Origin of the sequence: Bradyrhizobium sp. CCGUVB1N3, from assembly GCF_024199925.1 — a bacterium.
Taxonomy (GTDB): domain Bacteria; phylum Pseudomonadota; class Alphaproteobacteria; order Rhizobiales; family Xanthobacteraceae; genus Bradyrhizobium.
Window position 1 is genome coordinate 8880787 of the sequence record NZ_JANADR010000001.1, and the last position, 57406, is coordinate 8938192.

A 57406-nucleotide genomic window follows, 5' to 3' on the forward strand; every position below is an offset into this window, starting at 1 on the left:
CCAAAGATATCACGGACAATCTTTTTCATCCTCCCGTACAACTCCGGTGTGGAGATTAGCAATGGTCCCCGGTATCATCTCCTCATGGCTAGATGCACAGCACCAAGATTCGGCCACGCACGGCGAGCGGTCGAGCGGCCTCCTCGCCGGTGCGCGTCTCGTTCCCGTTGTGCATTAGACGACGTATGAAGCTCTCCGGGCAGTCAGCCCTATGAATGGCTGACGTCGCGGCCAAGCTCGCCGATCTGGTCGCCCTCTGCTAGCGCGCCTTCTGCCGCGCCAGCCTGTCGACGCAGGCCCTCATGTCGGAGCCCCGCGCACGCCGGGCGGACCCGGACAGGGTGCCGAACGGTCCATGCTTGGCGTAGGACTCCTTGCAGCAGGCCACGGGAAAGGTTGACGTGCACACCGAGAGATCCTGTGCGAAAACCCCGGCGGCAAACATCGGCTGGCAGAATACCGTCCCAGCCGCCTCGGCTTTGCCAGGGAGCTGGATGGAATCCTGCAGGACCTGCGTGAAAGCGACGGCAGCGTCTATTCGGCGACGCTCGACCGCAAGTTCCGCAGTGACAGCTGGGGCGACGCGCCGGCCATGGAGATGACGGTGGGCTACCTGATTATCGTTCCCGCCGATCGGCAGATCACCCAGCTCTACATCCCTCGCCGGACAAGGCTCGCCTAACGGGATGATCGTGCGACGAATGCCCATTTGCGGCCGGATAAGCCCAGTGGTGCGACCACTAAGTCATTGATTGTTCTCAACCCGGGGCTGTCTCTTAATCAGCGGGTCCCAGGTTCGAGCCCTGGTGCGCCCACCAAGCTTTTCAGTAGCTTAGGGGTTCCTCGCGGAAGTCATTCCGACAGACGGCCGACGGCTATTCCGACAAACCGGCTGCTTTTGTTCTTTCCTCTCGCCGCCTCTTCGTGCCCGAAATTAGCTGTTTCCGCGTGCGTTTCGCATAGGTTGGTAGCTGCCGCGATGATCGGTGGCGGCCTGCGGCTCTGAGCTCAGCGTCCGTTAGATCGCTGTCGGCCCCCTCGGTGAAGCCGCCGTGCCGGAACGAGGTAAATGAGAGTTCTTCCCGCAGGCCGGCTGCGCGAACGATCTTTTTCACGACTTCCCGGAGGTAGCGAAGATCCTGCCTGGCCGTGATCCATGGCAGCGGGGTAGGCGACCTCCGGTGCTTATGGTCGCGCCGAAAGACGAGCCCGGTGACGATGGTCTGCCTGATGTCGTCGAGTTCTGCCATCAGCTCGGGAAACAAGGTCTCGCCAGTCTCGTCGAAAAGCGGCCACCAAGCTTCCTCGCCATTCTTGGGATGGACGATGCGGACACTGTTCGGGCGTTCTTTCGGTCGATAGTGGCTGATCTCGAAAGCTCCGAACACGTGTTCTTCTCGCTGGAGCCATCCTGACCTGCAGCCGGGGGGCTTTCAATATTCCTCTCTATGAGGGAAAATCTGCACTCGCCCCGCGGGCTCACGAACTGCCCTATGCGAAGGATTGGATGAGGTACGTAGATTTGGTTGGTGTGGGGAAAGGCGGTAGCGCTCCACTGACTTGAACCCCCGACAGATCATCGGACGATGGGACGTACGTCCCCAGAGCAACTGCCCTCGCAAGCCTAGCCGCCTTCGACTCAGCCCGGGTCACCGCCACGCATCCGCATCCACAAATCTCAATGCCTGGTGAGCCCCGTTCTCATCCTGGAATTTCGCAACGAAATTGCAACGAATTGGGTGAAACGAGCGTGAGCAAAAAAAGTTGTTCATTGCGTTCGAGAGGCAGGGAGCAACTTCGGATAGTGGTCCGAGCCGAGAACCAAAATCACTTATGCGTATCTGGGATGAGGGAAGGGGGTGCGTACTGAGCCAGTACCTATGAAGCCCTTCGCGCACATCTGGTGCAACAAATGCCCGTGCGATCGCATGAGCGGCGGCAGGTAACCGCCGCCTTTTGTAGAGGCCAACATGTGAGTTGGGCCACTTGCGCGCAGCTTCCGATCGTCACGGCCGCCGCATTTTGATTCATCTAAGCTCCAACTCTCCGCAGTCGTGTAAATGGCTCGATCAGTTTTATCGCCTATCCTGGGCCCAATAGGTCGGCCCTGCTCGACCTGTGGCGAGGTGCGGTCGTGTCCTACGAGATGGCGATTGCGTCCGGCCGTTCGATGCTGCCCGCTCGGGCGGCACAATATGTCCGCATGTCCCGGGAAAGTCAGCGCTAACCTCGTAGTCGAGTATGGTTCCTCCCAGGCTCGGGCCCGCCGAAAAGTCGACGGCGGGTCCTTCATTTCCGCATGTCAAAAGCAGAATTTGTGGGGAAGCGCTAAATGCGCTGATCGCGCCAGCAATGCAAAAGTTCATTGCTGTCGGCGACGAGACCGAGATGAAGGGAAACCATTTTGAGCGCGGCCGCTTCCATAGCCGGATCGGTACCGCGAACGAGATCGGCGAGGACCGTCACTCGATAGCCGAGATTGCTGGCGTCGAAGGCGCTGTTCAGCACGCAGCAGTCGGCCATGCAGCCGGTGAACACGATGCGACGCGTACCGAGATTCCGCAGGAGAAAGTCCAGGTCGGATGGATAGAAGGCGGAGAGGCGCTTCTTTGTGTTCACGATTAGATCGTCTTCCTTGACCTCTGTAGCAAACTGAGTCCACCGGCTCCCCTCGATAGCGTGAGCGTCAGAGTTGGCGATCGGACCGACATGTAGCGGGAACACCATACGCCATGCAGCTTTCACCCCATGGATGTCGTCAGAGCCGTTCTTCCGGAGTTCGCTGCGCACATGGATCACTGGCACACCGAGCGCGCGCGCGGCACGATGAAAGACATCTACCTTGGAAACGATCTCTCGGGCGCGGGGCGCCGGACAAGGGCAGTCGGGGTCGTCGGCCAAATGTCCCTGATGTAGGTCGATGCAGACTGCGACAGTCTGCTTGAGCGATGTGAATTCCTCAAAGCCGGGCGGCAATTCGCGTTGGTCGCCATACACATAGGTCTTCATGGCTCACCTCCGATTGCTCTATGCACGCCGGTTAGCCATGGCCTGCGCGCAAAATATGCTTGCGCAATTGAATAACATAGAACAGACTTGAGCGACATTAAAAATGTCACGCATCGATTTCGATCGCGGAGGGGAAACATATGCGCGCAATGACGAAGCCATTCCTTTTCTTGTCTGCAATTGCTGCGGCCACCTTCGGTCAGGCCGTAGCTGTCGAGTTTAAGCTCAAGGGCGAGATCAAGCCAGCCTGGATCTACCTCAACGCCAAGAATGACGGCGGCTGGCAGCAAGCGATCGACGAAGCGCGACAGAAGATCGAGAAGGATCTCAACTTGAAGATCCCATTCGTCGAAAACGTGCCGGACGAGGCGGCCAAGATCGAACCCGCGGCAGAACTCTATATCAAGCGGGGCTACAACGTCATTCTCGGAAGTTCGTTCGGCTATTCCGACGCGTTTAAGGCGCTCGCGCAGAAACATCCCGACGTCGCGTTCATCGACATTTCCGGTACGCAGCACGCTGCCAATCTCGGTGGCGTCTATGGCAAGACCTACGAAAGCCAGTATCTCTGCGGTATGGCGGCAGGCGCCATGTCGAAGTCCGGCAAGATTGGCTTCGTAGCCGCGCATCCACTTGGCCTTGTCAACTGGACGATCAATGCGTACGCGCTCGGCGCTCAGGCCGTGAATCCCAAAGCCGTCGTCTATGCCGTCTTTACTGGTAGCTGGAACGATCCCGTGAAGGAGCGAACCGCCGCGAAGGCGCTGATCGATCAGGGGGCCGATGTGCTCGGCCAGAACATCGATACCGCAACAACACAGATCGTGGCACAAGAACGCGGCGTCTATGGTACGGGACACAATCGCGACCTTCGCGAGTTTGCGCCCAAAGCGACGCTTTGCTCATCCGTTTGGGTATGGGATCGTTTCTTTATCCCCGAGCTGAAGAAGATCCAATCCGGCACGTGGACGCCGGATCCATACGGTGATTTTCCGGGTATCGCCGGCGGCGGCACCGAGATCGCCTGCTGCAATTCGGCAGTTCCTAAGGAAGTGGTCGCCAAGATCGAGGCCGCTCGCAAAGAGATCGTCGATGGCAAACAAGTCTTCCAGGGACCCCTGCTTGATCGTGATGGTAAAGAGCGCGTGCCGGCGGGTAAGGTTCTTGGCGGCGCCGATCTCTGGAAGATGGACTGGTACGTGAAGGGCGTCGTGACCCAGAATTGATATAGTCCCAGCAGGCGGATTCGGTGGTGGACAACGCTCTCGCGCTCGAGATGACGGGAATCCGGAAGAACTTCGGTAGCTTCCGGGCCCTGGACGGTGCAAGCCTCGAAGTGCGCTGGGGCGAGGTCCACGCAATTCTCGGTGAGAACGGCGCCGGTAAATCGTCACTTATGAATGTCGCCGCCGGGCTCTACTCGCCCGACGGCGGCTCGCTTCGAATAAACGGCCAGGCCTGTGATCTTTCCGGTCCGCGCGACGCCATGGCGCGCGGTGTCGGCATGATTCATCAGCATTTCAAGCTAGTTAAGCGGTTTAGTGCCGTGCAGAACGTCCTGCTCGCCAATCCGCGCGGAAGCTATCGGCAAGGCTTGGCCGCGATCGGTGAGGAAATTAGGAAGCACGCCGAGACTCTCGGTTTCGTCCTTGATCTGCACCGCCCGGTCGGCCTGCTGTCAGTTGCAGAGCAGCAACGGGTCGAAATCATCAAAACTCTAGTCGCTGGCGCGCGGATTCTCATCCTCGACGAACCAACTGCGGTGCTCACGGATGAAGAGGGAGCGACGCTACTTCGAACCATCAGTGATCTGGCGCAACGCGGAACCGCCATCGTGCTCGTCACGCATAAACTTCGCGATGTGCAAACCTTCGCCGACCGCGTGACAGTGATGCGCGGGGGGCGGACGATCGCGACCCTCAACCGCGGAACCCCAAGCGACGAACTCACAACACTTGCGGTCGGAACTAAGATTGTTGCGCCTCGACGTGGGGAAGGAAAGCCGGGTGTTGAGCGTCTGATCGTGCGCAGCTTGAATGATGAGTCTTCTGATCAATCCCGCCTGCGTCATGTGACTTTCACCGTACGATCGGGGGAGATCTACGGTATCGCCGGGGTGGGTGGCAATGGTCAAACTGAACTCTCGGACATCCTAAGCGGATCACGTGCGCCGTCCGCCGGCCATGTCGAAGTCGCGTTGCCTGGCGGCGACCGCGTCGACCTCTCTTCGGGGGGGCCGCGTAGCCGTGTCGATTTTGGCTTTGCGACCGTGCCTGCCGATCGGCAGGGGCAAGCGATCGCGTCTTCGGTATCCATCGTGGACAACTACGCGATCGCGCACGTGCATACCGGACGGTTCGGACCTTGGTGGCGCATCAAACGCGCGGCCGCACGCGAGGCGACTAGCGTGGCGTTGCGAGATGCGGACGTGCAGGGGGTGCGAAGTACCTCACAGCGCGTCGGTTTACTCTCCGGCGGCAACGCTCAGAAGTTGGTCATGGCGAGGGAATTCAGCCGGACGCCAGGGATTATCATCGTCCACAGCCCGAGCCGCGGGCTGGATGTACGAGCTTGTGCAGCAATCCACCGTCGGCTGCTCGCCGCTCGGGAGGAGGGTGTCGCAGTCGTGCTGATCAGCGAAGATCTGGACGAGATCCTCAGCCTTTCGGATCGGATCGGGGTCATGACGGCAGGACGCATAGTTGCCGAATTCGATGCCCCAGCCGATCGTCAAGCGATCGGTCGTGCAATGGTGGGCCATGTCTAATCAGAGCACCGGAGTGATCATGACGACGTTGAACGATGCGCCGCCCTCGCGACCGCGACGGCTTCGCGTTGTCCTTGAAGTGCGGCTGGATATGCCAGTCTGGGCTCGGGCGTTGGTTAGCCTGGCAGCAGTGGTGTTCGGACTCGTCGTATCCGCGATTATCCTGGCGTTGGCAGGAGTAGCGCCATCGAGCCTCGTCACAGAATTCGGCTCGACGCTGGCGGACCCTGGGAGCCTTAGGGCTGTCCTCAGTCAATCCGTCCCTCTCATTCTCGTCGGTATCGCGGCTTCAGTCGCCTTCCGGGCTCGGTTTTGGAACCTCGGTCTCGAGGGTCAAATGATCATGGGAGGCATCGCCGCCACGGCAATCTCGCTTCATCAGATCGGAGCAGAGAGCATCCGCATTGAATTGATGGCTCTTGCCGCCATGCTCGGCGGCATTATCTGGGTCGCTTTGCCGATGGCAATGAAGTATCTGCTGGGCATCAACGAAATTATCGCCACACTTCTCCTCAACTATATAGCGCAATATGCGCTTTACGATTTGCTGTTCGGTGCCTGGAAGGATCCGGCCGACTCATTTCCTCATTCGGGGCCGTTTTCGGCGGCGGAGCGACTTCCCGTCATAGGAGAATGGCTGCAAGCCGGCATGCTCGTTGCCGTCGTGGTTGTCGCGGCTACGTTCTGGCTTCTTCAAGTCAGTCGCGCCGGCTTCTACCTCCGCTTCATCTATGCGAACACCTCGATGGCTCATCGAATGGGTGTGCCAACCGGCCGCATCGTCGCGATCGTGGTCTTAGCATCTGGCGCGATTGCCGGCCTTGCCGGATTCGTCATTCCGTCCGGAATTGAAGGTCGCTTAACGCAAGGATACTTTGAAGGTTACGGTTTTTCCGGTGTTCTCATCGCGTTCCTTGCGCAGAACAATCCGTTGTCTGCGAGCGTTGTAGCGATTTTGGTAGCGGTTCTGTTCGTGGTAGGGCAGAGCCTTCAGATCTTCTATCAGATACCGTTCTCGATGGTGCAGCTTATCCAGGCGATCATCGTGATGAGTGTTGCGGGCGCCGACTTCTTCGTCCGCCATCGCCTGATCCTGCAACGCTGACGCCGTGGGAACTGCATGAAAGACTTTTTGGTCACATGGTTAGCCAGCATTCCGGCCCTTGCCTTGCCGTACGCGCTGGCATCGGTCGGACTTATCGTCTCCGAGCGAGCGGGGGTGTTATCGCTGGGCGCCGAAGGACTGATGCTGGTCGGCGCACTCGCAGGAGTCGGTGCATATCTTACGACCGATGGCTCCGCTTTCTTGGCCATCGTGGCGTCCATGGCCGCTGCAGGGATCGTATCGCTTCTTTTTGCCGTGCTGGTGGTCTGGCTGCGCGTCAACCAAGTGATCGCGGGGCTGGCGCTGGTATTCTTCTGCCAAGGTCTGACGAACCTGGTGGGCACACTAGCAGATTGGTCCAATCGCGCGATCCCGGGTATCGCTGAACTGCATTTTGGGTTTCTAAGCGACTTGCCCGTCGTCGGTCCGATCTTTTTTAGACACGATATGCTCATCTACCTCTTGGTGCCCATCTGTTTTGCTGTGCATTACTTTTTGAATTCGACGACCTATGGTCTCAAGCTGAAGTCGGTCGGAGAGAATCCGGATGCGGCCGATGCGGCGGGCATTAACGTATCCAGGGTGCGCTTTTTGGCCGTAGTCGCGGGCGCACTCTTGGTTGGTCTAGCGGGGGGCTATCTCTCCGTGGTCAGCGCCAAAATATGGGTCGCTGGCATGACCAGCGGTCGAGGTTGGATCGCCGTCGCGCTCGTCATTTTCGCTCGCTGGAAGCCAATCCAAGCTCTGGCCGGCGCCATACTGTTCGGTGCCGTGGAGGCACTCATTCCGCAGCTCAACGCTGCAGGCGTCAAGCTACCTCAGTATTACCTGTTGATGACCCCGTATCTCGCAACGTTCGCAGTGATGATTTGGCAAGCCTTTCGTGAGCGATCCGACGCCGACGGACCTGCCTCACTTGGGCAGCCGTACATCAGAGAAGAGCGTACTTAAAGATACGCGCCAACTGCGCCTGCTGAGATCGGCCGCAGCCATGGGCTCGGACCACGCGTCTGCCTGATGTCGAGCCGGCCGACAGCGGCTCTCATGAGCCCACACCACCGGCATCACCTGGCGAACCAGCGCTGCGACGCTCAAGTAGCGCCGATGCTGACCTTGGGCGTCACCGTGAAGTTCCAGCCGCCAGAGAAGAGAAGCCAATGGCGCCGCGAATACCGCGGCGCCATTTTGTTTTCGAACCGTCGCAGCAGACTGAATGACTACCGCAGTCTCTTAAGCAACTCGAGGAGGAGAACTTGTTCATCGGAGGCTAGTGGCGAGAGAGTCCTCTCCGAGACAGCGAGCGCCATGGGCTGGACCCCTGCGACAAGCTGCTTTCCCTCGCGAGTCAGGCTCAGAATCATGCGGCGTGTATCGGCCTGATCTTGCCTTCGATTTACAAGTCGGCGCGATTCCAGTCGGTCGACGACCCCCTTGATGGTGGCGGCATCCATTGACGTCAGTCGCCCGAGCAGATTTTGCGTACAAGCGCCCAATTCGCTCAGTTTCGACAAGGCCGCCCATTGCGGCGGGGTCAACTCTGGACCAATTTCGGCAGAAAAAATTGCTTCGTGGCGCCTCAGGAGTCTTCTCAGCATGAATCCTATCTGCTTATCAAGGACGTAGGCTATCCTGGTTTTCCGGTCTTTCGGAGCTTTCCGTTTGACTAAATGTTTCACCAGCCGACCCGACTTGTCACCGAATGGAGGCGGGGATCGCCTCTCGAAGCCCTGGATCATTTGAGTGACATAAAGCTTATTGAGTAGAATTCAAAAAAGTGCAATGGTCCAAGCGCTGGTTTAGGTAACAAATGAGGGTGCTTAGAATGGCGCAGCAACGGTGGACGATCGTCAGCTCGAACCGCGCTGGTAGCAGTTGCGATCTCATTCCTTTCGGTTGACGGAACCCGTCGGCTGGTCTCGCCTCTTTGGCGAGGCGAGCACGCCGGCAGCTCGACGGAGAGCGCCGGCAAGGCCCAACAAGAGAATTTGCTGATCGATGAAACCCGCATCATTCATTTATCACCGACCGACGAGCCTCGACGAAATACTCGGTTTGCTCGATGAGCATGGCGACGAGGCGAAAGTTCTCGCCGGCGGCCAAAGTCTCGTCGCGGCCATGAACTTCCGCTTGGCGCGTCCGTCGATGTTGATCGATGCAAACAATATTCCGGAACTGTCGGGCATCAGCGTCGACGGAAACCACTTGGTCATCGGCGCGCTGACCCGACATGCGACGTTCCACAAGCCGGTCGTGAACAATCCCGTTGGCGACCTTCTCTCTCGCGTCGTTCAATCCATCGCTCATTACCCCATCCGACAGCGAGGGACCTTTGGTGGTAGCCTCTGCCACGCCGATCCGGCTTCGGAATGGTGTCTCACGTCTATCGTGCTTGACGCGGAAATGCTGATAGAGAGCAAAGCGGGCAAGCGTCGTGTGTCAGCGAAGGAATTTTTCAAGGGGACCTTTACAACTGCCGTAAAGTCTAACGAGCTACTGACGCAAATTCGTTTGCCGCTCGGTAGCCCGGCGTTTCGGGGCGGCTTTTATGAGTTTTCGCGACGAAAAGGTGATTTTGCCCTCGCCATGTCGCTCGTCGCCTTGGAGCTCGACGGTTCTCGTATCAGGTCGGCTCGGATAGGCCTCGGCGGAGTCGCCGACAAGCCAATAAGACTCTCAAGCATCGAAGCGGGTCTGATCGGTCAGCGTGCCGACGCATCGACGTTCGAGGCTGTTGCTGCCGAAGCATCGAATCTCATCACACCCACCAGCGATATTCACGGTACGTCCGAGTACCGCAAGGATCTCATCAAACCCGTTTTGGTACGGGCTTTGACCGAGGCTGCCGCATGAGTTGGATTGGCCGATCCCTTCCGAGACTGGAGGATCCGGCCCTCGTCAAGGGGGCCGGCAACTACGTCGCCGATGTCGCCCGCGGCTCAGCATCCGTTCGCTTCGTCAGAAGTCCGGTAGCAAGCGGAACGATCTTAGGTGTCGAAAAGCCCGACGAAGGACTGGTGTTCACGGCGGCGGATCTTGATGGCGTCAAAGGCATCAAGCCGATCCTACACAGGCCGGATTATGTCGCGATCGAGCAACCGGTCCTTCCTAGGGATCGCGTGGTATTCGCTGGCCAGGCGATCGCCGTTGTCGTTGCAGAAGATCACGCAACGGCGGAGGACCTGGCCGAACAAGTGTTCGTGGATATCGAACCCGGCGATGCAGCGTTGGATGTCGATCTTGCCTTGCAGGAGGGCTCTCCCATTGTGCACGAGCAGGCATCAACCAACGTTCTAGTCGAAGGGAAAATCAGGACGTCCGGTCTCGATGCCGTGTTGGAGCAAGCGGCGGCTACGATCAGGATGGAGATTCGCTCGCGCCGGCAGGCAGCGATGCCCCTCGAAACACGGGGAGGTGTCGCCCAGTACGATCGCGTTACGGGGCGGGTGACGCTGTTCGCCTCGGTTCAAATGCCTCACATGCTGCGAACCGGAATTGCAGATGTTCTAGGAATTCCGGAAGCCGATCTTCGCGTTGTCGCGCCTGACGTTGGTGGCGGCTTTGGACAGAAGATGTCGCTGTTTCCAGAATACATCATCCTAGTATGGTTAGCTCGGCACCTGCAGCGCAACCTCGCATGGATCGAGGATCGCCGTGAAAACCTCATGGCTTCGACCCACAGCAGGGATCAGGCATTCACTGTAACCGGGGCGTTCTCCGCTGACGGCAAATTGCTTGGTGTCGATGCCGACATGCGCAGCAACGTCGGGGCCTTTTCCTGCTATCCGGTAACTTGTGGCGTCGAACCGTTGATGGCGCTTGCCGAGCTGCCCGGGCCCTATGCCGTCAAGGAATACGGAGCACGCTCACGCGGAGTGACTACGAACACTTGCATGATGGCGCCATATCGCGGCGTCTCGCGGCCGACGCTGACCTTCACTATGGAACGAATGATGGATGTGGCCGCAAGGCGCCTCGGTATCGACCCGATCGAAATCCGTCGTCGTAATCTGGTGGATACGTTTCCTCATCGAACCCCAACCGGCCTGATTTACGACGAGGGCTCGTACAAGGCGACGATGGAGAGCGCGGTCAATGCGATCGATTTGCCGGCCTTCCGCGAACGTCAGAAGCGGGAATGGGAGAGAGGCCGCTATTTCGGCTTTGGCATATCTGTGTTCAATGAGCGTACAGGGTATGGCACGCCCGCCTATGCGGCACGTGGCATGGATATTGTGCCCGGCTATGAGATCGTCGACTGCACCATGGACCCATCCGGCAATGTTTCGGTCCGGATCGGCGCCTCACCGCACGGTCAAGGCCTGAAGACTAGCCTGGCGCAACTGGTCGCCGATGAGCTCGGCGTGACGCCGCAGATGGTCAAGGTCATTTCCGGAGACACAGATGCGACGCCATATGGTTGGGGGACATTTGCCAGCCGCTCGATGGTTATCGCGGGCGGCGCGAGCAAGTTGGCCGCGGGCAAGATTGCGTCGAAGCTGAAGGTAATTGCCGCAGCCATCCTGGAATCCGACCCGGACAATATCGATCTTAACGACGGTCTGGCCAAGATCCGCAATAGCAACAGAAGCGTGCCGATCGCCGAGCTTGCGCGCGCGGCCTATCATCAGAGCCACAAGTTTCCGAGTGTCGGCGCCGGTCTTCACGAGAACGCAATATACGACCCCGCCGGAACGTTCTCGAATGCGTCGCATGCCTCGATCGTCGAGGTCGACGTCGAAACAGGTCAGGTGAAGATCGAACGCTTTGTCGTAGCCGAGGACGCCGGGGTCCTGATCAACCCGATGATTGTCGACGGGCAGATCCATGGAGGCGTCGCCCAAGGTATCGCCAATGCGCTCTACGAAGAGATCGTATACGACGACCTCGGAAACTGCCTAACCACGTCGCTCGCAGACTTTCTTCCGCCGACGATGCTCGAAATTCCGACGATTGAAATTCTGCACAGCTATACGATGTCGAATGCGTCGATCACGAAAGCGAAGGGAGTCGGCGAGGGAGGGCTCATCGGAGCGCCAGCGAGCGTCATCAACGCGGTAGTCGACGCGCTGTCGCCCTTCGGCATCGAGATCTTCGAAATGCCGGCCTCGCCACAACGCATCTTGGACCATATCAGAGGGAAACGTACGGCATGACTGATAAGGTCAACATCGCACTCCGCGTCAACGGAAAATCGTACGCCATCGCAGTTGAGCCCCGGCGTAGCTTGGCCGACGCCTTGCGCGAAGACTGCGGCCTGACGGGTACGCATCTCGGCTGCGAACATGGCGTGTGCGGTGCCTGCACTGTGTTGGTCGACGGAAAGCCCGTCCGCGCGTGTCTCATGTTTGCGGTTCAAGTGGGCGAGACCGAGGTTCGTACTGTTGAAGGACTGGCCAAGGGCGAGGTTCTTCATCCTCTGCAGAAGCAGTTTTGGGAGAACCACGGCTTGCAGTGCGGCTTCTGCACGCCTGGCTTCCTAATGCTTGCCGCGGGTGCGCTGGAAGCTGATCCGGACATTTCGGATGATGAGCTGCGGGAGGTGCTATCTTCGAATCTGTGCAGGTGCACAGGTTACCAGAATATCATCAAAGCGGTGAAGTTGGCTGCCGCCGAGATGCGCAAATGAGCGCGATCGGAAAATCGCTGAAGCGGCTCGAAGACAAGCCGCTCCTGCTGGGGCAGGGGCGATTTGCGGCCGACTATCAGTTCGACAGACAATTGATTATGAGGGTCGTCCGCTCGCCCGTTGCGTTCGGCCGAATACTTTCGATCGACGCAGAGGATGCGCGAGCGATGCCGGGTGTCGTGGCGATCTGGACCGCCGCGGATGTCGCGGACATTCCGCTAATTGACTTTCGCATGACGCGCATCAAGGGGCTGGAGCCATACCGGCAGCCGGTTTTGGCGCGCGACTATGTGCGCTATGTAGGAGAGCCCGTCGCGCTCGTCTTCGCCGAAGATGTGTATCAAGCGGAGGACGCTGCGGATCTCGTCTTTTGCGACATAGACGAAGGAGTGGTGCACCTCGACGCAACCGCACCTCCTGTCGAATTCATGCCGGAAACGTTGCCGGGGGTTCTGAGTGAGCCGGCGGTCATTACCAAGGCTTACGGAGAGCTGGATCAGGCCTTTGCGAAGGCAAGTCACGTTGTCGAGCTTGAGGTCGCCGTCGGCCGACATACAGGCGTGCCTATGGAGACACGCGGAGCGTTGGCTGTACATGACCCCAATACTGGGGTGCTGACCATGTACGGCGCTGCCAAGGTCCCTCATTATAACCGCGACGCGATCGGCCGTATGTTGGGCCTTGAAAAGGGGGCGATCGAACTGAGCGAAGGCCATGTTGGGGGTGGTTTCGGCATCCGGGGGGAGCTGTATCCTGAGGACGTGTTGGTCTGCGCTGCCGCGTTGCGGCTCGGCCGGCCGGTGAAATGGATCGAGGATCGACGCGAACATCTGCTCGCCGCCAACCATTCGAGAGATCAAGTCCATCGGCTACGTGCAGCAGTTGACGATAGGGGCTTCGTCCTGGGCCTAGAGGATGAGTTCTTCACGGATCAAGGCGCGTACGTGCGCACTCACGGAGGCACGGTCTCTGACCTCGCTGCGGCGCTTTTGCCCGGCCCTTATCTGATCCCGGCCTATCGCGTGAATGGGCACATTCGCCTGACCAACAAGACGCCGTCTGGCACATATCGCGCGCCTGGCCGGTACGAAAGTACGTTCGCGCGCGAGAGATTGATGGATGTGATCGCGCATCGTTTGGGCCTCGATGCGGTGGAGGTGAGGCGCGTCAACCTCATTCCAGAAGATCGCATGCCGTACGACAGGAAGATCGATGCACTCGGCACTGAAGTCGTATACGACGCCGGAAAGTACCATGATCTTCTGGACAAGACCCTGGCTCATGTCGGTTACGACCAGTTGCGGGCCGAGGCCGCTGATCGCCGCTCCAAGGGTGAGCATGTTGGCATCGGGGTGGCGCTCTTCATTGAGAAGAGCGGCTTGGGACCTCGCGATCTCGTTAGAGCCAGGCTGCTGAAGGACGGGTCGATCGAAATCATAACCGGCGTCGCCTCTATCGGGCAGGGCGTCGAGACGATCGTGGCGCAGATCTGTGCGGAGGTGCTGTCCGTCGAAATCGAGCAAATATGCGTCGTCCACGGGCAGACCTCACGGATCGAGGTCGGATTGGGCGCCTTTGCGTCTCGGGTGACCGTTATGACGGGCTCCGCCGCCCAAATCGCATCGCGAGCGCTGCGCGACAAGATCCTGGCCGCCGCAGCGACACTTTTGCGGAAGGACTCCGCAGAGGATCTCACGCTCGTAGACGGGATGGTCCGGCTTCGGGATTCGAATACGACCCTTCAGCTTAGAGAGATCGCGGACCAAACGCCCGATATCATTGAGGCCGAAGGATGGTTCCATGCTGATCACATGAATTACCCGTACGGCGTCCACGTCGCCAAGGTCCACGTCGATGATCAAACGTGGGGCGTCAAGATCGAGCGATACGTCGTCGGCTATGAGGTCGGCCGCGCGATCAACCCGGTACTGGTGCATGGCCAGATCGCTGGCGCCGCTGTCCAAGGGATTGGCGGGGCGTTGCTGGAAGAGTTCGTCTACGACGAATCGGGCCAACCGCTTGCAACTAGTTTTGCCGACTACCTCATGCCGACGAGCAACGAAACCTGCCAGATCGAGATGTTCCTACGAGAAGATTGCCCGAGCCCTCAGAACCCGCTCGGCGTCCGTGGCGCAGGGGAAGGAGGCCTTACCGCGGTGGGCGCAGCCATCGGCGCTGCTGTTGACGATGCGTTGCAGTCGCCTGGGCTAGTCGATTGTCTTCCGATCGGGCCCAGCAAGTTGCACGCGATGGTGCACCAATATTCGCGAAATCGTGACTAGTCGCCTTTCAGGTTGATCCAAAGCGTCCTGACGCGCTTTGACCCGTTGTTCCAAAACCTGTGAGGTCGCTTCGACTCAAAGGAGATCAAGTCGCCAGCCTTGAGTTGGTAGGTCACGTTTTCGAGCTCGACCGTAAGCTGCCCCTCGAGAACAAAGCCATATTCAAACCCGGCGTGGGCACCGCGCTTGAGTGAGCTCCCCGTGTCGGGCTCATATTCATTCATGGCGAGCGAGATTCCGCGCGCGCGATCTTCGCGCAAGACGCGTCTAACTACGTTTTGGGCGGTCTTTACGAACGGCTGATCAGCCGCGCGAACAACTATACGCTCGTCATCCGCTTGATCGGTGACGATCAACTCGGACATGGTGACATTGAGCGCGTTCGCAATAACGATCAGGGATTGGATGGACGGCGCAGCCCTTCCGCGCTCAACCAAACTTAGCATCGAGGGGCTGAGATCGCTTGCTTCGGCCAAATCCTGGAGCGTCATCTCGCGCTCCTGCCTCAGAGTGCGCAAGCGATTGCCGATCGCGGCGACGACCGCATTCGATGCATCTTCCGCCGTCTCAACCGCGACATCCTTCGTTCGAGCCACTTCAGTCACCTTTTCCGAGTTGCCTGCCCAAAAAATCGTAGCCGCTCTTGCCCAACGAGGATTGTGCTTTTCAATTCTATTGTATAAGTTTGAATACAGTTGAAAAAGGAGCGAAATCCAGCATGGGTGAGGCGATCCAAGTCATCGACGCTAGTCACTCCCAAGAGATACCTATCGTAGAGGGTGTCGGCAACGCCAAAGTCGTGATTTGGCCAGGGATGGGCGCATTCCATCGTACTTTTCAGCTCATTACGCTGGGTGAGCATTCGAAGACAGTGCAGCTCTGCCACCCGAAAAGCGACGCCGCCTACTACGTCGTCACGGGGCAGGGCGTGGTGATCGACATTGGGACTGGTGCGACCCAAGAATTGGGCGAGGGCGGTATGGTGCACATCGATGCCAATGACCGCTATCAATTCGTCGCGAGTTCTTCCGGTATGAAGATCCTCGGCGGTCCATGTCCCGCCGATGAGAGCCTTTACGCTGGCTTGTCGAACTGAGGGGCGGGACCATGGCAATCAGAGTCTTTCACCGGGATCATCCCACACTTCGTCTGTCGTTTATCTCCAAGGATGCGCGGTTCGTGATCTGGCCGGGCACGGGTGCTTGGACGGCAAATCTGAACTATGTCGTGCTCGAGCCGGGTGAGGCGAATGTGCCTCATATTCATACGATCTCCGAAGACACGATATTTATTCTTGAGGGTTCGGGAACCGCGCACGATTATACGAACGACATTCATCTGCCCTTCCACGCGGGATGCGCAGTGCATGTGCCGATCGGCGTCAAACACGCGATAGCGGCCGACCGTGGCGTCGAAGTTGTGAGTGTTGGTGGGCCAGCGCCGGCAGACGTCCCGCTACTTAAGAAGGTTGGCGCGCTGCCCCCGGATTCGGAGCCCCCCAGCCGGTGAAGATCGCGGTCGCTCAGTTCAGGGCTGAAGCCTTCAAACCTCAGGCTAATCGCGAGCGCGCCGTTGGCTACGTTGAGGGTGCTGCCAGGCGCGGAGCGCGACTTGTGGTTCTGCCCGAGCTAGTCGTCTCGGGATATGCCCTAGATGCCGAGCGTCTCGCCGAAGTTGCGGAGGCATTCGAAGGGCCAACGCTCAAGCGATGGACATCGGCGGCATCTGAGCACGGCGTTTTGATCGCGGGTGGATTCTGCGAGAAAAGCAACGGTAAGCTCTATAATTCCGCAATGCTTGTTGGCCCCAGCGGCCCGCTCCTGCATTATCGTAAGCTTCATCTGTTCGACCGAGAGAGGCGTGTCTTCTCACCTGGGGATCTTGGACTTCCTGTCGCGAAAACCGAGATCGGAACTGTCGGGCTCTGTGTCTGCTACGATCTAAGATTTGTTGAGGTCGCGCGGCTCTTATCTCTTCAAGGCGCAGATCTGCTTGCAGTGCCGACGGCATGGGTTGGCGGCTTTGATCGAACAACGCATGACAAAGAGGGCTTTATAACCCAGGCCCGCGGTGCAGTCGTTCAGGCCAATCTGAATCAAGTCTATGTCGCTTGCGCCTCGCAGTCCGGCGTACTCGGCGATCAGCGGTTCTTGGGTAATTCTCTCGTCGTCGATCCTTTCGGGAGAGTGTTGGCAGGTCCGCTGGATGAAGCGTCCGAGCAGCTCATGGTTGTCGAGTACGACCCCGATGCGGCGGCGGCAGCTCGACATCGATCCGAACTGGTGAACCCGCGCGATGACCGCCGGACCGACGTCTATGCCGTGAAGATCGGGGACCGAGTACTCTAAGAATGTTGGATGTAGGCCATGGAAATCAAACAGAATTTCGTCGTTTCGCAACCGCTCGCGGCGGTTTGGAGTTTCTTCCACGACGTCCCCAGCGTGGCAGAGTGTCTTCCAGGTGCGAAGTATCTAGGCACGAAGGATGACGGCACGCTCAGCGGCAAGGTCTCCGCGAAGGTAGGGCCTTTCCAGGCGAGCTTCGAGGGCGAGGCCAAAGTCAAGTACGACGAAGGAGCCAAGAAGGTCGAGTTCGAAGGCAAAGGCGTTGACCGCAAGGGCGCCAGTCGCGGGAAGATGGCGATGAAGTGCGAGCTTCTTCCGGAAGGTGATGCGACGCGGGTCGTTGTGGTCGCCGACGTCCAGCTTTCCGGTGGCATCGCGCAGTTCGGCAGGACTGGCCTGCTGACCGAAATCGCAAATCAACTTGTCGCGGAATTCGTGAACAATGCCGAGGTTGAGCTTGCGAGGCGGAACGCTCCGGCTAATGCCGACGGCGTTCCTCAGGCATCGGCGCCTTCAGACGTCGCCCAGACGATGCCGCGTGGGGCTGGAGCGGTAAAGCCACTCAATACAACCTCCCTGTTTTTCGCTGCCTTGAAGGGATGGTTGGGATCCTTCTTCAAGAAAGCGGCCTAATCGATCAACGAAACTAAAGGAATTTGTACGATGAAGATCGTCGACATGTCTCATCTAATGAACGTACATACCCCCGGTTGGGTCGGGTACGCGGGCAACAAGATGTACTATGCGCAGAATCTGCAGACGATCCACATCGTCGCCCAGCGTATCGACACCGCTTTGCATGTGGGAACGCACATCGACGGTGCAATGCACGGTACCGATGGCATGGGCGATATGGCGTCCTATCCTCTGGATTTTCTGGTCGGTCCGGGAGCAGTGGTCGATGTCTCGAAACATATGGAAGATTGGGCGGTCATCACGCCCGAGATGATCGAAAGTGCACCTGTTGAGGTAAAGGACGGGGACATCCTGATCATCCACACCGGCTGGCACCGTTACTGGGAAGGAAAGCCTCAGCAGGACCTCGTGAAATACTTCTGCATGCATCCCGGTGGAAAGCAGGAACTCCTCGATTGGATGCTCAAGAAGAAGATCAAGTGGTTCGGTATCGATTGCGGCTCCGGCGATCACGCAATGAACACGACAATCCGCCGCATGCGGCCGGACCTGGCCAAGCAGTTCGAAGCTAAGGTCGGCATGACTTGCGACGAATTCTTCGGAAAGAACTCCTATACGCACAAGCGCAGTGGTCGGAAAGTGGTGGAAGATTACTTCCCCTTCCATTCGCAGGCCTTCCAGGAGGGTCTCATCCACGCTGAAAACGTGGGAGGCGACATCGAGCTCATGCTGAATCAACGTGCCGTCATCGGTGCCTTCCCCTGGCGTTACGAGGGGCTGGAAGCCTGCCCCTGCCGCATCGTCTGCTTCCAGGGCATCGAGGAAAACGTCGAAGCCGTTGGCGATGTCGCTAAGGCGATCTTCGGTCCGCGGCAGATCCCTTCAGGAATGATGTCTGGCGGACCGGACGGTCGCTGACGGACTAGACAGTTAGGCGGGGGAGGCGAGGGGCTCTTTTTCGAAGGGGCCCCTCTTTCGTTTTCACTAATGCCTGGCGTGGCCGAGATGTGGCTGATCCAGTCGGAGGTCGCAAAACGATCAGTTTGACCTCAAAATAACCTTGTCAATACTATTAAAGTGATTTTAATATCATCAAAGTTTCACGCAGGGGCTGCGGTTCGACTGTTTCATTGCTTCGCTATCACTCCGAAAAACGGTTCGTTGGCGGCGCGGTGTTCGAAGCGACTGTGCAATACATCGAGGGGGAGGAGTTAATGGAACAAGTACGACACATGAAAGTGGGAAAAGCCCTGGCGAGCGAAGGTGACGCCCACGCTTCCGACCTCATCGAGCTTCGTTACGGCGTAGAAGACAAGCCGCCGTTCATCCCCCTGGTGCTATTCGGCCTCCAGCACGTCTTGATCATGTTCTCCAACGTGATGGTCACACCGCTAGTACTCGGCCAGATGTTGGACCTTTCCCCCGAGATGCGCTCGACACTCTTTTCTGGCGTCATGCTCGGATGCGGCGTAGGGACGGTAATTTCTTCGATTGGGATCTTCTGGGTCGGCGCTCGGCTTCCGCTATTGCTTGGTACCTATACTGTCTACCTCGCGCCAGCCATAGCCATCGGGAAAGTTCAGGGGCTTGGCGCCGTCACCGTAGCGATGATCCTGGGTGGTCTTATGTTGTTGATCATCAGTCCGTTCATCGGAAGGCTTCGGGCGTTGTTTCCCCCAGTCGTTATCGGCATTCTTCTTGTCGTGACCGGCCTCTCGCTCATGAGAATCGCCACCAACGTCGCACTCGGGGCGAATACTCCGTATTTCGGCAAAACCATCACGATCTTCTTTCTGATCGGCAGCGTTGTCCTGATCGGGTTCATCGCAAACTTGCGCCAAAAGGTTGTGAAATCGCTTTCCGTACTTTTTGCCGTAATCGCAATCTATCTTGTTGGCATGGCCATCGGCTTTGGTGATTTCTCGACGATAACCAAAGCCCCTTGGGTCCGGCTCCCGACGCTACTCCCATATGGCTTCGCATGGCCCGACTCCGCCGGATTGACTACGATTCTCGTCGATCACCTCGTCGCCGCCGTCTACACCATGAGCATTACGCTCGCTCTCTGCGCAATGGTCGGTATCGACCAGTCGGGGCTGCGTATCCGGGGCGCCGTCGCTGGTGATGGCCTCGGTTCGGTCTTGGCAGCACTCTTCGGGGGTGTCTCGCTCATCTCTTACGACCAAAACGTCGGCGCAATCTCCCTTACGGGCGTGGCCAGTCGTTTCGTCGTCGCAATGGCTGGCGTCATTCTTATCATGATCGCCTTCTTTCCAAAGCTCGGAGCGGTCGTCGGCATCATTCCAGCATTCATGTTGGGCGGGCCGCTCCTGTTCATGTTCGGAATGATCGTCGTGGTAGGAGTCAAGATCCTCTCTACCATGGCACTCAGCCAGCGAGACGTTCTTCTGATTGCTATCTCGGTCGGCCTGAGTATGATCACCAACTTCGCACCTCCGGCGGTATTCGAAACCATCTCCCCAACTGTTCGAATCCTGGCGACTGACGGCATGGTGATAGGCACCTTAGCGGCTGTCCTGCTGAACCTTATCTTGCCGGCAGGCGCCGCCGATGTTCCGGCGAAAAGTCTCGCTCGATAGAGCTGGCTTTACGACCCGGCAAAGGGCCACTGCGATTGTGCTCCTCGGCACGCGCAGTGGCTGCCAGCGGGAGCCACTGAAAGGATTGGTTTCGGTCACGTGTGGTGCGCTATCCGGCTCTCCAGCGCCTGCCGCGCACGTCAGCCATTGCCTCGAGGTCGGCGCCATAGAGATCGGAGGCCGCTATGCAGTTAGGGGAGCGACACGCGCGCAGTCATTTAACGATCGCGGAGCCGGTCCATAAGGGCTTTTTCCTGTCCCCCGTCAATCTCGATCATCGTGCCGTTGACGTAATGCGTTAAGGGGGAGGCCATCATGGCGACGAGATTGGCAACTTCGATTGGTTCTGCGATCCGACGGAGTGGAATAGAGGACGGTGCGAGCTTGTCGGCTTCTTCATAGGAAATGTTCATATCTCTCGACATGGCTCTTACGAGGCCGTCCCAGCGCTCAGTGCGAACGGGCCCGGGATTGACAGCGACGAATGAAATACCCTGCTTTCCATACTGTCCGGCAAGCGACTTCGTAAGGTTCTGCCCCGCGGCATTAGCCGCGCCCGGTGCAATTTCCCAGTAGGAAGGCTTTACGCCGTCGTTTCCGATTAGATTTACCACCCTGCCGCCGCCTTGCTTCACCATGATTGGCAATGCGTAACGAAGACATCGAACGTAGCCCATGAATTTGAGTTGAAGCGCTTTGCTCCAATCATCTTCGGACAGTGTTTCGATAACACCACCGGGCGCGGAGCCCGCATTGTTGATCATTATATCAATGCGCCCGAGCTCGTTCGCGCTTCTCCGGACGAAGTTCGCGGCATCCGCATCGTTGGTCAAGTCGGCTGGAATCGCGAGGACTTTGCGCCCGGAGTTTTTGCTTAACTCCGCTTGCGCGGCTTCCAGCGGCTCCTTGCGCCTCGCGCAGATGGCCACATCGACGCCTTCCATCGTCAAAACGGCCGCGATCGCGCGACCAATGCCTTCGCTGCCGCCCGTGATGAGGGCCGTTTTACCCTTTAGCTGCAAATCCATCGTTGATGCCCTTCAGTTTACATAGTGATGTGCTTCGTCCCAAAGCAGGCGCTCTTGGTCTTACGAAACTTGTGCTGTGGACCTATGCGAGAGCCACGTACCCATGGAAACGGCGGAAAACAGCTCGAACAAGGCTCTGCTTACGATGTCCGGCTCCTCCAGGGGTATCGTGTGCCCGGAACGCGGAATGACCAGGAGACCCGCCGTCGGGACAACCCTCTTCAGGAAAAGACTGCCGTCAAGGCACGGATGATCCTCGTCGCCCACGATAACCAAGAGCGGAACTTCGAGTCTCTCGAGGGCTTCTTTCATGTCCCAAAGCGTCGGTCGCTTCGCCTGGATATTCCGCATCGTCATTGCAGATCCAATGTCAGAATGCTGCTGGAGCATGCGTTCGAATTCGGCGAAGCCGCGAGGATCCTTGGCCTGGAACGTCAACCGCATCGCGGCACGCGCGTACGCGCCGGCAGCTTTTGTCATCGGTCCGGTCTCGAACAACTGCGCGATTTCCTCGCAAGCAAGCGCGGCATGCTCGCGATCTTCAGGCCTAGATCCCCATCCACATCCTAGCGCCGCGAGCGATAAACATCGTCCCGGATGGCGCAATCCCACATGCAGCGCGGTATATGCTCCCATCGAATGGCCTACGATGTGGGCCCGTTCGATACCCAAGTGGTCCAAGATCGTGACAGCGTCGGAGGTGGCCTTACTTTGGCTATACGCGCCTGGCTCAGGGGGTACGTCCGATGGGGGATATCCACGCGCGGCGAATGCGATGCAGCGATTTGACCGGGAAAGAAACCTCATCTGAGGTTCCCATGCTCGATGATCGCCCGCGAATTCATGCAGGAAGAGTACGGGCGTTCCGCTTCCCACCTCTTCGTAGTGCAGGCGCACCCCGTCGCTAGTCGGAGCGAATGGCATCATTACCTCGCTGAATCGTTGTTCGTCCAGAACCACGTCGTAGTGTCGCGATCCGAGTTCGGCATCTGCGGAACGATACGCGGCCAATCGACCAGATGAAGGTGCGAGCCGGTTGGGACACGATCATCCCAGACTTCCTTCCATTCCGAAACCGGCTTCAGACCGAGGTCGTTGCGGTAGGCTGTCCCATAGCCGACGCAGCTTGCCAACTCTGGTGCGGTCACAGGAATCGAAGAACATCGAAGCAATGTTCTTCAAATTCGGGATGTCCTCGATGCTCAGAGGTATCGCCAGATGCATGCGGTCGGCGAAATCTAGACATGATGAAGTCTCTCCGAGACCGGCTCCATTGCCGACATTCATCAAACTTCAGATTTGAGTATGTTTCAATATCTGTTGAATGCAGCTAATGTGTTCAACCTCCCTCGTTTCGGGCCCGTTTGGCTAATACCACCCGACGCCTGTCCGCGGCAGGGAGAACGTCCCTAACCTGTGCCGCCATCCCTCGTTTTTAATAATATTCAAATTCATGCAATTTTGAAATTGGCATACCAGTAGGTAAGGGCTATTAACTCTTTCGTTCAGACGGATAGCATTGAAGAGGTTTAGTGACGTGGCTCGGGCTAAAGACGTCGAAACAGAGGCCGCTGAGGATAGTTCGAGCGCAGTTGTTGCCGCGATAGGCAATCGCTTGCGTATCCTCAGACAGGAACGTGAAATGACCCTTCAGGCTTTGGCTGAGGCCACCGCCCTGAGCCCATCCATGTTGAGCCTGGTTGAACGCGGCCGTGCCGCCCCGTCTATACAATCATTAATTGTAATAGCAAATGCACTCAATGTTACGATGTCTGATTTGATCGTAACGGAAGAGCCCGGCGAAGAACGGGTCGTCATCCGCACGAGCGACCAGCCGTTCGTGAAAACAGCTCAAGATGCCATTCGGCGCGTTCTCCGCGAGGATCGGTCACGCGGTATTTCGCTCGCGGTCAACGAGTACGAGCCAGAAACAGGAAGCTCTCTGAAGCGCGGAGCTCACAGCGGCTTCGAATACGGTTTCGTGCTGGAGGGCACGCTCACAGTTGAGCTCGAAAACGTAACTTACCAACTGAAGGCAGGCGACCTTATTTCGTTCGAATCGAGGCGCCCCCACAGATTTTGGAACAACGGATCGAAGCGCGTTCGCACGCTTTGGATCAACCTCAAGGGCGACTAGCTTCGTTTAGTAATTTTGGCGAACCGTGCCACACAAGCCGACGCGAACCTGCGGCGCAGAAGGTCGAGACCGCTGATGTCGACGAGGAGATCGGCAAGATCTGCGGCCCGGAGCTCGTGGTGCCCCTCACCAATGGGCGCTATGCTTTGAACGCCGCAAACGCACGCTAGGGCTGGCTCTACGAAGGGTCTTCGCTGAAAAAGAATCTGATCAATCTCAACAGCCTAACAGGCGTGAGAAGGAGATCAACCGCAGATTGCGTGCCTACGTGCCTACTGGTTTGCGTGCACCGCGAAAATAACTGCCAGGAGGTCGCCGAGTCCCCAACTGATCCCCTCCAACGGCTGCTCTTCATTTGGAAACCGTCGACAAGCTACTGAAATCGTTAGGGCGCATTCTCAGCCATTTTTCCAAACGTGCCTTGAAATCGTTAAATCATCAAACTGATTTTGATTCCGCCATTCGGAGGTTCGATCCCTCCCGCCCCAGCCAGAAGCCAGAGCGCTGAGTTCGTTGGATAAACAGCTCTGTCGCGGCCAACTTTTTTGAGCGCGTTTGGAAATAGAGCTTCTCAAGCGCAGTTGACAATTAAGCGGCTTCGCGCGTCATGCTGGGCATATCGGCTTATCTCCAGTAGCTTTCATCCCAACATATTCCGCGAAGATAAGTCGGGGCAGGTCCGCTACGTCCTCGTCTTAGAATAGGGTTATTACGGCGAGCAAATCGGACAGCCAAGAGATCGAAACGATGCGTTTGTGCGCATTCGGTACCGATCTGGTTGCGACGGCGAAGACGATCGAGTAGTCCTGTCAATGGTTCACATTCCATACAGGATCTTGAGGTCACCGCTGGCGCGGAGCGCGATCTCGATGCCGTCGGCCGGCAGATACATCTTCTTGAGCTTCGCGGAGGAGAGATGTCCTTCCATGCGAAAGCCATCTTTCAGCGGCCGGTTGAGCCTGGCGTTAGCGGCGTTGAGAAGGTTCTCATAGGCCATGCCATAGTCGATGCTCATCCTATCGCGCAACTGGCTCACGATTGGAACAACCGCGGCCGCCAATCCCTCACCATCGGACGCGGCGCTTAGATCCGAAAGCCGAACGGCGTGGTCAGCGGCGTCCACCTCGAGGGCCCCCGCGAGGTAAGTCCATTGCCAGGCGTTCGGATCCGTGTCGGATGCTTTCCCAACGCGCAGGCCGACCACAAGCTTGCCTGACGACGGATATACCTCGACGTCAGGGACGGACAGACCTGCAGCCGGCGCCATCGCGGCAATCGCCTGCGTGATTTTGTCCTTGAGAACGTCATAGCCGATGCGGATCGGAAGAATGACATCGAACTCGCCGGGTTGGTTGACATCATGGCCGAGTGACGGCAAGGGGGCTGGCGTCACGGCCGCAGGATGCTGCCCGACCACGGTTTCAGCCGAGCCGGAGAACTCAAGCGAACCGCGCAGTATCTTGGAGTCGGCGCGCACGCCCGCAAAGGCTGCATCTCGAGGCGTCAGTTGCAGCCAGATTTCCGGATTTTCAGAGAGCTGGACCGGGTCGAACGCATGCCGCCAGGCCGTCCCGGCCTTCTCGTGCAGATTCAGGCGCCGGACAGCAGTGAGCGCGCGCTCTCTGACATCGACAAGCTGCGCGCGGATCCGCGGCTCGGCATATTTCGAAAGCGGTATCTCGCGGCCCATCACGTGCAGCAGAGGCGGCTCGCTCCAGCGGAAGCCGTCGCTGAAATTCAACGCAAGCGTCCAGTCGTAGCTCAGCTCTGGGCGCGCCTCGGCTTCGACCGTAGCGCTGGCTTCGGTCTCGCCATGGATACGCGCAGTAAAGCGGTTGGCGCCCTGGCCTTCGAGCGCGCCATAGATCGGCACCGAGCCGTAGACGCGGTCGCCGCGACCATAGAGCGAGACGGGTCCGGAGCGATCGACGAAGCCGTAAACATCGCAATTGGCATTGACCCTGAAGAAGAGGATCCGCCGATGCACGCAGCTAACGCGCTCATCGATGGTGGCGAGCCGCCGCGGGATATTCTTCTCAACGTCGGCCGCCAGCGCCGGCAGGCCAAATTCGATGGCCGCCGAAATCCGCGACTCTGTGCTGAAAGGCGCTACGGTGTCGGGCGCCAAAGGCGGTTTGTCCGCAGCTGACGCGGTCGAGCAAAGCGCAATAAGGCCAAGTGCGGCAAGACCTACGCGAACCATGACGCGGCGCTCAGTGTGCAATGTTGAATTGGTGTTCATGATCCTTACCTCGGTCCTTCGTGTTCAATTGCTGTCCAAAGCTTGCGCATTGCCATGCGGCCGCTGAAACCGCTGAACGCATGTGCGGCTGGCTGGGAGGAGTCGAGCCGGCGCCAGCGCAGCAAGTCCGCTAGAGCACTCCGGTCGCCTTCAGGCCGTCGACTATCGCTTGGCTCGCCGCCGCGCCCTTTCTCAGAAACACCGCCGGCTTACCGAGCCGCGCGGGAACCGTCGTCCATTTCCCAGGCCCGCCCGCATCCTCACCGGTCCACAGATCAATCCAAGTGGTGCCCCCCGGGAAATATGCGTCAACTGTTTCCGCGCCCTTCTCGACGACCGGCGCGACCATGAGATCCGGTCCCAGCAGGAACTGATAGCGAACCATGTGAGTGTTGGGATCGTTGGGATAGTGAAGGAAGAGAGGGCGCACGACGGGATGGCCTTTGGCGGCAGCATCGGCGACGAGTCCCTTACGGTACGCGGCAAGGCCCTTATAGATTCTACTGAAGCGCCGCGTGTGGGCGATGGTGTCGGCGTTGGTGTCAAACTGCGCGGCGATTGCCGGGTTGAGGCCTTCGTGGGTGCGGAATACGGCCGTGAATGCGTTGAGCTCGATCCAGCGCATGAAAAGTTCCGGCGTCCGGGCAACAATTGGCATCGTTTCTTCGCCAAGTTTCAGGCCGAAGGCATTGTAGCCGCCAGTGTCGCTGTGCAGGAGGCTGAAGCCGGACATTCCGCCGGAGAGGAGGCCAACAATGGCGCTCTTGATGCCGTCAAACTCGCTCCAATTCTGGATCTGGTCGCCTAGCCAGAACAGCGTCGCTACGCCGGGACTTTTGGTAAAGCCCGAGCGATCGAAGAACACAATGTCGTCGCCTCGGTTTGCTTCCTCAATGGCCTCACGGGCAACGCGGGCCCACTCTTCCGGATAGCGGTTGTGCCAGACGGCTGGATCGGCGCCGCCATGGAGCTTTCCGATGAACGGCATGGCCTCGCCGAAATCGTGCATCCAGCCGGACGATCCGGCTTTGTCGATCATCTCGGTCTTTATGATCGACTTGATCCAGGTGCGCGCGTCGGGGTTGCTGAGATCGACGAGCGCAGCGGAGAAGTTCGTATTCTTGTTGAGAAACGGGGTGCCGTCGGTGTTCTCGACAAGATAACCGTTAGCCTTGGCGTGCTCGAACAGGCTGTCGTGACCGGCCTCGACGGAGAGGAACGGGTTGATGTAGGTCAGCATACGAGCCCCTTGCGTTGCGAGGTCATCGACGAGTCTTGACCAGCCCGGATAGTAATTTTCATCGAGCTTCCAGTCCCACCAAAGCTGCTTGCCGACATTGGTGACGCGGACGCCGGTCCAGTCCTGGATCCATAGTCCGGCGAGCGGAATGTCGGCTTTGTTGAGGGCCTGAAGCTTGCTGCGGACGATCTCGGTCCCACCCTGAACCGAAACAACAATGCCATTGTGAATCCAGTCCGGGAGGGCGCGCATGCGCCCTGCGTACTGCGTATAAGCCTCTATCAAATCGAGCGGGGTGCTGCCGTACAGGATGCGTCCGGTCATCACCGGCGACCACACCTTGATGTCGATGCGATCGACGGGGCGAAGGTCGAAGACGCTGTATTCGAGGTTCTCGAGGAACATCGAGCGCAGCCGGCTGGAGATGAAGTGCGGGGCCGGGCATTCGGTAGTGTAGGGCGTTCCACCGCCACGATCGCCGATGAGATCGACAAGTTGTGTAATGATCGGCTGGCCGCGGCCGACGCCGTGTTCCTGCACAAGCATCGGCAGGACGTGGCCCTTCTGGTTGAAATAGGTGAGTTGCTGGCCGAAACCGAAGAGAGCTTCGTCCGCGGTAGAGCCAACCAGCAAGCGCATGCGGTTGATCGCGGAAGCGTTCGGGCCGACGGCGGTGAGGACAAAGCGGAGGTGCGCCGACGACACTGCCTCGAAGGTGAGTTGATAGCCGAGTTTGCCCGTGGTGCCGGTCAAACGTCCGGTGACGCGCACCGCCGCACCCGTGAGCACGACCGCGTCGATGGTTGGCTTCTCGTAGGAGGCCGACACGGTGTCATAGATCTCGAACGAGCCCTCTGGCGTTCCGAATGACCGGATATCGGCAGTGGCTCTCTCCGCGACAATGAATTCGCCGTCGGATGGGGTCTCCCAGATAACGTGATCGGGCCGCGACTTGTGGGTCACCTGAAGTCCGCTTCGCGTGCGTCCCAGAATGAAGTCGCCTACGGGGTAGGTCTGCGAAGGCGCGAAGGCCGATTGCGCAACGGCGACGTGGGGGACGGTTGCGGTGGTAACGGCCAACAGGCTCGCTGAGAGAAATTCACGCCGTTTCATTGGATCGCCTCGCTTGTCTGCTGAGTTTGTTCGATCGCGCGCATTCCAGCGCGATGGCCGCAACTACGGTGTCTGGCAATCGTTGGGGGACGGCACTCCGGCAAAGCGGTCGGCCATCCAAGCCACTGCGGCATCAGCGCTGTCGCGCCCCGCGAGGCCGTGACCGACGCCGGGAAGCCAAACGAACCTCACACGACTGCCGGCGGCACAGAGCTTATTCTTGTACTCGGCTGTAACGGCCGGCGTGATGGTGTTATCGGCCGTTCCCTGAGCGAGAAAAACCGGGATCTCCGGGGGCATCGTGCCGATGGTGTTTTCCGCAAGCAGTGTGCCCCAAGGCTCGAGGTTCATGAGGTTGTCGACCGACAAAAATCGCCTCTGGAGCTCTCTGCCCACTGCCTGTCGGGGAAAAATATCAATGGGCGATTCGATGCATTCGTTCGCCAGGCGGTTCATAACCGGTATTGCGGAAGGGTCGACGATCGTGTCGATCGGCACGTTGAACACACGGGACCATGACCATAGCGTCATCGCGAGAAGATCTTTGCCGCCAGACGTGGCGAGATCATTCTCTATGAGCCTGCCGAGTTCGGTCGCCGGAGCCGCTGCGGCGAGGCCCGCAATCTCGAGTTCGGGTGCATATTTGCCGGCAAGCAGACCGGCATACAGGACCGCCTGTCCGCCCTGCGAATGGCCCCACAATGCAACGCGGCGCCCGGCGCCCGGGCCGACGATCGCGCGGGCCGCCCTGATGGAATCGAGGACGGCGCGGCCCTCGCTCAGGCCGACCAAATACGGATGTGGGCCCGGTGTGCCGAGCCCCGGATAGTCGGTCGCCGCGATGACATAGCCTCGCTCCAGCATCTCGCGAGAGCCCTGAATCTGCTGGAACAGGAATATCGCGAGTGATGGGGCGCAACGGGGGATGAGGCCGGACGTCGGGTGGGCCCAGGCGACGATCGGTGGTCCGTCGGGCGGCGCCTCTCCTGCCGGAATGATGACGACGCCGGACACCGCGATCGGTTCGCCCTGCAGCCCGGTGGAGCGGTAGAGAACCCGGTAGGCGGAAGCATCAACCGGAGCGCCTGGAAGCGGTTCGTAGCGAATCACGCTCCCTGGTGCCCCAGGGAGTTCATCGAGACTTGCCGTGTAGAACGTGCTTTGCGCCTGCGCTCCGGTGTTGGCAAGTACGGCTAAGAAAGCCATTGCGATGAAGGTCGTTGGAGCCAGCGCCGGATCACATCGCGTGATCCAACGGTTCAGGCTGCGTCCGATACGGGCGACGGTGCGAAGCACCACCAGCAGCCTTGTCGGGCTGCTATGCGCTACACTTCGCTTGGACATGGCGAGGGCCTTCTTCGGTTTTGCGACATGATCGGGAACGATCGGCCGTTGCTCAATGCGAGGGCCATCCGCTCGTCGTCGTGGCATTGCGTGGTATCAGCGCTCGCCTGCCGTGTCAGATACGGCCGTCGGCGACGACAGCGAGGCGGTGCAAGGCAAAATCCTGGATGAATTCGCTGGCGCCGCTTGCCTGGAAACGTTGCATGGCCGGCCCGCTCATGTGGGCACGCCAGAGCGCCTCACCCTCCCATGTCTCTACAAACACCAGAACGTGAGGGTCTTCGAGCGATTGGTGCAACGCGTAGCGAATGCAGCCCGGCTCCTTCACGGTTTCGGCGACCAGTTTCTCCTGCGCAGCACGAAGCGCGCCGTGCTTGTCGGGGGCGGCGGTGGTGATGGCGAGAATGCCCAAGGGCGATGGTGACGTCATGGTGCTTTCCTAAGCGTGGCTGAACTAGCTGATGATGGTGACCAAGCCGCCCTCGACACGCAGGGCCGCGCCGTTGGTTGCCGCGGAACGCGGACTCGCTTCAAATCCATGGAAGGTTCCTCTCGTCAGCGGACGGGCGCGCCCTTGCCGACATCTTTTGCCGTTGGGCCGCCGTCGAGCCAATCAACCTTCCAGCCATCCTCGAGGATGATCACGGCCTTGGAGCCTGCCGGTACCCACGCCTCGTGCTCGAACTTGCCAGGCATGTAGATGTACCCATGCTCTTTCACGTCGTATTGCTGGCCGCCATGCTCGAAGAGGTGCGCCCCGCCCAGGATGATGTGCGTCTCACTCTTCTCATGCGTGTGCTTTGGAATATGCATGGCCTTCGGGAACTCGATCATGAGCGTCGTGGCCTTGCTGCCCGGATCGACCCGCAAGATCGTGTAGACGGGCGAATCCGCACCGAGTTCGGGCAACATCTTTTCCCACTTCATATCCTCGCGATTCTTGAGGACGATGTCGTTCGCCGCGACCGCCGGCTGAAACAGCGCGCCGGCCAGCAATCCCCCTCCAGCCAGCAACGCGTTGGCCCTGTATTTCAGTCCCATAGTCGATCCTCCCTCTTCCTGCGCGCCCAACATGAGCCTTGTTCGCCGATCCAACTATTCCTAAAATGTTCATAATACTTATGACAGGGAGGACTGTATGCAGCGCATCGTGATGGACCGTTCGGGGGAAATGGAAGCCTTCCTGCGGGTTGTGCAGGAGGGGGGATTTTCCGCTGCGGGTCGCACGCTCAGCTTAACGCAGTCAGCGGTGAGCAAACTCGTCACACGCCTAGAGGAGCGTGTTGGCGCGCGACTTCTGACGCGAACCACACGCGCGCTAAGCCTTACAGCGGAAGGAGAGGCCTATTACAGGGCCGGACAACACATCATCCAGCAACTGAACGAAGCGGAAGAGGCTGCGGCGGCGGGCGCCGTGAAAGGGCGCCTGCGCGTCAATGCCTCGATCCCCTTTGGCGCAATATTCGGGAAATCGGCCATTGCGACGTTCCTGACAGCGCATCCCGACATTTTCATCGACTTCAGTGTCACGGATGACGTCGTCGACCTGCTGGCGCAGAAGGCGGACGTTGCGATCCGTATGGGCAGTTTACCGGACACTGCCTTGTTGGCCCGCAGACTTGGCCACAGCCGGCGCGTCGTGTGCGCTTCCCCCGCCTACCTCAAAAGAAAGGGAACGCCGGAAAAACCTGAGGAGCTTCGCGGGCACGACTGCCTGACCTTCAACTTCCGGCGCTCTCGCGTGGGCTGGCCTTTTCGCGTGCGCGGCCAGGACATCGAGCAATCGATCGCTGGACCGCTGCAAGTCAACAACGGGGAGACGATGAAGCAAATGATGCTCGCGGGCGTTGGCATCGGCCGGGTCGGCTACTGGCACGTGGCCGCGGAAATCAAGTCGGGTGCGTTGAAGCCACTGCTTGAGAAGTACAATCCCGGCGACTTGGAGATGATGCATGCGGTTTATGTTGGCGGAGGCCGTGTATCCAATCGCGTGCGCGCCTTCATTGATCATTTGGTACGAACGTTTGCTTCGTCACCATTCGCCGAGTGAGCCTGAGGCTCTCCATCAGTGCTTCTGCATCGAAGGAGACCCTAATTGCTGCCTTGCCCATAGGTCTTGCCGTACGGATAGAAAAGCCCCTGGCGGCCTTGCTGCCAGGCGGCTCTCAGTTCGGGGGCTGTAATGTCCCAGTCCGGTCGACATTTTCTGCTCACAGCGCGCAGATCCTGGCGAAGTTCCTCCATCGTGGGGCGTCCAAAGAACCAGTAGCCATTGTAGATCTTGTAAATGATGAGGCCCGGCTCCAGCACGATGACGTGTGGAATCATCGGATTGTGGACTGAGTCGGTATACTCCGCGATATCGAGGTCCTTCTGAACGATACGTCGTGGATCGGAGAGAAAGGGCCAGTGCGCCCCCACACCGCTCCGATATTCATTCGTCTGGCTGATGTTGTCGGTCGTGATCGTGACCAGTCGGCAATAGCCTACCTCCATCTCGCGATGGAGCTGCAGCAGCTCCTCGGCCTGACGACGATCCTTTGGACAGTAGCCGCCCCGGCCGAGTGCGACCACCATCGGATCCTCCCCCTGCAGCTCGGAGAGTTTGCGGTGTTTCCCGGTGTGGTGGAAGGATGATCCCCAACAGACATTGAGGCCGGAACGTGCGAACGAAACTGTGGGTCCCGAGCCGGGAGGTTCCGCCGGTACATGCGGCGGCCGGCGTGGCGGAGCAGTGATGCCCGGGGTGCTGGCGGGGCCGGCGCCGAATATCTCGGTGTGGATGCGATCTTTGGCGACGCCCAAGGCCGCAAGGCCTGCCGACAGATCGCTCATGAAGCTGGTCGGTCCGCAAATATAGAAATCACCATCGCGCGGCAGATTGAGCTGCTCAAGCACTCGCATGTCGAGGCGGCCACAGGTGTCGAAATCAAAATTGGGCCGATCCGCGGGATCGGGCGAGCTGTAGCAGATCTGGCTGTGACCGTGGGGGAGCGCTGCGAGCAGACTGCGCACCTCGCCGGCAAAGGGATGTTCCTGGCCGCTACGGGTTCCGTATAGCCACCAGACGTCTCGCGTCGATACCTCGGTCGCCAATGCGTGAAGCATCGCGAGCACGGGCGTCGCTCCAATGCCGGCGCTCAACAGGACGACAGGCGTGTCGCCTTGCCGCAACGTGAAGCTACCGCGCGCCGCGCTGACCTCCACGATGTCGCCAATCTTCAGCTGATCGTCAATATATGTACTGGCTGCACCATGGGCTTCCCGTTTGACGCTCACCCGATAAGACGCGGCGCCGGGCTCGCCGGACAGCGAATAGCTGCGCATCAGCGCAGAGGCAGATGTCGGCCCCAGCCGCAACACGACGAATTGTCCGGGCAGAGTGGCGGCGATAGGTTGTCCGTCGGTGGGCTCGAGCACCAGCGAAATCACGTTGCCGGTCTCGCGCTCCTTGCGCGACACGCGAAGCGGGCGAAACCCACGCCATGTAGGCGGGCTGGGTGCGGGACCAAGGCCGGCGTTTCCCGTCAGCGCACCATCCTTGCGTTCCTGTTTCAGCAGCGCCTCGAACGAGCGGTGCCAGCCAGCGCTCAGTGCAGGGATGCGCAGCGCGCGCTCCAGTCGCGCGGCCGGGTGGCCGGGCAGGTAGAGCAGGGCGTCGATCTCGCTCACGCTCATCTGTTCGGGCCCGGAAGCGACAAGCGTGATCTCGTCGCCGGCTTTCACTTCGCCAGATCCGAGCTGGAAAGTCTCAGTGTCTTGCAGGCATCAGATCCTATCCCCGCCCAGCAGCTTAAGGTTCATGTCGGCGCGCCACTGCTGGACTTGCGGCGTGTGTCGACTGATCAAAACGGTGAGCCCTTCGAATACATGAAGGCCTTGGCTCCGCCGGATCGCTTTCGCTTCGACATGACGATGCAACAGGACGACTCGGGGGATTTCACGATGGTCACCGGGGCCTGATCATCGTTCGACGAGCGGGCCGGAGCGTCGATCACCGAACCACCCCCGACGAAATCGCTTCGCTGTCGTGTTCGCAATTGACAAGCAGCGTCCGTCCTGTGCTCGACGCGAGATGCACGTGTCTTCATGGCCGCGCGCGATTCATGGGCGACGGAGCTCGCCTCGGTGATTTGTTCGTGCGTAAGGCCGTCGAGCCTACCGGCAGCGGTCGCGCCTCATCGGCTGATCCAGCCTTGCGCCACGCCGACGCGCTTATGCCAAATTGCTGTTGAAACCAGCGTGAGAATGTCGGCAGGCCGGAGAAGCCCAGCAACTGTGCGGTCTCGGTGAGAGATCTGCGCTCGACCTTGATGTGACGTCGCGCTAGTTCGACGCGCACCTTATTGACGATGCTGGAAAAAGTTTCATCGCGTGACGCCAGCCGTCGGTTTAGCGTACGTCGATCGATTCCGAGGTGGTGGGCGAGCAAGTCGCTCGTACAGCGCCCGGAAGGCAGCAAGGCGTACACAAGTTGCCGGACCGTCGCATCGATCGTGACGATCGGCTGAGCGATCATGCCGTCGAGATAGCGGCGTACGTAATGCGCCATCACGGGGTCTGCAGTCGAAATCGGAGCATTGAGGTCGCTGGATCGCAGAGTAATCCCGTCAAAGTCGTTGTTGAAGTAAGGACGGCTCTTGAAGAACTGGCTGTGAATGGTCCGGCCTTGTGGCGGTGGATGTGAGAAGCTGATCGCGTCCGGCGTCCAGGCATCCCCGGCAAGCGCTCTTATCGTCCGGAATGCCGTGCCCACGATCAGCTCGATCGCCTGTCGTACGCTTCCCTTGCAGGTCAACATGAGTTGCAGGCGAAGGCTGGCGATGTCACCGTGGTCTTCGAAGGCGAGTATCAGTGTTTCCGAATAGAGCCGGAAGTGTCGCTCGAACAGTTTGACGGCGTGGCGAAGAGTCGGCTCTTCGCGGGCGACCACGCCAATGGGCCCGAGATGTGCCAGCGTGCGTTTCGCCGCCATCCGCAGGCCGAAATCCTCCACACCCGTGGCGATTGCCGAATGTTCCAGTAGCTCCACTGCAGAAGTGGCAGGAATCAACAGATTCGCGTCAGACAGGTCCAACCCGCCCAATCCAAACCGCCTTATCAATCGGGGCGCATCAAGCCCAAGCGATTGGGCGATGTCGGCGTAGCCGGTCAACATTGCGGCGCGAAAGAGATTGGCCGGATAGGGCACTGCCTGAAGCTCTGTTTGGTCCGCTCCTGACCATCCTATTCTCAAATGTCCCAAAATGCAAAGTGCGCGTCCCAAATAGCAAACCACGCCGGGGCCGCTCAATCTAGGTTGCGCGACAAAGCGCGAAGCAGACGTCTGGCCATAGCCAAGTCACTTCGAAACGAACGCACAATAAAAGGGAGGGACATCATGCCGATGATCAATTTCATCGAGTTCAGTGGACGTGAGCACCAGATCGAGGTCCCGGCCGGCACCAGCGTGATGCGGGCCGCCGTCGACAATGGCGTGCCGGGAATCGATGGCGACTGTGACGGGGCATGCGCATGCGCGACCTGTCACGTCTATGTCGATCCCGCGTGGCTTTCGAAGACCGGCGAACGGACGTCGACGGAGGAGGAGCTCTTGAGCTTCGCTTCGGCGGCAGAACCAAATTCGAGACTTGCTTGCCAGGTTCGGATGACGGAAGCGCTGGACGGCCTGCTGGTGCGGATGCCCGAAGGCCAGCACTGACAATCGCAAGCGACCCAGGGAGAAGACCATGAATACCATGACGGCAGAGCGAGTACGCGACGACGCCTATGCTATCCCGCTGGATCGACTCGACGTGAGCGAGGCCAGTCGCTTCCAGGATGATACGATCTGGCCTTACTTCGAGCGCTTGCGGAAGGAAGATCCTGTTCACTACTGCAATGACAGCATGTTCGGTCCGTACTGGTCGATAACAAAATACCGCGACATCATGGCGGTGGACACGAACCACAAGGTGTTCTCGTCGGAGGCGGGCGGCATCACCATCGTCAACCGGAGGGTGGAGGATCGCAATCCGATGTTCATTGCGATGGATCCTCCAAAGCACGACGAGCAACGCAAGACTGTCAGTCCGATTGTGGCGCCGGCTAACCTCGCCAATCTCGAAGGCCTGATCCGCACCCGCGTCAACGCGATTCTCGACAGTCTGCCGCGCAACGAGACGTTCAACTGGGTCGACAAGGTCTCAATCGAGTTGACGACGCAGATGCTGGCCACCCTGTTCGATTTTCCGTTTGAGGATCGGCGGTTGCTGACCTACTGGTCCGACGTGGCCACCACGATTCCGCAACCAGGTCACGAGATCGACAGCTGGGAGAAACGAGCGGGTTGCGTCGAACTTCGTGCACGGTTACTCCGCCCTGCCGGTGCGGATTGCGGCTTAGGGCTCCTCTGCGCGGCTCAGTCGAAGGACAAAGCCTGCGAGGGGCCGGTTGAGCCGCAACTGTCGAGCTGTCGCTGGCAGCGATGCTTGAAGATTGAGGGAATATAGATGATTAGGCTCATCTACCGTTTCCAGTACGGCATGTTCGCCGAGAGGCTGTTTCGGCGTCGGAGGTGCGAGGCGCGGGAGCTCCGGTCGATGCAGTTCGAGCTCATTCGCCTCGGATGCCGGCTGTGATGCGCGCGCTTCAGTCGTGCGCCTTTGCCGCGTCGATAGGCTGTGTCAGACTCCTGAGGAAAATGATTGTCGCAAATGGGAAGGCTCCGATAGTCCCACGCCTGTGATCCATACTTGAGCAGCCACTCGCGCTCACGTCATGGCGGAGTTTGCGTCAACTCCTCCGGTAAACTCGCTGGCACGTCACGCCTTACAGCGAAGGCGGCTCGGCGCACGAGTGCCGAAGCAAGAATCTGGTCGGCAGATGGATTGGCCTCACGTCGGGAGCCTTATCGCCGTCACGTATTTTGGCCAGCAGGATTTTCGCCGCTGTCCGGCCCATTTCGTTCAAATCCCATGTCAACGAACTGATCGCGGGCGTCGCGTGCCGCGCGAGGTCCGTGTCACCGACACAGACGAGCGAGATATCGTGGGGATACCGAATGGCATTCGACGCCAAGGCCTCCATGACGCCGGCAAGCATGTGGGTCCCCAGCGTTATGATCGCGGTGGGGCGGTTTGGGCTTTGCAGCAACTGGCAGACATCGCTGAATGCGATGCTGGATCCGTGTGTTTGCGGCCGGACCAAATCGGGATCGACCTCGAGCCCTGCTTCGGCGTGGGCCTGCCGATAGCCGGCGAGGCGCTCCGTGCTCGGCAGCAATGTCGCAGGCGCCGTCAGCAGCGCGATACGACGATGACCGAGGCCGATCAGGTAGCGCGTCACCTCGAGGCCGCCGCCCCGATGATCGGCGCGCACGCCAGGGGCGCCCGGCACGTCGCGATCAATCCCGACGCATGGCATATCGAGCGTTGCAAGCGCGGCGTTGAAATCCTTGTGTGAATTGTCGCCAGCGAACAGCAGCAATCCATCCATTCGTCGCCTGCGAACGGCCGACACGAATGCCGTTTCGCGCGCCTCTTCGTGCCGCGTGGCGCCGAGCATCAGCACGTAGCCGGCGCGCTGGAGTTCCTCCTCGGCAGCGTTGACCATGTCGCTGTAGAGCGGATTGGAGAGGTCGGACACCATGCAGCCGACCGTGTTGGTGGCTCGCGAACGTAGCGCCTGCGCCGCCGAGTGGGGTTCGAACCCCAAACGGCTGACGACGCGCATGATGCGGGTGTGCAATTCGGGGCTGATATGAGGACCGCCATTGAGCACCCGGCTAACGCTACTGACCGACACGCCGGCCTCCGCCGCTACATCACGGATGGTCGGTCGCGCCGGCGAGGTTCTCTGAGCCCTGGACATCTGTACGTCTTGCACCTCATCCCGCTCGATTCTGCAAAAACTTTCCGACGACGCCAAGTCGACGCAGCTTCGTCGTCCGACATGGAAATCGCAACTATTGAATATCGTTATTTTACATATAATCTAGTAACATAAATATGTTAATGAAAATAATGTTGCGATATTGAAAACGTTTCCAGAGTGGTGTAGGGCTGTGAAAACGAGGAAACGACAACTGGAGGCTGGCGATGGCAGGTCGCGTTGTCCGTCTTGCATCAAGCTGCTCGCTGCTGCTGACTGCGCTATGGCCTGCAACGCCATCGGCAGCAGAGAAGAAGTACGATCCCGGCGTATCCGACACTGAGATCAGGATCGGCAACATTATGCCGTATAGCGGGCCGGTTTCGGCCTATGGCGTGATTGGCAAGGTTGAGGCGGCCTACTTCAGCAAGATCAACGCCGAGGGTGGCATCAACGGCCGCAAGATCAACTTCATCAGCTATGACGATAGCGGAAGCCCGCCGAAAACGGTGGAGCAGGCGCGCAAGCTGGTCGAGAGCGACGAGGTGTTCCTGCTGTTCGGCCCGCTCGGCACAGCCCAGAGTTCGGCGATCCACAAGTACATGAACGGCAAGAAGGTGCCGCTACTGTTTGTCGCCAGCGGCGCGGTCAAATGGGGTGATCCGAAGAGGTTTCCGTGGACGATGGGCTGGCGGCCAACCTATCAGACCGAAGGACGCGTTTACGCCAGGCACATCCTGGACAACAGGCCGAACGGCAAGATCGCCGTCCTCTACCAGAATGACGACTTCGGCAAGGATCTGCTGAAGGGACTGAAGGACGGCCTTGGCGACAAGGCTTCGATGATCGTTGCGTCTGAAACGTTCGAGCTCACTGACCCAACGATCGACGGTCGTGTTGCGAGCCTGAAAGCCAGCGGCGCCGACGTCTATGTCTGCATGGCGTCGCCGAAATTCACCGCGCAGAGCTTGAAGAAGGTGAAGGAACTGAACTGGACGCCAATGCACTTCATCAGCAGTACCAGTTCGTCGATCGGCAGCACGATCAAGCCGGCTGGATTCGAGAACGCACAAGGCGTGATGTCCGTCAGTTTCCTTAAGGACGTAACCGATCTGCAATGGAAGGACGATCCCGGGGTGAAGGAATACGATACGTTCCTGCAGCAATGGTATCCCGCCGCGGACCGGATCGACAGCAACGTCGCCTACGGCATGATGGCGGCGCAAAGCCTCGTGCAGGTATTGAAGATGAGCGGCGACCGCCTGACGCGCGAGAATGTCATGAAGCAGGCCGCCAGCCTCAAGGATTTTGAGCTCGGCCTGTTGCTGCCAGGTATCAAGGTCAACACCAGTCCCGACGATTTCTTTCCGGTCGAGCAGGAACAGCTGATGAGGTTCGAAGGCGAGAACTGGCATCTGATCGGCGATGTCATCACCGGCGAAGCCCGCCTCGAGAATTCGCAATAAGCGGCAACAGTCCAACAAGGCGATGGCACAACGCTCGCACGGTGCGGGTGGATGTTGCCGAAGGAACAGGGATAGGAGGTCATATTGAGCCGTATCTTCGGTGCCATCCGCCAGAACGGATACGTGGTGCGGGATATCCGCGCCGCAATGGACCACTGGATCAGTGCGGGCGTCGGGCCCTGGTTCTACATCGAACGCGTGAAGACGGACTACTTCCGGCACCGTGGCGAGGATTCCGACATGACGATGAGCGCCGCGATTGCAAATTCCGGCGATGTGCAAATCGAGCTGATTCAACAGACCAACGACGCGCCGTCGATGTACAAGGAGTTTCTGGACTCCGGCCGCGAGGGGCTGCAGCACGTGGCGTATTGGCCCGCGGACTATCAGGCGCTCTACGATCGCGCACTGTCTCTCGGTTACAGAGTGGGGCACGAAGGCCGGATTGGCGGGGAACAAGGCCGCTTCTGCTACTTCGACCCGCCATCTCCCGCCGCCACTATCATCGAGATTTCCGACACCAACGGTCCCAAAGGACGGTTCTTCGAGCGCATTAGGAAAGCCGCCATGGACTGGGACGGCTCCGATCCGATCCGCGAGATCAAGCCGCGCTGAACGTTCGGCGACCGATATCCGGCCGGCCCGCCCCCGGTCGGAAAGCTACGACCATCAACCAGCAGGAGCATCTCAGTTCATGCGCGCCATTGTTTCGAGCGCCGACGGCCCGGTCCTGAGAGACATTCCGCGGCCAATCCCGGGACCTGAGGAGGTTCTGGTACAGGTGAAGGCGAGTTCGCTGAACCGCGCCGATCTTGCGATGCTCAAGGGCGCTGCCCATGGCCGTGTCGGAGGCATGGGCTCTGCTCTCGGCTTGGAATTGGCAGGCGAGGTGGTTGAAGTCGGGAAAGCAGTGAAGGCCTGGCGCGTCGGTGACCGTGTCATGGCCGGCGGGGGCGGGGCCTTCGCCGAATACGCCGCCCCGCATGCAAGTCGAATCTATGCCGTACCAAAGGACCTGTCCTTCGAGCAGGCGTCTGCGTTGCCGGTGGCGTTGCAGACGATGCACGATGCGATCGTCACCAACGGCATGTTCGAAGCCGGCCAGGCCGTCCTGATCCAGGGTGCCAGCTCCGGAGTCGGCCTGATGGGCTTGCAAGTCGCCAAATATCTGAGAGCGGGATTGGTCATCGGCACCTCCACGTCGGCGCTGCGGCGCGCGCGGCTTGAGGAGTTTGGGGCTGATCTCGCCGTCGACTCGCGCGCGCCGGACTGGGTGGCCCAAGTGCTGGAGGCCACGGGCGGAAAGGGAGTCGATCTCCTGATCGACTTCGTCGCTGGACCTCTGATGAACGGAAATTTGCAGGCAACCAGGATTGGCGGCCGTATCGTCAATGTCGGCCGGTTGGCTGGAAACAGCGGTGAAGTCGACTTCGATCTGCACTCCATGCGCCGCATCACCTATGTCGGCGTCACCTTCCGCACCCGCACCGCCGGCCAGGTTGGGCAGATCGTCGAGCGAGCGACGCGCGCTCTTGGGCCTGCGCTGACCTCGGGCGCCTTGCAGTTGCCGATCGATCAGGTCTTTCGGCTTGAGGAAGCATCGCACGCGTTCGAGCGCATGGCGCGCAATGAGCATTTCGGGAAGATCGTCCTGACGAATGCCTGACGAGGCAGCACCGGCGAAACGCAGAGGAGACCTGAATGGCAAGACTGCCCTTGATTGATCCTGACGCAACAAGCGGAGACGTGCGCGCGTCCTTCGACAGGATGCCTGTCAAGCTGAACATCTTTCGAATGCTGGCGCACGCCGAGACCAACTTCATTCCGGCCATGCGGTTTGCCAACTCCATCTTGCATCGCCAGAAGCTCAGCCACGTCAATCGTGAACTGTTGATTCTCCTGGTCGCGCAGTGGGAAGGTGGCGCCTATGAATGGCGTCAGCACGTGCCGATTGCACTCGGCGTCGGCGTTACGCAGCGGCAGATTGATTGCATCGAAAGCGGAAAATACGACGGATCCGCGTTCGATGAAGCGGAACGGGCGCTATTGGCCTTCGGGCGGGAAGCCATCGAGATCGTGCGCGTCTCCGACGAAACGTTTGCGATCATGCGCAAGCATTTCGGTGAGCAGGAAATCGTCGAATCGATCCTCACGATCGGCTTCTACATGATGATGGCGCGGCTCACCGAGGCGACCGAGACCGACCTTGATGCTGCCGCAGGGATGGTCGTCTACGAGAGCGGCAGACGGCGAAGCCGCTGATGTGTGCTCGGCGACACGATTTGTGACGAGAGAACAGTCCTTACGAGCAAGCCACCAAGGATAACAAGAGGGAGGATAGGCATGAAGGAGGCTACAGTCTGGCCAGGGATTTTGGCTGGCATCGTCGCCGCGATGCTCACGGCAGCACCGGTCGCCGCGCAGAAGAAGTACGACCTCGGCGCGTCGGATACTGAAATCAAGATCGGTCAGACGATGCCCTACAGCGGTCCGGCCTCCTCCTACGGCACGATCGGTCAGTCGATGGCTGCCTATTTCGAGAAGATCAATGCCGAGGGCGGAGTGAATGGCCGCAAGATCAAGTTCATAAGCTACGACGATGCATTCAGCCCGCCCAAGACGGTCGAGCAGACCCGAAAGCTCGTCGAAAGCGACGAGGTGCTGTTCGTTGCGGCATCGCTCGGCACGGCGCCGAACGTTGCCGTCCAGAAATATCTGAACAGCCGAAAGGTACCCCAGCTCCTTGTCGCAAGCGGGGCCACCCGGTGGAGCGATCCGAAGAACTTCCCGTGGACCATGGGATGGCAGCCGAGCTATCAGGCGGAAGGCGCAGCGCTCGCCCGCTATTCGTTGAGCGCGCGCCCGGGCGCCAAGATCGGCATCCTTTATCAGAACGACGATTCCGGAAAAGATTACGTCAAGGGCTTCAAGGCCGGGTTAGGCGAGGCGATCCGCCAGATCGTGGCGGAGACCTCCTATGAGGTCACCGACCCGACCGTCGATTCGCAGGTCGTCGCTTTGAAGACGGCCGGGGCCGACGTCTTCTTTCTGCATGCCAACCCACGTTTCACGGCGCAAGCGATCCGCCGCGCCTACGAACTGAACTGGCGGCCGGCGACGATCATCGCGAGCGTTGGCGCGTCCGTAGGGACGGCCCTGGCACCGGCCGGGCTGGAGAAATCGATTGGCTCGGTGACTGCCGCCTATCTCAAGGATCCCACCGACAAGATGTGGGAAAACGACAAGGCCTATCTCGATTGGCTCGCGTTCATGAAGCAATGGTATCCGCGCGGTAGCCTAACCGATGGCAGCAACGTGTACGGTTATTCCCTGGCGCAGACCATCGTCCTCGTCCTGAAAAAATGCGGCGACGATCTGACGCGCGAGAACGTCATGAAGCAAGCGGCCTCACTGAAGGACGTCGAATTGCCGATGTTGTTGCCGGGAATCCGCATCAACACCAGCTCGGAGGATTTCTTCCCGATCGAGGATATGCGGCTCGCCCGTTTTGACGGAACGTCCTGGGTGTTGATGAACGATCCCGACGGAAAACCCTGATGCCGCCGTTTCTTCGGTGAACCAACGACGCTGCACCCAGCGAGGACGAGGGAAATGAATAATAAACTCTTCGAGCGGGAGCTCGGCAGGACTGGGATCCGTTTGGACGCCATGGCGCTGGGTTGCTACTCCATGAGCAATTCCTACGGTACGAGGTCGGATGCCGAGTCGGTACAGGTGATCCGGCGCGCGGTGGATCAGGGCATCATTCTGATCGACACCGCGGACTATTACGGCTGGGGGCATAACGAGCAGCTCGTCGCCTCCGCGCTGCAGGGGCAGCGGCAGGATGTGCTGATTTCGTCAAAATTCGGCTATGTGCGTGCAGATGACCGCAACCTGGGCATCTGCGGCGATCCTGCCTATGTCAAGAAGGCCTGCGAGGCGTCGTTACGCCGCCTCGGCATGGATCATATCGACCTCTATTTCCAGCACCGCCTGGATTCGAACGTTCCAATCGAGGATACGGTCGGCGCCATGGCGGACCTCGTGAGGGAGGGCAAGGTCCGCTACCTTGGTCTCTGCGAGATATCCGAGAAGACGTTACGGCGCGCATGTTCCGTTCATCCGATCATCGCGGTACAGGCCGAGTACTCGCTCTGGACGCGCGACGTCGAGGAACGCATGCTCGATGTGTACGGCGAGCTCGGGGTCACTCTGATGGCGTTTGCGCCGCTTGGGCGCGGGATGCTGACCGGTCGGCTGCGCGGCCTCGATCAACTTGAGTCAAAGGACGTCAGGCGGCACTTTCCGCGTTTTTCGGCCGAGAACTTTCCAAAGAACGTGGCGCTGGTAGATCGCCTGGGCGCGATCGCGAGCGAACTGGGCTGCAGTACGTCGCAGCTCGCCCTTGCCTGGCTGTACAACAGGGATGCCCGGACGATCGCGATCTGCGGATGCGATACGCTCCACTTCCTCGCCGAAAACCTGGGCGCGCTGAAGATCCGTCTGGCCGGTGAGATGATCGCCCAGATCGGGGAGATGTTCGCGCCGGGTAACGTCAGCGGCGACCGCTATAACGCCGCGTTGATGAAGATGCTCGACAAATAGCATCGACGGACGGCCGCAGGCCCTGATATTCGGCGAAGCGCGCTCAGGCTGTGCGGCCCGCGCTCAAATGGCGCGCGCCGCCTTCAGCCTTTCGATCGCATCGACGTCGTAGCCCAGCGATTGCAGTATCTCGCCAGTGTGCTCGCCGAGTTCCGGCGTCGCCGTCCTTATGGCACGGTCGAAGCCGGTGATCTCGCAGGGCTGTGCCACCAGGTCGATTTTGCCCAGGCGTGGATGCTCCACAGGCCGCGTGATCCTCAATTCTTCGACCTGCGGATCGGCGAAGACGTCGTCGATATTGTAGACCGGGCCGCTGGGAATGCCCTCGGCGACCATGATCTCGAACCATTCGCGGCTGGTTTTCGCACCCAGCGCGTCTGCGATCAGTTCGTTCAGGGCCTGCTTGTTCTGCGCTCGCAGCGAGGTGGACGCGAAGCGCGGATCAGCGGCCATTTTCTCCCGGTCGATCAGCGCACAAAATTTCTGGAAGTGACGGTTGCTGGTTGCCGCGAGGTTGAGAAACCCGTCCGCGGTGGGGTAGAGGCCCATCGGCGTGACCGTGGGATGGAAGTTGCCCTCCTGCGGCGGTACCTTCTTGTCCATGGTCCAGCGTGCGGCCTGGAAGTCGAGCAGCGCGATGCCGGACTCGATCAGCGAGGTCTGAACCCAGCGACCTTCACCGCTCATTTCGCGATCGAGCAATGCAATCAGGATGCCCTGCGCGAGGAATGCGCCCGCCATGATGTCCGTCACAGCGACACCGACGCGGACGGGACCCTGGCCGGGAATGCCCGTCACCGACATGATCCCGGTCATGCCTTGTGCGACCTGGTCGAGCGAAGGGCGCTCCGCATAGGGGCCATATTGGCCAAAGCCCGAAATGCTGCCGTAAACGATGCGCGAATTTCGCTTCCTCACGGCTTCAAAATCGACGCCGAGCCGCTTGGTGACGCCCGGCCGCATATTCTCGACGATCACGTCGGCCTGCTCGGCAAGCCGCATCAGGACCTCGCGGCCCTCATCGGTCTTCAGGTTCAACGTGATCGCGCGCTTGTTGCGATGCAGGTTCTGGAAGTCAGAGCCATCGCGCCTGCCCAGGATGTCGTTGGATTCACCGCTCTCCGGCGGCGGCTCGACACGGATGACGTCGGCACCCCAGTCCGCCAGCGTACGGACGCAGGAGGGACCGGCGCGTGCCAGCGTCAGATCGATCACCTTGAACCGCGAGAGCGGCAACCGTGGCGTTTGCGTGTGCTCGGTGCCACGAACGGGCGCATCGACGGGCTTATGCATGGTGATCGTCCTGAATCGGGATGATGTATGATGGATTGATTTCCAGCCAGACTTTCTGGCCAACGGTGAATACACTCACGGGCGGCGACAGTACGCGCAGCCTGAGATCCCCAGTCTCGGAGCGGAATGCATAGTCCCAGGATTCGCCAAGGAATGCGCGCTCGGCGATGCTGCCGGGCAGGATCACGGCGTCGCCGCCAGGGGAGGCTGCATGCAGCGCGACGTTCTGCGAACGCAGCGAGAACTCGCTGGTGCGGATCGGACCGCGCGCGCCGAGCCGCTCTGACGCAACCTCGAACCCGCCAAAAGCGATGGTCGGGCCGTTCGGCTTGCCCTCGAGGACGTTCGAACGCCCGATGAATTCGGCGACATAGCGGGTCTTGGGCCGTGCATAGAGCGTCAAGGGATCATCGATCTGTTCGATGCGGCCTTTGTTCATGACGGCGATGCGGTCCGAGGCCGTCATTGCTTCGGACTGATCATGTGTGACGTAGATTGACGTGATGCCGAACTCATTGTGCAGGCGGCGGATCTCGCTGCGCATTTCCTCGCGCAAGTTGGCGTCGAGGTTTGACAGCGGCTCGTCCAGCAGCAGGATCTCCGGCTTGACCACCAGCGCCCGTGCCAACGATACCCGCTGCTGCTGGCCGCCGGAGAGTTCGTTGGGATAGCGCGCGGCGAGGTGACGAAGCTTCACCACGTCGAGTATCTCCCCGACGCGGCGTGATTGCTCCTCCCTGGCGACCTTCTGCATCTTCAGACCGAACGCGACGTTCTGCTCCACCGTCATGTTCGGCCACAGTGCGTAGCTCTGGAAGATCATCGACATCCGCCGCCGCTCCGGCGGCAGCGAAGAGGTGGCCGACGACATCTGCTTACCGTCCATCTCGATTGTTCCGGCGGTCGGGATCACGAAACCTGCGATCATCCGCAACGTCGTCGTCTTGCCGCAGCCTGACGGCCCCAATAGCGAGACAAATTCGCCCGCGCGGAGCGTGAGACTGAGATCGTCGACGACCGTGAGGTCGCCGAACTTTCTGGTGAGGTTCTTGAGTTGCAGCTTGTCCATCAGTTTCGCCTCAGCATGAAATCCCGACCAAGAACGGTCGCGCCGAGCAGGGTCAGCACGCCGGTCACGACCAGGAGCAGGACGGCGATCGCGGACAGCATTTCGTATTGACCTTGTTCGCTCAGCTCCAGCGTCAGCACAGAGACGACTCGGGTCTGCGGGCCGGAGAGGAAGATCGCGGTCGACAGCTCCCGCGTGGCGACGATGAAGATCAAGAGCCAGCTTCCGAACAGTGATTTCTTGAGGATCGGCAGCACCACCAGCCGCAGGGCGTTCGCCTGGTTGCCGCCCGCGATCCGCACGGCCTCTTCAAGTTCTGGATGCAGGCCCTGGATCGCCGAGTTGGAATTGGTGAACGCGATCGGCAGGAAGCGCGTGACAAAGGCAACGACGACCAGGGCGCCCAGGCCATAGAGCGCAAAAGGTGGCGGCGCATAGGCAGCGTAAAAGCAGATTGCGAGCACGATGCCGGGCACCGCGAACGGCGCCAAGGTGATGTTGGCGAGCAACTGGGAATAGGGCAGGAGCTTGCGCTGCGAGATATAGGCGACCGCAAAGCCCAGGAGGGTGCAGATGGTGGCGGTGACGATGGCATATTCAAACGTGTTGAAGAGCGCTTGGCGGACCGTCGCCTGTTCGAACATCACTTGCTGAAAATTGCGCAAAGTGAAATTCGTCACCGACATCGGCAGCGCCCAGGCTTTGCTGAAAGACGTCTGCAGGATGATGCAGAGCGGCATGAACACGGTGAAGCCGGCGATCAGCATCGCATAGGCGAACAATATCCAGCGGTACGGGCCAAGCGCCATTGGTGCGCGGTGACCGCCTTTGCCGCCGACCGTGACATAGCTCTTGCGCGCCAGGAGGCGGCGCTGCACCCAAAGCAGTACGATGGTGATGCCGACCATCGGCATGGAGAACGCGGCGGCAACTTCGACCCTGATCGGATTTTCGAAGAAGGCTGCAAGTTGTGTGGTGACGACGTTGAAGCCCGCGGGGATCGCGATCAAGGCCGGTGTGCCGTAAAGGCCAAGCACTTCGAGGAACACCAGGAATACCGAACCGAGGATGGCCGGCAGCGCAAGCGGCAGGGTGACGCGAAGCGTGGCCCGCATCGGTCCCGCTCCGAGGATTGCGGCGGCTTCCTCCATCTCGGTGGAGATCAGCTCGAGCGCGGACTTTGCGAAGACATAAATCAGCGGAAATGAGTAGAGCGCGGTGACCAGCGCCAGTCCCCAGAACGTGAAGATGTTGAACGGCCCATGCGATGCGCCGGTGACAGCCATCCATGCCTTGTTGATCCAGCCGGCGTTCGGTCCGCCGAGCAGGATCCACCCGATGGCACCGACGAAGGGCGGAATCAGAAACGACGCCAGCACCACTGCGTGGACGAAGGCACGTCCGGGCATGTCGGTGCGCGCAACACCCCAGGCCAGCGGCACCGCAATGAGGCTGGCGAAGAGCGCGGCAGCAGCGCCGAGTTCCAGCGAATTGATCAGCGCCTGGACATAGCGCGGACGGCCGAACGCCGTGACGTAGTTCGCAAAGGTGAAGCTATGGTCGGAGGCCTTCGTAAAGCTGTACGTGACCAGTTGGAACAGTGGATTGGCGACCAGAAACAACAGCATCGCCACAAGTACGAATGCGACGAGTGTCGTCGGGTTGATGGTGGCGCGGAGCGCGGCCGCGACCTTTGTCGTGACGGCGCTCTGGGGCCTGGTTATTCCGAGATCGGCCATCACAGCCCTTGGAACCTTGGCTTGCGCTTCTCCATGAACGCCTGCCGGCCTTCGCGGAAGTCCTGACTGTCCATGCACGCATTGCCGATGTCCTTGACGGCGGCCATGTCGCGCGCGTCGGGGTCCTTCAGCACCTGTGCGATGGTGATCTTGGAGGCCTGGATCGAGAGCGGCGCGTTGTTGGAGATAGTGCGCGCGATATCGATCGTTGCGCTCCACAATTGCGCATCCGGCAACACTCGGTCGACCAGGCCGATCCGCGCCGCTTCGGCGGAATCGATGCGCGAGCCCGTATACATCAGGAGTCGCGCCTGCGACGGCCCGACCAGGGATACGAGGTGCCGCAGGCCGTCATAGCCGTAGGCGATGCCGAGTCGGGCGGCAGGAATTCCAAACTGGCTCTGGTCGGAAGCGATACGGATATCCGCCAGCATCGCAACGAGCATGCCGCCGCCAAGGCAGAAGCCGCGGATGCAGGCGATGGTCGGTTTGGGATAGTCGCCAAACAGCACGCGCTGCGTCTCGCTGCGCCGGGAATAGTCCTCGGAGACCTCCGCATTGTACCGGACCTTCTCGAACTGGCTGATGTCCGCGCCCGAGATGAAGGCCTTGTCGCCGGCGCCGACCAGGACCACGACCCGCACTTCGGGATCGTCGCGCAGCGCGGTGAGCGCGCTGCCGAAGCCCTCCCACATCTCGAGCGACATCGCGTTGTGCTTCTCGGGATTGTTGAAGGTGATGATTCCGACGCCATCGGAGACGTGCTGCAGAATCTTGCCGCCGGCGTAGAACTTTGCGGGGGTCTTGGCGATATCTGGCATGGGTCGAATCCAATCTGGCTTCAGGGACCGAGGAAGGGGCCGAAGTCTGCGCGCAGGAACGCCGGTCGCTCCTGCAATTTTGTCCACCATTCGTTGACGCGGGGATGTTTCTGCGCGGTGACCTCGTCCGGTGCGATTTCCTCGTCGATTCTTTTCACGAACGGGGCGGCGGCAATATCGGCTATCGAATAGGCCTTCCCGACCAGCCAACCGGACGGTTTGAGCGCGTCTTCCATCTTGTCGAGCAGCACGACGAGCTTTCCTCGCGCGGCGTCGCGTTCTTCTTCGGTGTAAGGTTTGCGGGCCACCCGCAGCCAGGCTTCCTGCCGTTCCTTGCTGGGAATGCTCTTGAGCTTCTCGGCCAATTCGGCATCGGTCCATTGCGATGCTGTCTTCTGCAAATGGTGGCGCCAGTTGAAGATGATGAGATTGCCGATCAGGCCGTCGATATGCCTGATCCAGTTGCGCATTTCGGCGCGTTCGAAAGGCGTGTCGGGACGCAGCGGGGGATCGGGGTAGGTCTCGTCGAGATATTCGCAGATCGTGCCGCTTTCGTGCAGCGGCTTGCCATCGTGAATCAGGGTCGGAATCACGCCGAGCGGATTGATCTTCAGGTACTCGGGCGAGTGATGTTCCATCTTCGCCATGTCGACGACATGGCCCTCATACCTGAGGCCCTTCTCCTCGAGGCACAGCCGCACGCGGCGCGAGGCGCTCGAACGTGAGCCGTGGTGAAGGATGATCATGCGGTCTGCTCCTGAAATCGGCGCCACGGCTCAAACGCCGAAGGTGTCGCGCCACTTCTCTGTGAGTTCCGGAATACCCTTGATGATTTCGTCGATCGTCGGCCGGATCGTCTTGAGATCGTCAAGCTTCTTGAATCCTGCGGGGACGGCGACATCGCGCCGCAGCGGCACACCGAATTCCTCGATGTCCTCGCCCGCAGTTTCTGCCGAGTAGAGGAACTCCATGAACAGCTTTGCGGCGTTGGGGTGCTTGCTGTTCCTCATGATTGCCGAGCCGGAGATCATCAACACGGAGCCTTCGTCCGGGTAGGACACCGCGATCGGATTGCCCTGGGCGGCGCTGCGCAGCACGAGTGCCGATGGGCTCGCCGCGACGCTGCGCTCGCCGGATACCAGCACGGTCACGGTGTCGATGATGGAACGCCCAACATGCGGCTTGAGCGCCGCGAGCTGCTCGAAATAATCCCAACCATAGAGCTTGTTCATCTGCACCACCCAAGTGCCGACAAAGCCGCTGAAGCCTGGATGGCCGACGACGGATTGGGCCTTCCATTTGGGATCGATGAATTCCTTCCAGGTCTTCGGCGCTTGCTCCGGCTTCACCTTGTTGGTGTTGTAGGCAAGGCCGACTGTCGTAGCGCCGACAACCTGGTAGGCATTATCGGGATCGACGCCCAGGAAACGCGGATCGATTTCCTCGATCGAGCGTGGCTTGTAGGGCATCAATTGGCCGCGCTCTTTCAGCGCGACGTACTGGCCCATATCGGTGGACGCAAACACGTCGCAATTCGCAACATTGGCCTGGATATCCTGGCTCAGTCGCTGGTAGGCGACCTGAGCCGTCGCCCGCACGACATTCACCCTGACGCCGGGAAAGGCCTTGGTGAAGATCGCCGCATGTTTTTCCGCGCGATCCGACGGCCAATAGACGATGTACCAGGTGAGTTCGCCTTCGGTTTTGGCCTTCGCATAGAGCTCGGCAATGTAATCGGCCTGCGAACTGGCGGGCCGGATTCCCAGCAGCGCGACGGCGCTTCCGGTCAGAAAACCTCTTCGGTCGATCATCAATGGGCTCTCCCAGCAGGCTGACGCTCTCGGGCGCCTTCCGAAGGCTTCCTTTCAGCATTGATTTTACGTATGCGCAAGGCTAATTTATGTATACATAGGAGAAGCAGTCATGCGGGTAAGGACCAGCGACGCCCTTCGCAAGGAGCTGGAGGACGATATCGAGCACGGCCGGTTGTTGCCGGGCGACAGGCTCGATGAACAAACCTTGGCAGAGCGATTTGAAGTGTCGCGCACGCCCGCGCGGGAGGCGCTCTTGCAGCTCGCTGCCGCTGGTATCGTGCAACTGGTGCCGCGCCATGGGGCGGTGGTCTCCGGCGTTTCTCCGCAGCTCGCGATCGGTATGGTCGAAGTGCTGACCGCGCTTGAGGCCGAAGCGGCTGGGCTCGCGGCCCGGCGGATGTCGGCGGCCGAAAAGGTGCAGCTCGTCAAGCTGCATCTCGCGTCACAGGCTGCAGTCAAGCGGCTGGATAACCCGACTTACATCGAGAACAACGCGGCGTTTCACGAGGCGATCTATCAGGGGGCACGCAACGAATTCCTGGCGGAACAGGTCAGGCTGACGCGGCAGCGCATGCGGTTTTATCACCGCAGCAGCCTCAATCAGCCGGCCCGGCTAAAGGCATCGTGGCAGGAACACGCGCGGATAACTGACGCGATCAAGAGCGGCGACGAGGCCCTGGCGCAACAGGCAATGCGCGAGCACATCCTGTTTGGAGGGCGGGTGTTCGCTGACATGATCGCGAGTCTCTCCAAAACTGAAAGCCGTAAACCATGAAAACTGCCGTCGTTCGCATTCACCGCCATGGCGGGCCCGAAGTGCTGCAATACGAGGAGGCCGAACTGCGCAGTCCCGGGCCCGGCGAGGTGCTGCTGGCGCAAACCGCGATCGGCCTGAACTTCGCCGACACCTATCAGCGCGAGGGCGAAGCGGGTCCGCACGATACGGCTGCCATGCCGATCATCCTGGGCGGGCAAGGTGCCGGCGTCATCGAGACGGTTGGCTCCGGCGTGTCCCTCTTCAAGCCAGGTGACAGAGTCGCCTACATCCATCCTGGCGCCTACGCCGAGCGGCGCGTCGTCCCTGCCGGTACATTGTTGCATTTGCCCCCGCAGATTTCCGACGAAGTCGCCGCAGCAACGCTGCTGCGGGGGCTCACGGCCGAATACCTGGTGCGGCGCCTCTACAAGATAAAGCCTGGTGACGTCGCGCTGGTGCATGCTGCGGCGGGCGGCATGGGGCTGTTGCTTGGGCAGTGGGCTAATGCGCTGGGTGCGCGCGTCATCGGCACGGTCGGCGCCGACAGCAAGGTCGATATCGCGAAAGCGCACGGCTGCCGGGATGTGATCGTCTATAGCCGCGAGGACTTTGCTGCCCTTACCATGGAGCTGACCAACGGCGTCGGCGCTGACGTGATCTATGACGGTGTCGGAAAATCAGCGTTTCTGAAGTCGCTCGATTGCATCCGCCCGATGGGCATGGTGATCAGCTACGGCACGGCGTCGGGAAATGTCGGTGCGTTCGACCTGCAATTGCTGCACCGGAAGTCGATCATTGTGACGCGGCCGACGCTGCGGACTTGGATCGCCACGCGTACCGACTACGAAGCCGCCGCGGCCGCGTTCTTCGACGCCGTGATATCGGGCAAGGTGCGCGCCGAGGTCAATCGCAGCTATGCCTTGCGCGACATCAGACGTGCCCATGAAGAGCTGGAGAGCCGCGCCACGGTCGGACCTGCGGTCATTATCCCGTGATGCCAAATCCGAGTCTGCCTACGTGTTGCGGGCTCGAGAAATAGTGTGCCTGTCGACCAGGTAGGCGCTCGGTCAATTTATCAGAAGTCCGGACAAGCCTACGATGATCGAACTCTATTACTGGCCGACTCCAAATGGCCACAAGATCGCTATGTTTCTCGAAGAGGCCTCGGTTCCCTACAAGTTGTTTCCCGTCAACATCCGCACCGGCGACCAGCTCAAGCCGGAATTTTTGGAGATATCGCCGAACAATCGTATCCCCGCCATTGTGGATCGCGAACCTCTCGATGGAGGAAAATCGATTTCTGTCTTCGAGTCGGGAGCGGTTCTTGCGTATCTTGCCGAGAAGACTGGAAAGCTCCTCTCGTCCGATGTGCGGGTCAAATACGACACACTGCAGTGGTTGTTCTGGCAGGTCGGTGGGCTCGGTCCAATAGCGGGGCAGAATCATCATTTCGGGATCTACGCTTCCGAACGGCTGCCCTACGCTGTCAACCGTTTCGTCAATGAGACCAGCAGGCTTTACGGCGTGCTGAACAAACGTCTGGCCGACCGCGAATTTCTAGTGGGCGACTATTCGATCGCCGACATCGCAAGCTATCCTTGGGTCATACCGCATGAACGGCAGGGCCAGAACCTCGATGATTTTCCGCATCTCAAGCGCTGGTTCGCGGCCATCCAGGCGAGGCCCGCAACCATGCGTGCTGATGCGCTGACGGCGCAGATCGAACCGAATGGAGGGTTTAGCGCCGTTATTCGAGGGCAAAGGCCACTCGCGAGCCCACACGGATGAGGTGGAAGGCAGACTGGTGAGGATGTCGGCAAGCCGACCCGGCGATCCGGAATCCCGCGATAGGAGTCGTGTGCGCAGATGTGCGAATTCCTAGCCGACGGAAAGCGCATTTCATCGGCGATGGTACCGGCGCCGATGCCGAGCGCTAGGCGCTCCTGATATTCGGCGGCAGCGTGTACTCGAAACGGACGATCACAAGCGTATCCTCATATTGCCGGCCAAGTAGCACGGCCCCCTCGGCAAACGTTGGTGTCGAAAATTGTGCGGGCTCATATGTTCCGCCGATGCTCAATCTCGCAGTGTTCTGCCGCACCGCGTCGGTCGCGTCTATGCGAGGCGCGCTCATGTCCATCCGTTACTGACACTTGACAAATAGCTGTGCCGAATTCATATTTTACACATGACAAATGACGGATTCGTGCTGAATGCTGTCTCACGGTCTTTCCGGACCGATCAGAGTTGACCGGCATGATGCGCGCTGCCTTTCCCGTGAATCACCTCGCTTGGCCACGGCCTCAAGAATGCAAAGTCGGCGCGGTGAACGCCGATCATGCAGCGTTCCAGTTCGCCTCAAGTTCGTGGACGCTGCGGCTCGACAGGGAAGATTTGCAGGCAGAAGTTAATCGGATTTTCGTCGCCGCCCAGGAGGGGGGCGCTACACTCGCAGAATGCTCGGCCACGTTAGGGTGCATCGATTTTTCGGACGATCAATCCTGGCACAGCCACTGGTGGCGAATAGGAGACATCAGCGAGCAGCGAGGAAATGCCGCATTTCGCGATGGTCACGCGCAGACCGCCTGGAGCAATTGGCTTAGGGCTCTGAACTACTATCAAGCAGCTGCCTTTCCATTCGAGGCAACGGACCAGCGTCACGAGGCCGCCATCGCAAGAATGCGACAATGCGCGATGAATTACGTTCGTCATGCGAGATTGCCTGGCGAAGTGGTGTCGATAGGCTGGTCGGGGCGCTACCCACTTGAGGGCTACTTTCTGCCGGCCTCTGCTGACGCGGCGCGGGGGCCGGTGGTGGTCTGTTTCGGTGAACCCGAACAGAGGAAGGAACAATGCCTTTACAAGTTGGTGCCTCACGCGCTCTCTCGTGGTCTATCTCTGCTCATCGTTGATTTGCATGGAGCCGGCCCAACAAGCCGATTCGGCGAGGCCGTTGCGCGTGGTAACCTGGAGACAGCGATCGGAGCCGTCGCTGATTATGTTTTTGGGAGGCCTGACGTCGATGCGGATCGCGTGGCAATCGTCGCCGATGATTGGAGTTCCTCGTTTGTAGCCCGAGGTGCCGTCCTGGACGGCAGGTTTGCCGCGGCGGTCTGCGACTGCGGTCTCTGGGAGATGCATGAAATGGAGTTCATGAGGGGGCGCCTTGGGCCACCACAGAACGGAGAGTTCTTCGACCCAATCATAAGTCGAACTGCGCGAAACCTAAAATGTCCGGTCCTGGTGACCGCAGGAGAACGCGGTTGGTTGCAGACTGAACGTATAAGGGAGCTGAGCGCGGGGCTGGTTGCGCGAGGACGCGATATCACGCTTAGAATATTCACGGCTGAAGAAACTGGTGCCGAGCAGGCGCATGCGGACAACCCGACACTTAGCAACGAACACATCTTTGATTGGCTTTCGGACCGGCTTGGCACGAGTACGAGATCGATCTTCCGTCCTCCTGGCTGAGCCATATGATCGGAACAGGATAATGAACGGATCCAGCATTTGTGCACCAAGTCGAGATGAGCGCCATCGTGACTAAACAACCGCCCAACACCAACTTCCACTATCCGGGGGGAGGCGACGCGTCGGAAGCCCTCTTACCCAATACGTTCATGTTGGTTGCTCGCAAACTCCGCAAGCAAGCGTTGCCTCTTCCCTTGAGTATAGCCTTGGCCCTCCTCGCGGTCACCGGCTGGTATGGCTTCTACTACTCCATCATAGATCTTGAACTCACCTCTATGGATGAATTGCACCTCCCCGCTACACATTCGTCGAAAGCGTTGGGAGGATCGTGCCGTTTCAAATCCCATCCTTCCAACTTGCGGATCTCCGATCTACCGCAGCGAGTCTAGCTGAGGTAAGTTGGCGTCAATCGAACGCGTTCTCTGCTACCGCTACGGAGCGCTGACGATCCGATCAGGTTGCCGGCATCGGTGGCGTAACCCGACGCACATGGTTCATGGCACTTGCGATACAATTGCCAATTCAAGCACGATCGCGAAGCAGGGCGGCGACAATTGGTATTTCCTAACGGCCGATTATGCGTTCGGTGAGGCGCGTGAGCGCGAGACCGGTCAGGTGGTGCAGGAGTCCGGAGGCAAGGTTCTCGGCAGCGTACGACATCCGCTCAACACCTCGGACTTTAGTTCGTGTCTCGGACTCGCCAACGCCGGCGGCGCAGCTCTCTGTCGCTGACAGTTGACAAATAGGGCGATGTGGCCTAGATTTGACAGATGACAAATAAGCTGACGCCAGCGCGCATGACGCCGGATGGGCGCCGCGATCACATCGTTCAGGTCGCAGCGCAGCATTTCATTCGGGATGGATACGACCGTGCCTCGATGTCGGCAATCGCCGAAGATGCGGGCGTCACGCGGCCGCTTGTTTATCACTACTTTCCCGGCAAAAGCGCATTGCTCGAGGCCGTTCTGGTGCGCGAGTCCGAGGCCCTGCTTGAAGCGACGCGGCCTAACCCACAACGCTCGGCAGACGAAAACCTGCGCGCAGCGCTAGCGAACTATCTAGATCACTTTTCACCGCGGTCGGGCCACGCAATCAATCTCACTTTGAACGCGGCTGCTGCCGCCCTTCTCGTCAGTGAGTTGATTGAGTCTAACCATGCCGTGCTGATTGGCCGCATCATCGATTTGAAGAAGCTCGACGACACCGCATTTGCCCGCAGCGTGATTAACGCCTGGTTGGAATTCGTCGCAGCCCTTGCGCGCGAGGAGGCGGTCGACGCGTCCGTGTCGCAGAGCGCTATTATCGAAGTGTGCTTGCGTGCGCTCGATGCCGTGTCCCAGCCGTTACGGATGGAGCGCGTGCCACCAGCGAAGCAGGCTGTATTCGCCCAATCAAAACGTTCGCGGCGAGCCAAATAGTGGTGGTTCTATGAAAATCGTTGTACTCGGCGCGACCGGTGCCACGGGGCGCCAGATTGTCGATCAGGCCGTTGGGCGGGGACATGACGTAGTTGCCTACGTACGAAGGCCAGAGGCTCTGGAGCCAAAAGAGGGCGTCACCATTGCTGCGGGGCAACTCGCCGATCAGCCGACCCTTCAATCCATCCTGAAGGGCGCTGACGCCGTTCTGTGCTGCCTCGGCACGCACGAACTGAGAAATGTTGATTTCATGCAGAAGAGCTTGCCGTGCGTGACCGGCGCGATGCAGGCGGCAGACGTCCACAGGTTGATTCTTCTTTCTGCCTACGGCGTCGGAGAAACGAGCCGCTCTGCCTCGCTGCTTGCCCGCTTCCTCTACAGGACGGTCGTTTCTTCTGTCTACAAGGACAAGGCGGATTCGGAGGCTGCTCTCGCGCAAAGTGGCCTGAAATGGACGATCATCTATCCAGTGATCCTCACAAACGGCCCATTAGACGCAACTGCCGAGGTGCGTCAGCTTTCGGAAGTAAAGAAGGTGTCAGGCTTGCCCAAGGTCTCTCGTGCGAACGTCGCAAGCGCCATGCTCGATGCTGTCGAGAACGATCAGACCATCGGAAAGCGACTCCTGGTCACGGCTCGGGGCACAGTCAAGTGAGCGATACCGACCTGCGCTACGCAGCCGATCGCTGTTGTTCCGGTCGACATAATGTTGAGGCCGAGGGGCGAGCAATGCCCTTCACCACCGCTTGGCGTCACCGGATGCACAGTCGCTAAAGTCGCTATGCAGATTGCTTCGATATCGGCACGCTACGTCCTCGCAAGGTATCTGGCGCTGGCGACTGAAGGCCTCCTTCTCCTGCCCGTGGTCCTGACCTTCATTCTGATGGCCGCCTCGGGTTTCGCCCTGTTGTTTTTCACTCATGCATTGCTGACGCCGGTCTTGTTTATTCTAAGAGTCTTGCGGGCATGTAGGGAAATGCCGCTGTGACAACTCTCGCGGCTATTCCCTTGGAGCTGATCTGCCAGGGTCGAACCTGGATCATATCTCGCTAGGAGAGGTTGGGCGTTATCCGATGTTCGTAGGTCATTATGCTCCGGCTCTCGCCATCAAGGCGGTTCGGCCAAAGATGTCACTGGGATTATTGTTTGTCGCCGTCCAGTTGCTTGACATCGTGTGGGGCGTGCTGGTCCTGTTGGATGTCGAGAAGGTGCGGATCATTCCTGGGTTCACCGCGACAAATCCGCTCGATCTCTATTTCATGCCCTATACTCACGGCCTCCCGACCGCTGGTCTCTGGGCATTGGGAGCCATGCTCATCTATCGCTACCTCTTTCACACTCGCCCTTGGGGCGAGGCCTGCTTGCTGGGGTTGGCTGTGGTATCTCACTGGTTGCTCGATCTTCTCGTCCACGTGGAAGACCTGCCGCTTTATGGAAACAGCCATAAGGTCGGACTCGGGCTGTGGAACTATCCGCTCACTTCGCTTGCGATCGAGATCGGACCGGTGCTTGCGGCCGCTTGGTTCATGCAGAAGCGGCTTTCGGCGTCCGGCGAGAGAGGCTTGAAGAAGCCAGCGCTTCTTTGCCTGGCGATGGTGGGCGTTCAGCTCTACAGCGTCTTTGCT

52 protein-coding genes and 4 pseudogenes (1 of these 56 cut by a window edge) are annotated in these 57406 nt (G+C 59.6%); 35 read left to right on the top strand and 21 right to left on the bottom strand.

The window, feature by feature from the left end:
- Positions 1-875 precede the first annotated feature (875 nt).
- The gene (locus tag NLM33_RS41955; RefSeq protein ID WP_254104260.1) at positions 876-1388 is read right to left on the bottom strand and encodes a hypothetical protein; all 513 of its coding nucleotides are present in this window, start codon (positions 1386-1388) and stop codon (positions 876-878) included.
- A 940-nt stretch (positions 1389-2328) separates the two neighbouring features.
- Complete coding sequence (locus NLM33_RS41960; protein ID WP_254104261.1) at positions 2329-3009, bottom strand: isochorismatase family cysteine hydrolase; 681 nt, start codon at positions 3007-3009, stop codon at positions 2329-2331.
- Between the two features lie 140 nt (positions 3010-3149).
- On the opposite strand from NLM33_RS41960, the gene NLM33_RS41965 reads away from it, so the two are divergent.
- Genes NLM33_RS41965 through NLM33_RS41980 form a run of 4 tightly spaced genes read left to right on the top strand, consistent with a single transcriptional unit; the run spans position 3150 to position 7832 of the window.
- Positions 3150-4235, top strand: coding sequence for a BMP family ABC transporter substrate-binding protein (locus tag NLM33_RS41965; protein WP_254104262.1), 1086 nt, complete (start codon positions 3150-3152; stop codon positions 4233-4235).
- Positions 4236-4261: 26 nt separating this feature from the next.
- Positions 4262-5776 carry an ABC transporter ATP-binding protein gene (locus tag NLM33_RS41970; protein ID WP_254104263.1) on the top strand — a complete coding sequence of 505 codons (1515 nt, stop codon included), beginning with the start codon at positions 4262-4264 and terminating at the stop codon, positions 5774-5776.
- Positions 5777-5795: 19 nt separating this feature from the next.
- Positions 5796-6881, top strand: a complete 1086-nt coding sequence (locus tag NLM33_RS41975; RefSeq protein WP_254104264.1) for an ABC transporter permease — start codon at positions 5796-5798, stop codon at positions 6879-6881.
- A 15-nt stretch (positions 6882-6896) separates the two neighbouring features.
- Complete coding sequence (locus NLM33_RS41980; RefSeq protein ID WP_254104265.1) at positions 6897-7832, top strand: ABC transporter permease; 936 nt, start codon at positions 6897-6899, stop codon at positions 7830-7832.
- Positions 7833-8098: 266 nt separating this feature from the next.
- Here the strand turns inward: NLM33_RS41980 and NLM33_RS41985 are convergent, their stop codons facing one another.
- Positions 8099-8617, bottom strand: coding sequence for a MarR family winged helix-turn-helix transcriptional regulator (locus tag NLM33_RS41985; protein WP_371930068.1), 519 nt, complete (start codon positions 8615-8617; stop codon positions 8099-8101).
- Positions 8618-8876: 259 nt separating this feature from the next.
- Here NLM33_RS41985 and NLM33_RS41990 point away from each other — a divergent pair, with 259 nt between their 5' ends.
- Genes NLM33_RS41990 through NLM33_RS42005 form a run of 4 tightly spaced genes read left to right on the top strand, consistent with a single transcriptional unit; the run spans position 8877 to position 14789 of the window.
- Positions 8877-9731: a xanthine dehydrogenase family protein subunit M gene (locus NLM33_RS41990; protein ID WP_254104267.1), complete on the top strand. Its 855-nt coding sequence runs from the start codon at positions 8877-8879 to the stop codon at positions 9729-9731.
- Positions 9728-12034: a xanthine dehydrogenase family protein molybdopterin-binding subunit gene (locus NLM33_RS41995; protein WP_254104268.1), complete on the top strand. Its 2307-nt coding sequence runs from the start codon at positions 9728-9730 to the stop codon at positions 12032-12034. Before NLM33_RS41990 ends, NLM33_RS41995 begins: the two co-directional genes overlap by 4 nt.
- On the top strand, positions 12031-12507 hold the full coding sequence (locus NLM33_RS42000) for a (2Fe-2S)-binding protein (RefSeq protein ID WP_254104269.1): 477 nt from the start codon (positions 12031-12033) through the stop codon (positions 12505-12507). The genes NLM33_RS41995 and NLM33_RS42000 overlap by 4 nt, the downstream gene beginning before the upstream one ends.
- Complete coding sequence (locus NLM33_RS42005) at positions 12504-14789, top strand: xanthine dehydrogenase family protein molybdopterin-binding subunit (RefSeq protein ID WP_254104270.1); 2286 nt, start codon at positions 12504-12506, stop codon at positions 14787-14789. The genes NLM33_RS42000 and NLM33_RS42005 overlap by 4 nt, the downstream gene beginning before the upstream one ends.
- Here NLM33_RS42005 and NLM33_RS42010 read toward each other — a convergent pair.
- The gene (locus tag NLM33_RS42010) at positions 14786-15394 is read right to left on the bottom strand and encodes a cupin domain-containing protein (RefSeq protein WP_254104271.1); all 609 of its coding nucleotides are present in this window, start codon (positions 15392-15394) and stop codon (positions 14786-14788) included. The genes NLM33_RS42005 and NLM33_RS42010 overlap by 4 nt on opposite strands.
- 113 nt (positions 15395-15507) lie before the next feature.
- Between NLM33_RS42010 and NLM33_RS42015 the strand changes: the two genes are divergently transcribed.
- The 6 genes from NLM33_RS42015 to NLM33_RS42040 all read left to right on the top strand — a co-directional run bounded on the left by NLM33_RS42015 (position 15508) and on the right by NLM33_RS42040 (position 20370).
- Positions 15508-15885 (top strand): cupin domain-containing protein, encoded by a 378-nt coding sequence (locus NLM33_RS42015; RefSeq protein ID WP_254104272.1) that lies wholly within the window; start codon positions 15508-15510, stop codon positions 15883-15885.
- Positions 15886-15896: 11 nt separating this feature from the next.
- On the top strand, positions 15897-16298 hold the full coding sequence (locus NLM33_RS42020) for a cupin domain-containing protein (RefSeq protein ID WP_254104273.1): 402 nt from the start codon (positions 15897-15899) through the stop codon (positions 16296-16298).
- Positions 16295-17137: a carbon-nitrogen hydrolase family protein gene (locus NLM33_RS42025; RefSeq protein WP_254104274.1), complete on the top strand. Its 843-nt coding sequence runs from the start codon at positions 16295-16297 to the stop codon at positions 17135-17137. Before NLM33_RS42020 ends, NLM33_RS42025 begins: the two co-directional genes overlap by 4 nt.
- A gap of 18 nt (positions 17138-17155) precedes the next feature.
- Positions 17156-17767, top strand: a complete 612-nt coding sequence (locus NLM33_RS42030) for an SRPBCC family protein (RefSeq protein WP_254104275.1) — start codon at positions 17156-17158, stop codon at positions 17765-17767.
- Positions 17768-17797: 30 nt separating this feature from the next.
- Entirely contained in the window at positions 17798-18688 is an 891-nt protein-coding gene (locus tag NLM33_RS42035; protein WP_254104276.1) for a cyclase family protein, read from the top strand.
- Positions 18689-18900: 212 nt separating this feature from the next.
- Entirely contained in the window at positions 18901-20370 is a 1470-nt protein-coding gene (locus tag NLM33_RS42040; protein WP_254104277.1) for a uracil-xanthine permease family protein, read from the top strand.
- Between the two features lie 218 nt (positions 20371-20588).
- On the opposite strand, the gene NLM33_RS42045 is transcribed toward NLM33_RS42040, so the two are convergent.
- The gene (locus tag NLM33_RS42045) at positions 20589-21398 is read right to left on the bottom strand and encodes an SDR family NAD(P)-dependent oxidoreductase (protein ID WP_254104278.1); all 810 of its coding nucleotides are present in this window, start codon (positions 21396-21398) and stop codon (positions 20589-20591) included.
- A gap of 60 nt (positions 21399-21458) precedes the next feature.
- Complete coding sequence (locus tag NLM33_RS42050; protein WP_371930176.1) at positions 21459-22325, bottom strand: alpha/beta fold hydrolase; 867 nt, start codon at positions 22323-22325, stop codon at positions 21459-21461.
- A 610-nt stretch (positions 22326-22935) separates the two neighbouring features.
- On the opposite strand from NLM33_RS42050, the gene NLM33_RS42055 reads away from it, so the two are divergent.
- Complete coding sequence (locus NLM33_RS42055; RefSeq protein WP_256570591.1) at positions 22936-23535, top strand: cupin domain-containing protein; 600 nt, start codon at positions 22936-22938, stop codon at positions 23533-23535.
- Positions 23536-24352: 817 nt separating this feature from the next.
- Here the strand turns inward: NLM33_RS42055 and NLM33_RS42060 are convergent.
- The 5 genes from NLM33_RS42060 to NLM33_RS42080 form a co-directional block, all read right to left on the bottom strand.
- Positions 24353-25777, bottom strand: coding sequence for a DUF4403 family protein (locus tag NLM33_RS42060; protein ID WP_254104280.1), 1425 nt, complete (start codon positions 25775-25777; stop codon positions 24353-24355).
- A gap of 130 nt (positions 25778-25907) precedes the next feature.
- Positions 25908-28130: an alpha-glucosidase gene (locus NLM33_RS42065; protein WP_254104281.1), complete on the bottom strand. Its 2223-nt coding sequence runs from the start codon at positions 28128-28130 to the stop codon at positions 25908-25910.
- A 63-nt stretch (positions 28131-28193) separates the two neighbouring features.
- On the bottom strand, positions 28194-29429 hold the full coding sequence (locus tag NLM33_RS42070) for an alpha/beta fold hydrolase (protein ID WP_254104282.1): 1236 nt from the start codon (positions 29427-29429) through the stop codon (positions 28194-28196).
- 160 nt (positions 29430-29589) lie between these two features.
- Entirely contained in the window at positions 29590-29904 is a 315-nt protein-coding gene (locus NLM33_RS42075) for a putative quinol monooxygenase (RefSeq protein ID WP_254104283.1), read from the bottom strand.
- Between the two features lie 125 nt (positions 29905-30029).
- Positions 30030-30548, bottom strand: a complete 519-nt coding sequence (locus NLM33_RS42080; protein WP_254104284.1) for a cupin domain-containing protein — start codon at positions 30546-30548, stop codon at positions 30030-30032.
- A gap of 64 nt (positions 30549-30612) precedes the next feature.
- Between NLM33_RS42080 and NLM33_RS42085 the strand changes: the two genes are divergently transcribed.
- Positions 30613-31524: a LysR family transcriptional regulator gene (locus tag NLM33_RS42085; RefSeq protein WP_254104285.1), complete on the top strand. Its 912-nt coding sequence runs from the start codon at positions 30613-30615 to the stop codon at positions 31522-31524.
- Positions 31525-31565: 41 nt separating this feature from the next.
- Here the strand turns inward: NLM33_RS42085 and NLM33_RS42090 are convergent.
- Both NLM33_RS42090 and NLM33_RS42095 read right to left on the bottom strand, forming a co-directional pair.
- A pseudogene (locus NLM33_RS42090) lies at positions 31566-32099 on the bottom strand (redoxin domain-containing protein); the annotation flags it as partial.
- Positions 32100-32102: 3 nt separating this feature from the next.
- A pseudogene (locus tag NLM33_RS42095) lies at positions 32103-33215 on the bottom strand (3-alpha domain-containing protein); the annotation flags it as partial.
- Positions 33216-33233: 18 nt separating this feature from the next.
- Here NLM33_RS42095 and NLM33_RS42100 point away from each other — a divergent pair.
- Positions 33234-33437 (top strand): UTRA domain-containing protein, encoded by a 204-nt coding sequence (locus NLM33_RS42100; protein ID WP_254104286.1) that lies wholly within the window; start codon positions 33234-33236, stop codon positions 33435-33437.
- A 124-nt stretch (positions 33438-33561) separates the two neighbouring features.
- Here NLM33_RS42100 and NLM33_RS42105 read toward each other — a convergent pair whose 3' ends face one another.
- Positions 33562-34665 (bottom strand): AraC family transcriptional regulator, encoded by a 1104-nt coding sequence (locus NLM33_RS42105; protein ID WP_254104287.1) that lies wholly within the window; start codon positions 34663-34665, stop codon positions 33562-33564.
- 189 nt (positions 34666-34854) lie between these two features.
- Between NLM33_RS42105 and NLM33_RS42110 the strand changes: the two genes are divergently transcribed.
- Both NLM33_RS42110 and NLM33_RS42115 read left to right on the top strand, forming a co-directional pair.
- Positions 34855-35175, top strand: a complete 321-nt coding sequence (locus NLM33_RS42110; RefSeq protein WP_254104288.1) for a 2Fe-2S iron-sulfur cluster-binding protein — start codon at positions 34855-34857, stop codon at positions 35173-35175.
- 28 nt (positions 35176-35203) lie between these two features.
- Positions 35204-35800 (top strand): annotated as a pseudogene (locus tag NLM33_RS42115) (cytochrome P450); the annotation flags it as partial.
- A 484-nt stretch (positions 35801-36284) separates the two neighbouring features.
- Here the strand turns inward: NLM33_RS42115 and NLM33_RS42120 are convergent.
- Positions 36285-37382, bottom strand: coding sequence for a LacI family DNA-binding transcriptional regulator (locus NLM33_RS42120; RefSeq protein WP_254104289.1), 1098 nt, complete (start codon positions 37380-37382; stop codon positions 36285-36287).
- A gap of 170 nt (positions 37383-37552) precedes the next feature.
- Between NLM33_RS42120 and NLM33_RS42125 the strand changes: the two genes are divergently transcribed.
- The 6 genes from NLM33_RS42125 (at position 37553) to NLM33_RS42150 (ending at position 43399) form a co-directional block, all read left to right on the top strand.
- Entirely contained in the window at positions 37553-38791 is a 1239-nt protein-coding gene (locus NLM33_RS42125) for an ABC transporter substrate-binding protein (RefSeq protein WP_254104290.1), read from the top strand.
- Between the two features lie 84 nt (positions 38792-38875).
- Positions 38876-39406, top strand: coding sequence for a VOC family protein (locus NLM33_RS42130; RefSeq protein ID WP_254104291.1), 531 nt, complete (start codon positions 38876-38878; stop codon positions 39404-39406).
- Positions 39407-39485: 79 nt separating this feature from the next.
- On the top strand, positions 39486-40457 hold the full coding sequence (locus tag NLM33_RS42135) for a zinc-binding dehydrogenase (RefSeq protein ID WP_254104292.1): 972 nt from the start codon (positions 39486-39488) through the stop codon (positions 40455-40457).
- Positions 40458-40492: 35 nt separating this feature from the next.
- Positions 40493-41053: a carboxymuconolactone decarboxylase family protein gene (locus tag NLM33_RS42140; RefSeq protein WP_254104293.1), complete on the top strand. Its 561-nt coding sequence runs from the start codon at positions 40493-40495 to the stop codon at positions 41051-41053.
- 81 nt (positions 41054-41134) lie between these two features.
- Positions 41135-42349: an ABC transporter substrate-binding protein gene (locus NLM33_RS42145; RefSeq protein WP_371930069.1), complete on the top strand. Its 1215-nt coding sequence runs from the start codon at positions 41135-41137 to the stop codon at positions 42347-42349.
- 111 nt (positions 42350-42460) lie between these two features.
- Positions 42461-43399, top strand: coding sequence for an aldo/keto reductase (locus NLM33_RS42150; protein WP_254106141.1), 939 nt, complete (start codon positions 42461-42463; stop codon positions 43397-43399).
- Positions 43400-43462: 63 nt separating this feature from the next.
- Here the strand turns inward: NLM33_RS42150 and NLM33_RS42155 are convergent, their stop codons facing one another.
- From NLM33_RS42155 to NLM33_RS42180, 6 genes are read right to left on the bottom strand one after another with little or no spacing between them, the layout of a single operon-like run.
- Positions 43463-44692: a CaiB/BaiF CoA-transferase family protein gene (locus NLM33_RS42155; RefSeq protein ID WP_254104294.1), complete on the bottom strand. Its 1230-nt coding sequence runs from the start codon at positions 44690-44692 to the stop codon at positions 43463-43465.
- On the bottom strand, positions 44685-45761 hold the full coding sequence (locus NLM33_RS42160; RefSeq protein WP_254104295.1) for an ABC transporter ATP-binding protein: 1077 nt from the start codon (positions 45759-45761) through the stop codon (positions 44685-44687). Before NLM33_RS42160 ends, NLM33_RS42155 begins: the two co-directional genes overlap by 8 nt.
- Complete coding sequence (locus tag NLM33_RS42165; RefSeq protein ID WP_254104296.1) at positions 45761-47500, bottom strand: iron ABC transporter permease; 1740 nt, start codon at positions 47498-47500, stop codon at positions 45761-45763. The genes NLM33_RS42160 and NLM33_RS42165 overlap by 1 nt, the downstream gene beginning before the upstream one ends.
- A complete protein-coding gene (locus NLM33_RS42170) occupies positions 47500-48321 on the bottom strand; it encodes an enoyl-CoA hydratase (protein ID WP_254104297.1) in 822 nt (273 codons plus the stop codon). Before NLM33_RS42170 ends, NLM33_RS42165 begins: the two co-directional genes overlap by 1 nt.
- Positions 48322-48341: 20 nt before the next feature.
- Entirely contained in the window at positions 48342-49067 is a 726-nt protein-coding gene (locus tag NLM33_RS42175) for a glutathione S-transferase family protein (RefSeq protein WP_254104298.1), read from the bottom strand.
- A gap of 30 nt (positions 49068-49097) precedes the next feature.
- A complete protein-coding gene (locus NLM33_RS42180) occupies positions 49098-50132 on the bottom strand; it encodes an ABC transporter substrate-binding protein (RefSeq protein ID WP_254104299.1) in 1035 nt (344 codons plus the stop codon).
- Positions 50133-50244: 112 nt separating this feature from the next.
- Here NLM33_RS42180 and NLM33_RS42185 point away from each other — a divergent pair, with 112 nt between their 5' ends.
- From NLM33_RS42185 to NLM33_RS42230, 10 genes and pseudogenes are all read left to right on the top strand, one after another.
- Complete coding sequence (locus NLM33_RS42185; RefSeq protein ID WP_254104300.1) at positions 50245-50910, top strand: GntR family transcriptional regulator; 666 nt, start codon at positions 50245-50247, stop codon at positions 50908-50910.
- Positions 50907-51887, top strand: coding sequence for a quinone oxidoreductase (locus NLM33_RS42190; protein ID WP_254104301.1), 981 nt, complete (start codon positions 50907-50909; stop codon positions 51885-51887). The genes NLM33_RS42185 and NLM33_RS42190 overlap by 4 nt, the downstream gene beginning before the upstream one ends.
- Positions 51888-51990: 103 nt before the next feature.
- Positions 51991-52680 (top strand): glutathione binding-like protein, encoded by a 690-nt coding sequence (locus NLM33_RS42195; RefSeq protein ID WP_254104302.1) that lies wholly within the window; start codon positions 51991-51993, stop codon positions 52678-52680.
- Between the two features lie 537 nt (positions 52681-53217).
- Complete coding sequence (locus NLM33_RS42200; RefSeq protein ID WP_254104303.1) at positions 53218-54363, top strand: S9 family peptidase; 1146 nt, start codon at positions 53218-53220, stop codon at positions 54361-54363.
- Positions 54364-54419: 56 nt separating this feature from the next.
- A complete protein-coding gene (locus NLM33_RS42205) occupies positions 54420-54752 on the top strand; it encodes a hypothetical protein (protein ID WP_254104304.1) in 333 nt (110 codons plus the stop codon).
- Positions 54753-54849: 97 nt separating this feature from the next.
- Positions 54850-55077 (top strand): annotated as a pseudogene (locus NLM33_RS42210) (ABC transporter substrate-binding protein); the annotation flags it as partial.
- Between the two features lie 56 nt (positions 55078-55133).
- Positions 55134-55781, top strand: a complete 648-nt coding sequence (locus NLM33_RS42215) for a TetR/AcrR family transcriptional regulator (protein ID WP_254104305.1) — start codon at positions 55134-55136, stop codon at positions 55779-55781.
- 10 nt (positions 55782-55791) lie between these two features.
- Positions 55792-56436 (top strand): NAD(P)-dependent oxidoreductase, encoded by a 645-nt coding sequence (locus NLM33_RS42220; RefSeq protein ID WP_254104306.1) that lies wholly within the window; start codon positions 55792-55794, stop codon positions 56434-56436.
- A 126-nt stretch (positions 56437-56562) separates the two neighbouring features.
- Entirely contained in the window at positions 56563-56769 is a 207-nt protein-coding gene (locus tag NLM33_RS42225) for a hypothetical protein (RefSeq protein WP_254104307.1), read from the top strand.
- Between the two features lie 85 nt (positions 56770-56854).
- Positions 56855-57406: the 5' portion of a hypothetical protein gene (locus NLM33_RS42230; RefSeq protein ID WP_254104308.1), read on the top strand. It continues 114 nt past the right edge of the window; the window shows 552 of its 666 coding nt (coding positions 1-552); the start codon lies at positions 56855-56857; the stop codon falls past the right edge of the window.

Coding starts and splice junctions, on each gene's coding strand:
- NLM33_RS41960 (WP_254104261.1), bottom strand. CDS start 3,009: ATGAAGACCTATGTGTATGGCGACCAACGCGAATTGCCGCCCGGCTTT.
- NLM33_RS41965 (WP_254104262.1), top strand. CDS start 3,150: ATGCGCGCAATGACGAAGCCATTCCTTTTCTTGTCTGCAATTGCTGCG.
- NLM33_RS41975 (WP_254104264.1), top strand. CDS start 5,796: ATGACGACGTTGAACGATGCGCCGCCCTCGCGACCGCGACGGCTTCGC.
- NLM33_RS41980 (WP_254104265.1), top strand. CDS start 6,897: ATGAAAGACTTTTTGGTCACATGGTTAGCCAGCATTCCGGCCCTTGCC.
- NLM33_RS41985 (WP_371930068.1), bottom strand. CDS start 8,617: ATGATCCAGGGCTTCGAGAGGCGATCCCCGCCTCCATTCGGTGACAAG.
- NLM33_RS41990 (WP_254104267.1), top strand. CDS start 8,877: ATGAAACCCGCATCATTCATTTATCACCGACCGACGAGCCTCGACGAA.
- NLM33_RS41995 (WP_254104268.1), top strand. CDS start 9,728: ATGAGTTGGATTGGCCGATCCCTTCCGAGACTGGAGGATCCGGCCCTC.
- NLM33_RS42000 (WP_254104269.1), top strand. CDS start 12,031: ATGACTGATAAGGTCAACATCGCACTCCGCGTCAACGGAAAATCGTAC.
- NLM33_RS42005 (WP_254104270.1), top strand. CDS start 12,504: ATGAGCGCGATCGGAAAATCGCTGAAGCGGCTCGAAGACAAGCCGCTC.
- NLM33_RS42015 (WP_254104272.1), top strand. CDS start 15,508: ATGGGTGAGGCGATCCAAGTCATCGACGCTAGTCACTCCCAAGAGATA.
- NLM33_RS42020 (WP_254104273.1), top strand. CDS start 15,897: ATGGCAATCAGAGTCTTTCACCGGGATCATCCCACACTTCGTCTGTCG.
- NLM33_RS42030 (WP_254104275.1), top strand. CDS start 17,156: ATGGAAATCAAACAGAATTTCGTCGTTTCGCAACCGCTCGCGGCGGTT.
- NLM33_RS42035 (WP_254104276.1), top strand. CDS start 17,798: ATGAAGATCGTCGACATGTCTCATCTAATGAACGTACATACCCCCGGT.
- NLM33_RS42045 (WP_254104278.1), bottom strand. CDS start 21,398: ATGGATTTGCAGCTAAAGGGTAAAACGGCCCTCATCACGGGCGGCAGC.
- NLM33_RS42050 (WP_371930176.1), bottom strand. CDS start 22,325: ATGATGCCATTCGCTCCGACTAGCGACGGGGTGCGCCTGCACTACGAA.
- NLM33_RS42060 (WP_254104280.1), bottom strand. CDS start 25,777: ATGAACACCAATTCAACATTGCACACTGAGCGCCGCGTCATGGTTCGC.
- NLM33_RS42065 (WP_254104281.1), bottom strand. CDS start 28,130: ATGAAACGGCGTGAATTTCTCTCAGCGAGCCTGTTGGCCGTTACCACC.
- NLM33_RS42075 (WP_254104283.1), bottom strand. CDS start 29,904: ATGACGTCACCATCGCCCTTGGGCATTCTCGCCATCACCACCGCCGCC.
- NLM33_RS42080 (WP_254104284.1), bottom strand. CDS start 30,548: ATGTTGGGCGCGCAGGAAGAGGGAGGATCGACTATGGGACTGAAATAC.
- NLM33_RS42085 (WP_254104285.1), top strand. CDS start 30,613: ATGCAGCGCATCGTGATGGACCGTTCGGGGGAAATGGAAGCCTTCCTG.
- NLM33_RS42110 (WP_254104288.1), top strand. CDS start 34,855: ATGCCGATGATCAATTTCATCGAGTTCAGTGGACGTGAGCACCAGATC.
- NLM33_RS42125 (WP_254104290.1), top strand. CDS start 37,553: ATGGCAGGTCGCGTTGTCCGTCTTGCATCAAGCTGCTCGCTGCTGCTG.
- NLM33_RS42135 (WP_254104292.1), top strand. CDS start 39,486: ATGCGCGCCATTGTTTCGAGCGCCGACGGCCCGGTCCTGAGAGACATT.
- NLM33_RS42140 (WP_254104293.1), top strand. CDS start 40,493: ATGGCAAGACTGCCCTTGATTGATCCTGACGCAACAAGCGGAGACGTG.
- NLM33_RS42145 (WP_371930069.1), top strand. CDS start 41,135: ATGAAGGAGGCTACAGTCTGGCCAGGGATTTTGGCTGGCATCGTCGCC.
- NLM33_RS42150 (WP_254106141.1), top strand. CDS start 42,461: ATGGCGCTGGGTTGCTACTCCATGAGCAATTCCTACGGTACGAGGTCG.
- NLM33_RS42155 (WP_254104294.1), bottom strand. CDS start 44,692: ATGCATAAGCCCGTCGATGCGCCCGTTCGTGGCACCGAGCACACGCAA.
- NLM33_RS42160 (WP_254104295.1), bottom strand. CDS start 45,761: ATGGACAAGCTGCAACTCAAGAACCTCACCAGAAAGTTCGGCGACCTC.
- NLM33_RS42165 (WP_254104296.1), bottom strand. CDS start 47,500: ATGGCCGATCTCGGAATAACCAGGCCCCAGAGCGCCGTCACGACAAAG.
- NLM33_RS42170 (WP_254104297.1), bottom strand. CDS start 48,321: ATGCCAGATATCGCCAAGACCCCCGCAAAGTTCTACGCCGGCGGCAAG.
- NLM33_RS42175 (WP_254104298.1), bottom strand. CDS start 49,067: ATGATCATCCTTCACCACGGCTCACGTTCGAGCGCCTCGCGCCGCGTG.
- NLM33_RS42180 (WP_254104299.1), bottom strand. CDS start 50,132: ATGATCGACCGAAGAGGTTTTCTGACCGGAAGCGCCGTCGCGCTGCTG.
- NLM33_RS42185 (WP_254104300.1), top strand. CDS start 50,245: ATGCGGGTAAGGACCAGCGACGCCCTTCGCAAGGAGCTGGAGGACGAT.
- NLM33_RS42190 (WP_254104301.1), top strand. CDS start 50,907: ATGAAAACTGCCGTCGTTCGCATTCACCGCCATGGCGGGCCCGAAGTG.
- NLM33_RS42195 (WP_254104302.1), top strand. CDS start 51,991: ATGATCGAACTCTATTACTGGCCGACTCCAAATGGCCACAAGATCGCT.
- NLM33_RS42205 (WP_254104304.1), top strand. CDS start 54,420: ATGAGCGCCATCGTGACTAAACAACCGCCCAACACCAACTTCCACTAT.
- NLM33_RS42215 (WP_254104305.1), top strand. CDS start 55,134: ATGACAAATAAGCTGACGCCAGCGCGCATGACGCCGGATGGGCGCCGC.
- NLM33_RS42220 (WP_254104306.1), top strand. CDS start 55,792: ATGAAAATCGTTGTACTCGGCGCGACCGGTGCCACGGGGCGCCAGATT.
- NLM33_RS42225 (WP_254104307.1), top strand. CDS start 56,563: ATGCAGATTGCTTCGATATCGGCACGCTACGTCCTCGCAAGGTATCTG.